This is a genomic window from Clostridium nigeriense (assembly GCF_050585245.1).
Taxonomy (GTDB): domain Bacteria; phylum Bacillota; class Clostridia; order Clostridiales; family Clostridiaceae; genus Clostridium; species Clostridium nigeriense_A.
In genome coordinates, this window is the sequence record NZ_JBNOOF010000008.1 from 1 (window position 1) to 57671 (window position 57671).

Annotated in this window: 58 protein-coding genes and 3 pseudogenes (1 of these 61 running past the window's edge); 5 read left to right on the top strand and 56 right to left on the bottom strand. The window is 28.9% G+C overall.

Features of this window, described 5'->3' with window-relative positions:
• From ACQPUY_RS12530 to ACQPUY_RS12555, 6 genes and pseudogenes are all read right to left on the bottom strand, one after another.
• The coding region (locus tag ACQPUY_RS12530; protein ID WP_430841762.1) for a DUF1659 domain-containing protein at positions 1 to 140 on the bottom strand (140 nt) is incomplete at its 3' end.
• Between the two features lie 260 nt (positions 141 to 400).
• Positions 401 to 862 (bottom strand): GNAT family N-acetyltransferase, encoded by a 462-nt coding sequence (locus tag ACQPUY_RS12535; RefSeq protein WP_430841568.1) that lies wholly within the window; start codon positions 860 to 862, stop codon positions 401 to 403.
• A 171-nt stretch (positions 863 to 1033) separates the two neighbouring features.
• Positions 1034 to 1384, bottom strand: a complete 351-nt coding sequence (locus tag ACQPUY_RS12540; protein ID WP_430841569.1) for a DUF3221 domain-containing protein — start codon at positions 1382 to 1384, stop codon at positions 1034 to 1036.
• Between the two features lie 271 nt (positions 1385 to 1655).
• Entirely contained in the window at positions 1656 to 2690 is a 1035-nt protein-coding gene (locus ACQPUY_RS12545; RefSeq protein ID WP_430841570.1) for a conserved phage C-terminal domain-containing protein, read from the bottom strand.
• 593 nt (positions 2691 to 3283) lie between these two features.
• Positions 3284 to 3921, bottom strand: a pseudogene (locus ACQPUY_RS12550) (vWA domain-containing protein).
• A 403-nt stretch (positions 3922 to 4324) separates the two neighbouring features.
• On the bottom strand, positions 4325 to 5302 hold the full coding sequence (locus ACQPUY_RS12555) for an O-acetyl-ADP-ribose deacetylase (RefSeq protein ID WP_430841571.1): 978 nt from the start codon (positions 5300 to 5302) through the stop codon (positions 4325 to 4327).
• A gap of 339 nt (positions 5303 to 5641) precedes the next feature.
• Between ACQPUY_RS12555 and ACQPUY_RS12560 the strand changes: the two genes are divergently transcribed.
• Complete coding sequence (locus ACQPUY_RS12560) at positions 5642 to 6793, top strand: cupin domain-containing protein (RefSeq protein WP_430841764.1); 1152 nt, start codon at positions 5642 to 5644, stop codon at positions 6791 to 6793.
• A 130-nt stretch (positions 6794 to 6923) separates the two neighbouring features.
• On the opposite strand, the gene ACQPUY_RS12565 is transcribed toward ACQPUY_RS12560, so the two are convergent.
• The 8 genes from ACQPUY_RS12565 to ACQPUY_RS12600 form a co-directional block, all read right to left on the bottom strand.
• Complete coding sequence (locus ACQPUY_RS12565) at positions 6924 to 7598, bottom strand: CPBP family intramembrane glutamic endopeptidase (RefSeq protein WP_430841572.1); 675 nt, start codon at positions 7596 to 7598, stop codon at positions 6924 to 6926.
• A 183-nt stretch (positions 7599 to 7781) separates the two neighbouring features.
• Positions 7782 to 8366, bottom strand: a complete 585-nt coding sequence (locus ACQPUY_RS12570) for a MarR family winged helix-turn-helix transcriptional regulator (RefSeq protein ID WP_430841573.1) — start codon at positions 8364 to 8366, stop codon at positions 7782 to 7784.
• A gap of 113 nt (positions 8367 to 8479) precedes the next feature.
• A complete protein-coding gene (locus ACQPUY_RS12575; RefSeq protein WP_430841574.1) occupies positions 8480 to 8740 on the bottom strand; it encodes a hypothetical protein in 261 nt (86 codons plus the stop codon).
• Between the two features lie 126 nt (positions 8741 to 8866).
• Positions 8867 to 9106 carry a hypothetical protein gene (locus ACQPUY_RS12580; RefSeq protein ID WP_430841575.1) on the bottom strand — a complete coding sequence of 80 codons (240 nt, stop codon included), beginning with the start codon at positions 9104 to 9106 and terminating at the stop codon, positions 8867 to 8869.
• Between the two features lie 172 nt (positions 9107 to 9278).
• Positions 9279 to 9848, bottom strand: coding sequence for a hypothetical protein (locus tag ACQPUY_RS12585; RefSeq protein ID WP_430841576.1), 570 nt, complete (start codon positions 9846 to 9848; stop codon positions 9279 to 9281).
• Entirely contained in the window at positions 9835 to 10629 is a 795-nt protein-coding gene (locus tag ACQPUY_RS12590; RefSeq protein ID WP_430841577.1) for a hypothetical protein, read from the bottom strand. Before ACQPUY_RS12590 ends, ACQPUY_RS12585 begins: the two co-directional genes overlap by 14 nt.
• A gap of 229 nt (positions 10630 to 10858) precedes the next feature.
• The gene (locus ACQPUY_RS12595; protein ID WP_430841578.1) at positions 10859 to 11989 is read right to left on the bottom strand and encodes a hypothetical protein; all 1131 of its coding nucleotides are present in this window, start codon (positions 11987 to 11989) and stop codon (positions 10859 to 10861) included.
• A gap of 239 nt (positions 11990 to 12228) precedes the next feature.
• A complete protein-coding gene (locus ACQPUY_RS12600; RefSeq protein WP_430841579.1) occupies positions 12229 to 12471 on the bottom strand; it encodes a GyrI-like domain-containing protein in 243 nt (80 codons plus the stop codon).
• Between the two features lie 4 nt (positions 12472 to 12475).
• Between ACQPUY_RS12600 and ACQPUY_RS12605 the strand changes: the two are divergent.
• Positions 12476 to 12538, top strand: a pseudogene (locus ACQPUY_RS12605) (hypothetical protein); the annotation flags it as partial.
• Between the two features lie 697 nt (positions 12539 to 13235).
• On the opposite strand, the gene ACQPUY_RS12610 reads toward ACQPUY_RS12605, so the two are convergent.
• The 10 genes and pseudogenes from ACQPUY_RS12610 to ACQPUY_RS12655 all read right to left on the bottom strand — a co-directional run bounded on the left by ACQPUY_RS12610 (position 13236) and on the right by ACQPUY_RS12655 (position 20213).
• Positions 13236 to 13703, bottom strand: a complete 468-nt coding sequence (locus ACQPUY_RS12610) for a hypothetical protein (protein WP_430841580.1) — start codon at positions 13701 to 13703, stop codon at positions 13236 to 13238.
• A gap of 348 nt (positions 13704 to 14051) precedes the next feature.
• Positions 14052 to 14330 carry a hypothetical protein gene (locus ACQPUY_RS12615; protein WP_430841581.1) on the bottom strand — a complete coding sequence of 93 codons (279 nt, stop codon included), beginning with the start codon at positions 14328 to 14330 and terminating at the stop codon, positions 14052 to 14054.
• A gap of 337 nt (positions 14331 to 14667) precedes the next feature.
• A complete protein-coding gene (locus ACQPUY_RS12620) occupies positions 14668 to 14952 on the bottom strand; it encodes an ATP-binding cassette domain-containing protein (RefSeq protein WP_430841582.1) in 285 nt (94 codons plus the stop codon).
• Between the two features lie 257 nt (positions 14953 to 15209).
• A pseudogene (locus ACQPUY_RS12625) lies at positions 15210 to 15566 on the bottom strand (methyltransferase domain-containing protein); the annotation flags it as partial.
• A 252-nt stretch (positions 15567 to 15818) separates the two neighbouring features.
• A complete protein-coding gene (locus ACQPUY_RS12630) occupies positions 15819 to 16433 on the bottom strand; it encodes an NAD(P)-dependent oxidoreductase (RefSeq protein ID WP_430841583.1) in 615 nt (204 codons plus the stop codon).
• 202 nt (positions 16434 to 16635) lie between these two features.
• Complete coding sequence (rlmD, locus tag ACQPUY_RS12635) at positions 16636 to 17988, bottom strand: 23S rRNA (uracil(1939)-C(5))-methyltransferase RlmD (protein ID WP_430841584.1); 1353 nt, start codon at positions 17986 to 17988, stop codon at positions 16636 to 16638.
• Between the two features lie 18 nt (positions 17989 to 18006).
• Entirely contained in the window at positions 18007 to 18384 is a 378-nt protein-coding gene (locus ACQPUY_RS12640) for a hypothetical protein (RefSeq protein ID WP_430841585.1), read from the bottom strand.
• Positions 18385 to 18410: 26 nt separating this feature from the next.
• Positions 18411 to 19091 carry a hypothetical protein gene (locus ACQPUY_RS12645; RefSeq protein WP_430841586.1) on the bottom strand — a complete coding sequence of 227 codons (681 nt, stop codon included), beginning with the start codon at positions 19089 to 19091 and terminating at the stop codon, positions 18411 to 18413.
• Positions 19092 to 19255: 164 nt separating this feature from the next.
• Complete coding sequence (locus tag ACQPUY_RS12650) at positions 19256 to 19471, bottom strand: DUF350 domain-containing protein (RefSeq protein ID WP_430841587.1); 216 nt, start codon at positions 19469 to 19471, stop codon at positions 19256 to 19258.
• Between the two features lie 82 nt (positions 19472 to 19553).
• On the bottom strand, positions 19554 to 20213 hold the full coding sequence (locus tag ACQPUY_RS12655) for a helix-hairpin-helix domain-containing protein (RefSeq protein WP_430841588.1): 660 nt from the start codon (positions 20211 to 20213) through the stop codon (positions 19554 to 19556).
• A 155-nt stretch (positions 20214 to 20368) separates the two neighbouring features.
• Between ACQPUY_RS12655 and ACQPUY_RS12660 the strand changes: the two genes are divergently transcribed.
• On the top strand, positions 20369 to 21661 hold the full coding sequence (locus tag ACQPUY_RS12660) for a D-alanyl-D-alanine carboxypeptidase family protein (protein ID WP_430841589.1): 1293 nt from the start codon (positions 20369 to 20371) through the stop codon (positions 21659 to 21661).
• Positions 21662 to 21708: 47 nt separating this feature from the next.
• Here the strand turns inward: ACQPUY_RS12660 and ACQPUY_RS12665 are convergent, their stop codons facing one another.
• The 27 genes from ACQPUY_RS12665 to ACQPUY_RS12795 all read right to left on the bottom strand — a co-directional run bounded on the left by ACQPUY_RS12665 (position 21709) and on the right by ACQPUY_RS12795 (position 47551).
• Positions 21709 to 22611 (bottom strand): RluA family pseudouridine synthase, encoded by a 903-nt coding sequence (locus ACQPUY_RS12665; RefSeq protein ID WP_430841590.1) that lies wholly within the window; start codon positions 22609 to 22611, stop codon positions 21709 to 21711.
• 59 nt (positions 22612 to 22670) lie between these two features.
• On the bottom strand, positions 22671 to 24020 hold the full coding sequence (locus ACQPUY_RS12670) for an LCP family protein (RefSeq protein WP_430841591.1): 1350 nt from the start codon (positions 24018 to 24020) through the stop codon (positions 22671 to 22673).
• Between the two features lie 21 nt (positions 24021 to 24041).
• Positions 24042 to 24608, bottom strand: coding sequence for a bis(5'-nucleosyl)-tetraphosphatase (symmetrical) YqeK (yqeK, locus tag ACQPUY_RS12675; RefSeq protein WP_430841592.1), 567 nt, complete (start codon positions 24606 to 24608; stop codon positions 24042 to 24044).
• Positions 24609 to 24638: 30 nt separating this feature from the next.
• The gene (gene nadD / locus ACQPUY_RS12680) at positions 24639 to 25253 is read right to left on the bottom strand and encodes a nicotinate-nucleotide adenylyltransferase (RefSeq protein WP_430841593.1); all 615 of its coding nucleotides are present in this window, start codon (positions 25251 to 25253) and stop codon (positions 24639 to 24641) included.
• Positions 25254 to 25261: 8 nt separating this feature from the next.
• Positions 25262 to 25555, bottom strand: coding sequence for a ribosome assembly RNA-binding protein YhbY (gene yhbY / locus ACQPUY_RS12685; protein ID WP_430841594.1), 294 nt, complete (start codon positions 25553 to 25555; stop codon positions 25262 to 25264).
• Between the two features lie 15 nt (positions 25556 to 25570).
• Complete coding sequence (gene obgE, locus ACQPUY_RS12690) at positions 25571 to 26860, bottom strand: GTPase ObgE (RefSeq protein ID WP_430841595.1); 1290 nt, start codon at positions 26858 to 26860, stop codon at positions 25571 to 25573.
• Between the two features lie 265 nt (positions 26861 to 27125).
• Positions 27126 to 27425 (bottom strand): 50S ribosomal protein L27, encoded by a 300-nt coding sequence (gene rpmA / locus ACQPUY_RS12695; RefSeq protein WP_066895552.1) that lies wholly within the window; start codon positions 27423 to 27425, stop codon positions 27126 to 27128.
• Between the two features lies 1 nt (position 27426).
• Complete coding sequence (locus ACQPUY_RS12700) at positions 27427 to 27801, bottom strand: ribosomal-processing cysteine protease Prp (RefSeq protein ID WP_430841596.1); 375 nt, start codon at positions 27799 to 27801, stop codon at positions 27427 to 27429.
• Positions 27802 to 27806: 5 nt separating this feature from the next.
• The gene (gene rplU, locus ACQPUY_RS12705; RefSeq protein ID WP_066895557.1) at positions 27807 to 28118 is read right to left on the bottom strand and encodes a 50S ribosomal protein L21; all 312 of its coding nucleotides are present in this window, start codon (positions 28116 to 28118) and stop codon (positions 27807 to 27809) included.
• Positions 28119 to 28251: 133 nt separating this feature from the next.
• Complete coding sequence (locus tag ACQPUY_RS12710) at positions 28252 to 29700, bottom strand: Rne/Rng family ribonuclease (RefSeq protein ID WP_430841597.1); 1449 nt, start codon at positions 29698 to 29700, stop codon at positions 28252 to 28254.
• A 13-nt stretch (positions 29701 to 29713) separates the two neighbouring features.
• A complete protein-coding gene (locus tag ACQPUY_RS12715; protein ID WP_430841766.1) occupies positions 29714 to 30415 on the bottom strand; it encodes a TIGR03936 family radical SAM-associated protein in 702 nt (233 codons plus the stop codon).
• Positions 30399 to 32252, bottom strand: a complete 1854-nt coding sequence (locus tag ACQPUY_RS12720) for a TIGR03960 family B12-binding radical SAM protein (RefSeq protein WP_430841598.1) — start codon at positions 32250 to 32252, stop codon at positions 30399 to 30401. Before ACQPUY_RS12720 ends, ACQPUY_RS12715 begins: the two co-directional genes overlap by 17 nt.
• A gap of 160 nt (positions 32253 to 32412) precedes the next feature.
• Positions 32413 to 33264 carry a site-2 protease family protein gene (locus ACQPUY_RS12725; RefSeq protein WP_430841599.1) on the bottom strand — a complete coding sequence of 284 codons (852 nt, stop codon included), beginning with the start codon at positions 33262 to 33264 and terminating at the stop codon, positions 32413 to 32415.
• Positions 33265 to 33328: 64 nt separating this feature from the next.
• On the bottom strand, positions 33329 to 33802 hold the full coding sequence (locus ACQPUY_RS12730; protein WP_430841600.1) for a peptidase M23: 474 nt from the start codon (positions 33800 to 33802) through the stop codon (positions 33329 to 33331).
• Positions 33803 to 33898: 96 nt separating this feature from the next.
• Positions 33899 to 35035 (bottom strand): rod shape-determining protein RodA, encoded by a 1137-nt coding sequence (gene rodA, locus ACQPUY_RS12735; RefSeq protein ID WP_430841768.1) that lies wholly within the window; start codon positions 35033 to 35035, stop codon positions 33899 to 33901.
• 311 nt (positions 35036 to 35346) lie between these two features.
• On the bottom strand, positions 35347 to 35610 hold the full coding sequence (minE, locus tag ACQPUY_RS12740) for a cell division topological specificity factor MinE (RefSeq protein WP_430841601.1): 264 nt from the start codon (positions 35608 to 35610) through the stop codon (positions 35347 to 35349).
• Between the two features lie 16 nt (positions 35611 to 35626).
• The gene (minD, locus tag ACQPUY_RS12745) at positions 35627 to 36421 is read right to left on the bottom strand and encodes a septum site-determining protein MinD (RefSeq protein ID WP_430841602.1); all 795 of its coding nucleotides are present in this window, start codon (positions 36419 to 36421) and stop codon (positions 35627 to 35629) included.
• 20 nt (positions 36422 to 36441) lie between these two features.
• Positions 36442 to 37095 (bottom strand): septum site-determining protein MinC, encoded by a 654-nt coding sequence (gene minC, locus ACQPUY_RS12750; protein WP_430841603.1) that lies wholly within the window; start codon positions 37093 to 37095, stop codon positions 36442 to 36444.
• Positions 37096 to 37258: 163 nt separating this feature from the next.
• The gene (locus tag ACQPUY_RS12755; protein WP_430841604.1) at positions 37259 to 40210 is read right to left on the bottom strand and encodes a penicillin-binding transpeptidase domain-containing protein; all 2952 of its coding nucleotides are present in this window, start codon (positions 40208 to 40210) and stop codon (positions 37259 to 37261) included.
• Positions 40207 to 40698, bottom strand: coding sequence for a rod shape-determining protein MreD (gene mreD, locus ACQPUY_RS12760; RefSeq protein ID WP_430841605.1), 492 nt, complete (start codon positions 40696 to 40698; stop codon positions 40207 to 40209). The genes ACQPUY_RS12755 and mreD overlap by 4 nt, the downstream gene beginning before the upstream one ends.
• A gap of 10 nt (positions 40699 to 40708) precedes the next feature.
• On the bottom strand, positions 40709 to 41560 hold the full coding sequence (mreC, locus tag ACQPUY_RS12765; RefSeq protein WP_430841606.1) for a rod shape-determining protein MreC: 852 nt from the start codon (positions 41558 to 41560) through the stop codon (positions 40709 to 40711).
• The gene (locus tag ACQPUY_RS12770) at positions 41560 to 42579 is read right to left on the bottom strand and encodes a rod shape-determining protein (protein ID WP_430841607.1); all 1020 of its coding nucleotides are present in this window, start codon (positions 42577 to 42579) and stop codon (positions 41560 to 41562) included. Before ACQPUY_RS12770 ends, mreC begins: the two co-directional genes overlap by 1 nt.
• A gap of 16 nt (positions 42580 to 42595) precedes the next feature.
• Positions 42596 to 43285, bottom strand: coding sequence for a RadC family protein (gene radC, locus ACQPUY_RS12775; RefSeq protein WP_430841608.1), 690 nt, complete (start codon positions 43283 to 43285; stop codon positions 42596 to 42598).
• Between the two features lie 50 nt (positions 43286 to 43335).
• Positions 43336 to 43905, bottom strand: a complete 570-nt coding sequence (locus tag ACQPUY_RS12780; protein ID WP_430841609.1) for a Maf-like protein — start codon at positions 43903 to 43905, stop codon at positions 43336 to 43338.
• A 209-nt stretch (positions 43906 to 44114) separates the two neighbouring features.
• Entirely contained in the window at positions 44115 to 44828 is a 714-nt protein-coding gene (locus ACQPUY_RS12785) for an SPOR domain-containing protein (RefSeq protein ID WP_430841610.1), read from the bottom strand.
• Positions 44829 to 45284: 456 nt separating this feature from the next.
• Positions 45285 to 45914: an NAD(P)-dependent oxidoreductase gene (locus tag ACQPUY_RS12790; protein ID WP_430841611.1), complete on the bottom strand. Its 630-nt coding sequence runs from the start codon at positions 45912 to 45914 to the stop codon at positions 45285 to 45287.
• A 185-nt stretch (positions 45915 to 46099) separates the two neighbouring features.
• Positions 46100 to 47551 (bottom strand): aminoacyl-histidine dipeptidase, encoded by a 1452-nt coding sequence (locus ACQPUY_RS12795; protein ID WP_430841612.1) that lies wholly within the window; start codon positions 47549 to 47551, stop codon positions 46100 to 46102.
• Between the two features lie 138 nt (positions 47552 to 47689).
• Between ACQPUY_RS12795 and pyk the strand changes: the two genes are divergently transcribed.
• Positions 47690 to 49108, top strand: coding sequence for a pyruvate kinase (gene pyk, locus ACQPUY_RS12800; RefSeq protein ID WP_430841613.1), 1419 nt, complete (start codon positions 47690 to 47692; stop codon positions 49106 to 49108).
• A 412-nt stretch (positions 49109 to 49520) separates the two neighbouring features.
• Complete coding sequence (locus tag ACQPUY_RS12805; protein WP_430841614.1) at positions 49521 to 49823, top strand: hypothetical protein; 303 nt, start codon at positions 49521 to 49523, stop codon at positions 49821 to 49823.
• Between the two features lie 199 nt (positions 49824 to 50022).
• Here ACQPUY_RS12805 and ACQPUY_RS12810 read toward each other — a convergent pair whose 3' ends face one another.
• The 5 genes in view from ACQPUY_RS12810 to kdpA are tightly spaced (at most 15 nt apart) and all read right to left on the bottom strand, a layout consistent with a single transcriptional unit that may run on beyond the window.
• Positions 50023 to 50721, bottom strand: a complete 699-nt coding sequence (locus tag ACQPUY_RS12810; RefSeq protein WP_430841615.1) for a response regulator — start codon at positions 50719 to 50721, stop codon at positions 50023 to 50025.
• Entirely contained in the window at positions 50696 to 53398 is a 2703-nt protein-coding gene (locus tag ACQPUY_RS12815; RefSeq protein WP_430841616.1) for a DUF4118 domain-containing protein, read from the bottom strand. Before ACQPUY_RS12815 ends, ACQPUY_RS12810 begins: the two co-directional genes overlap by 26 nt.
• A gap of 15 nt (positions 53399 to 53413) precedes the next feature.
• Complete coding sequence (gene kdpC, locus ACQPUY_RS12820; protein ID WP_430841617.1) at positions 53414 to 54007, bottom strand: potassium-transporting ATPase subunit KdpC; 594 nt, start codon at positions 54005 to 54007, stop codon at positions 53414 to 53416.
• A gap of 11 nt (positions 54008 to 54018) precedes the next feature.
• Positions 54019 to 56085, bottom strand: coding sequence for a potassium-transporting ATPase subunit KdpB (gene kdpB, locus ACQPUY_RS12825; RefSeq protein ID WP_430841618.1), 2067 nt, complete (start codon positions 56083 to 56085; stop codon positions 54019 to 54021).
• Between the two features lie 14 nt (positions 56086 to 56099).
• Positions 56100 to 57671: the 3' portion of a potassium-transporting ATPase subunit KdpA gene (gene kdpA, locus ACQPUY_RS12830; protein ID WP_430841619.1), read on the bottom strand. 168 nt of this gene lie beyond the right edge of the window; the window shows 1572 of its 1740 coding nt (coding positions 169-1740); its start codon lies beyond the right edge, outside the window; the stop codon is at positions 56100 to 56102.

The window sequence follows — 57671 nt, forward strand, 5'->3', positions numbered from 1 at the left end:
GCTACTAACTCATCATCTGTTGCAGTTGCTGATATGTTTTTAAAGCTTTGTCCTCCAAAAACATCTTCTCCCTTAGAATTAACTCCAGTTTGATAGCTTATTCCTAAAGAATTTCCAACTAATACTGAACTTGCTGCCATGTTTATCACCTCCTCAACTTATATATACGTTGATAAAAAGTGATTTTAAAAAAATAAAAGAAATAAATATAATATTCGGGATTCCGTCGTAGGCTCCAAGTCACCCTCATAATATATTTATTTCTTTATACACAGATTTTCATAATTCCTCTCTAGTTCGGAATTATGAAAATCATTTGCGACCTTGCAAGCTCCAAGTCGTAATAATATTATAAATTTTCCCTTTCAACCTGAAGGATATAATTCTTCTAAACTAGACTCTATAAATCTTTTTTTATCATTATCGCTTCCTCATTGCGCCATACTTCTTTAAAATCATAGTCTAAAAACATTTTTATTGAAGGATTACCTAATGCAATATTATCAAATAAAGTTACTAAGCCATTTTCTTTAGCTTTTTTGCATAATAATTTAAGTCCTATTTTCCCGAAACCATTTCCTCTATATTTACTATGAATAATTATATTTGCTATATATTCTTTTTCACTATAATGATAAGCTATCTCACCTACATAGCAATTTAATTTTTCTGAAAAAAGATATGCATAATATCGATCATTATTTTTGTTTATAATCCATTTTCTATACCATTCTTCCCACTTATTTTCTTGAAAGTCTATTGTTCCTCCCCATTTATGATTATAAGACATAGTATCTTCATCACTTAACAATTCTTTTCTAAATGACAATTCTTCCATTCTGGGAACTATTAACTTTATCATACTTAATCCTCCTTTTATTTAATATTTTCAAAAATAACTATGTTTTAAGCTAGTATTTATAATGGAATGTATAAAAGTGGACAAATTAACTTGTCCACTTTACTTGTAAACCACAATCATTTAAGGTTATTCTCCTAAATCAAATTCATTTCCCCTAAAATAATAGCTAATTCACTCATTAATTAACAATATTGCATAAACTGTATGGATTTGAGCTGGATAAGTTTCTAATATAATACCGTCATAGAATATCTTTACTTTATCGCCAACCTTAAAACTTGTCATACTATCTTTTAATTGAACATCAAGTGAAACACTTATTTTATCACTACTCTTAATTTCATCCTCATCTTCGTCAACAGAAACTAAAATTGCTTTATCATATATTTCTGTTACTATTCCTGTAAAATTAGGCTTATCGTAAATATCATTCATTGTCATTGGTTTAAATAGATAAAACAATATAATACCGACAACAAATATATCTATTGCAATGAACCAAAATATTTTTTTATTTTTCATTTTATCACTTCCTTTTGAGAAATATAATACGATTATTCAATACTTTATATACTTATACACATAATTCACAGATTATAATTCTAGTAATGATATAAATAAAATTAAATTTATACAAATATTTATTATTCCTATATTATAACATAATTTGGAAATAATTGTATCTTAACATTCATTTAAATAGAGCCTTAAAATTAAATAAGTACCCTTCACTTTCTAAATTGTAATAAAAAATTATGTCCATCTTTTTTAAGATAGCCGTTTGTTAATATTATTAATTATCCCAACCTAATAGTCTCTTTTCTAGAGCATCATAATCGTAGTCGCGACCTTTAAAGTTATGGAATCTTAGATTTTTATTATATCCATAGCTTTTTTTATTTCCATAAGGATTATTATTTTTACCTTCTTCTTGCTTTACTATTTTTTGATTTAGATAAACCTCAAACTTATCTCCAAATAGAGTAAATGGAGTTAGATATTGCTCAAAGCTAGTACCCTTCCAAGCCTTAATCTTTTTATCTATAACTTTTTTAAAGTCATCAAAACTAAAGCCTTCTCTTAATCTTGCTTTTATTAGACTTATAGTTTTAGTGTTACTAGGCTTATACATAACACCAACCTTTAAATTTAAATAATTTATTATACTAGTTACATTGTCTTTTATATTATTATATATATTAGTTACTATGGTAGATGAGTTATTTAGTAGATGAGTCTTTGTTGAACATTTCTCTGCATACCCTCTATGATTATTTTGGAATACCCCCTCTTCATTTTGATGATTATTTACATATAAGTTTTCTAAATCATGTACAGCTTTGTCATTCTCAAGAACACTATCTTCATTATTAAGAACTTCATTAATGGTAGAATCCTCCTCTGAACTTATACTTATATCAATATCTTCTTCATTAATATAATAATTATCAGCTTGTCCCCTGTTATCCTTATTATTATCTTTATCATCATTATTTTTATTAATGTATAATAACTCCTTATACTTTTTCCCAAAAGCATAAAAGGAAAAAGTCCCACCTTCTTTTTTAGTATAATGAGATAAAATTCCTAAATCCCTTAATTTAAGCATCCTCATCATAATAGTTCTCTTTCCTAAACCTAAGAAAGGAAGTTCATTTTCAATGTTTTGATAACTTATCCAATAGTACTTAACACCTTCTATAACTTCATAATTCATTTTTCCACTATTTCTAAAATCATCAAAATACCTAAGAATAGTTACATCCTTAACATCTAAATTAAACTCCATAATCTTTTTAACTGAATACCCTAAAAATGAAAATTGCATATTAAAATCCTCCCAAAACTTATTTAAATACCCTATCATTAAATAAGTACCCAGTTTTAAGTGAAATTGAGAAAAAAATAAAAGAAAAAAATATGGTGTGGAGAATTCCGTCGCAAGCTCCAAGTCATTCCCACACCATATTTTTTTCTTTTTAAAACTAAATGTAATAATCCCTCCAAAGTCGGAATTATGTGAATTATTTACTCCGTCGCATTCGCTCCAAGTCGACATAATATTATAAATATTTTTTTCAAACTAATTGATATAATTCCTCTCAAGTTCGGAATTATGAAAATTCATTATTCCGTCGCAAGCTCCAAGCCATTCCCACACCATATTTTTTCTTTTTTAAATTAGGCTATATTTTAAATATGTGTTGATAACTAGTTATAAGTAGAACAAACAGATTGCTTTATCCGTTTTCTATCTATTTTGTATGACAATAATCTTATTAATTATTCTTGTCCTGTTCTTTAATTGATTTAACTAATATATTTATACCATAACCAATAACACTGATTGTTATAATAAATGCAATAAATACTGGAGTGAACATAGTTATATAACTATATCTCCAATAATAGCCCCAACATTTATATCTTTCCTCCACGTTTTTTATAATCCACTTCAATTTTATTCTTCCAATTATCACTTATATTTTTATTAGTTCTTAGACAGCTTACAGTTTCACTTATTACTTCATAATTAAGCCTAGTTCCTTCACTATCACAATTATAATTAGTTGCTCTATCTTCAGATATCCCTATACTTTCAGCAGCCGAAATTGCATCAATATTTGCTCCAAGGAATATAAACTCACATCTAAATTCCTTTTTCTTCTCTTCTATCATTCTTCTAATTTTTTCATAACTATATCTTGTACTTGAATTTTCCATACCATCTGTAGTTATTACAAAAAAAACTTTACTTGCTCTTTCTGATTCTAAAGTATGTTTTTGAGCATTTTCTATTTTATTTATAGTCTTTCCAACGGCATCTAATAATGCAGTAGTACCTCTAACAAAATATTCTTTCTCACTTATAGGCGATATCTGTCATGTAATAACTCATACTTATTATCAAATAATACAGTAGTTATAAAAGCTTCTCCCTCTTCTTTCTTTTGTTTTTCAATCATTGCATTAAAGCCTCCGATAGTATCCTTTTCAAGTCCCATCATTGATCCACTTCTGTCTAAAATAAATACTAATTCTGTTAAATTATTTTTCATACCATTATCCTCCAATCACCTTTTCTATGATTTAAGGATACCATTTTTTAAAACTTATTTGGTCGCATAAAAAGCGACAAAAGAAAAGGAGTAAATGTTATATTCCTTGTTCCGTCGCTTCGCTCCAAGTCACCGTCATATAACATTTACTTCTTCTAAGCTGAAGGTAATAATTCCTCATTTTATTCGGAATTATGAAAAATAATATATATATTTTTTATAGTATATTAATTACATTTTCTCTTTTTACTTGTGACCTCGCTAGCTCCAAGTCGCTCTCATACAATCTTTCTATCCCCCTCACACTGAAGGTAATAATTCCTCATTTCATTCGGAATTATGAAATTTATTAACAAATATAGTTTTGATGATTTATTAGCATATATAAATAATATACCATTATTTAACCTAAGGTATTTTCATCAAAAGTAAATAATTCTTCATTTATCTCAAATATGTCGTATATTTTATTTTCAATGAAGTATTCAATAATAATATCGAATTTACTACTATGGGATAAAGCAAATCCAGCTTTTAAAAGTAAATCTTTTGTTTCATCTAAATTAAGTCTTAATGATATGACAAAGGCAATTACAGTTGACTTACTAGGTTTATAATTTTTATCGTTACGAATTTTAGAAAAAAGTCTTCTATCAACATTTGCCCTTTTATAAACATCTACATCATCCATACCTTTTTCATATATTAATCGTAATAGCATCTCTGAAAAAGATTCATCGATATTATTTAATATATCTTCAAGTTTTCTATTTTTTACTTCTACTTCTTTAACTATACATTGAGATTCACATATAGAGTTTTTCATATATCTTTCTCTAGCATACGAATGCTCTTCTATATATCTATCATCTATATATTGTTTAATTGATGAAAATAGCTTACTAGATATCATAAAGGCATGCTTGTCATATATAACCAAATAAATAGTAACATCATTCTTTAATAAAAAATCGCTAATAACTGAAATAGCAATTTTTAAGGCTTTATCCTTTGGATATCCATAAACACCTGTAGATATTAAAGGAAAGGCAACACTCTCTAGCTTGTAATCTTTAACTAATTCAAGTGAGTTTTTATAACAGTTGGTTAATAATTCTTCCTCATTACTATTTCCACCCCTCCATATTGGTCCAACAGTATGAATTATGTACTTAGCTTGTAGATTGTATCCCTTAGTTATCTTAGCTTCACCAGCTTCACATCCCCCAAGAGTTCTACATTCCTTAAGAAGATCAGGCCCAGCTGCTGCATGAATTGCTCCATCAACTCCTCCCCTTCCAAGTAATGATGTATTTGCTGCATTTACTATTGCATCTGCATGAACTTTTGTTATATCATTACGAATTATTTCTAGTGGCATATAAATTTTCTACTTATTCATAGTTGTACAATTAAAGTAAACACAATCAAAGCCATAGTATCACTTTCCTTATTAATATAATTTTACCATAAATATATACATAATGGATAATCGGTATAGAATGTAAATTCACTGGTATATTTTCGAAGAAATAATCAAACACTATTATATATTAAGTTCTAAAGGAGATATTTTATGGAAAGATTATTACAAACACGATTACAAGAAAAATTAGACCAATTAAAGGAATCTAATAGGCCAGAACCTATCCGTTCAGATGGCTTTGGAGCACTTGACTTAGGACCAAGGAATCTTAAGAGAGATGAAGAAAATCCAGATATGATTGTTCCTCCAGCCACAGATAAAGGGCTTATACCAAATCTCAAATTTTCATTTTCAGATACTAATATGATTCTAAGACCTGGTGGATGGTCAAGGGAAATTACCAAACGTGAGCTCCCTATTTCTGATACCTTTGCCGTTGTAGACATGAATCTTTCCCCAGGGGTAAGAGAAATGCATACACATCAGCAATCAGAGTGGGGGTTCCTTCTAGTAGGCTCTTGTCGTGTAACTGCAGTAGATGAGATTGGAAGAACTTTTGTAGCTGATATTCATCCTGGTGAAGGTTGGATTTTCCCTAAAAATATTCCTCATAGCATCCAAGGACTACATGAGGGCTGTGAATTTTTAATGTTCTTTGATAAAGGTGAATACTCAGAGCATAATACTTTTTCTATTTCTGAATTATTTGCCCATATGCCAATGGATGTTTTGTCCGCTAACTTTGGAGTTCCAGAGGACACCTTTAAAAATATTCCATCAAAACAGGTTTATATTACAGATGGAGGCGATCCTGGAACCTTAGAATCTCAAACCGTAGATTCTCCTACAGGAAAGGTTCCTAAGTCATATAAGCATGAGCTTTGTAATGTAGAACCAATCAAAGGTGATGGTGGAACTATACAAATTCTTGATAACCGTAATTTCCCTGCTTGTGAAACTGTATCCGCAGCTCTTGTTACTGTAGAACCAGGTGCAATGAGAGAAATACATTGGCATACCAACCAAGACGAATTCCAATATTATATAAAAGGAAAAGCAAGAATGACTGTATTTATGCCAGGTCCTAAAGCTCGTACCTTTAATTACAGCGCAGGAGATGTGGGATATGTTCCAGTAGGAGCCTTCCATTATGTACAAAATATTGGTGACGAACCTCTCCAATTCCTTGAAGTATTTAATAGTAGTCATTTTAGTGATTTATCACTTGCTCAATGGATAGCAATGACTCCACGTGAGGTGGTAAAATCAATATTAAATCTTCCTGATGAATTTCTTGATACTATAAGTAAGGAAAGCAATCCTGTAGTAAAATATCAAAACTTTGAGTTTCCATATGCTCAAAACACCCCTCAGAATATTTGCTACTTTAATAATTTTGATTATAAAGCACCTAAAGATTATGATGACAAAAACTACTCCTTATAAAGAGGGATTACTGACCTAAAAACCTTTAATAATACAACAAGGTCTTACGATAACAAAGGCATCAAAATTATGATGCCTTTGTTTATAATATTGATCAAAAATAGAAATAATCATATTCTAATACTTTTAACTATATAAGATTAAATAGCATAAACCCAATATAATTAATAGCAAAATTTGCAAACATGTGGATTAACCAAGTAACATATATATTTTTATATTTTTCATTAAAATAATTGAAAATTAATCCCCCAACAAATAGTCCACATATAGTTAAAATAAATAAACTTATATCAAACCAGCCTATCATCATAGCAACATGATAAAAAGCAAATGCTAAGGAACTAAAAATATATGCAAACTTCCTAGTTGATACTTCTTTTAGCTTTAAAAATGCAAAGCCTCTAAAATAGAATTCTTCTAGTAAAGAATTAATAAAAGAAATATATATGGTAACAAATAAGAAGTTATTATTGTTAATACCTGCATTTTCTGATAATGAGGATACAACATTTGAAAAATCAAAAAAATTACCTATTATAAAATAAGCTCCTAAAATAACTGTAAATATTGCTACTCCTGATAAAATAGCAATGATTATTTCTTTCTTGCTTTTTACCTTAAATAAAGAAGCTAAATTTAAATTCGTATCATATCTTGAATATAAAATTGGCATTATAGAAAAAAGTATAATTTTTATAAAGGACTTTATAAGATACTGTGGGCTAATAACTGCATCTATAAATCCCATTATTAAACAACCTATTAAAACAATTAAAATAATAGTTTTCTTTTTCTTTACCATAACACCACCTCTTTTTCCTTATTATACCACAAGATATATAAATCTGTTATCTATACCTTTATAAATAAAAAAGTCTAGAGCCAATAATACTCTAGACACTATATACATATTCCTAATTACTCTTATCTTCTCTTAAATCCTTTATAATGTATAAAAGTCATCAAAAGAAAATATACAATTTATTTATTTCTTTACTAAATAACGACTATCCCAATCTAAATTTAACTTTTCAAGAATAGAAAGAAATTGCTCTTTTTCAGTAGTATCCAAGCAAGAAAACATCTCACCATGTAAATCTTCCATTTGAGCTCCTGCTAATACTGCTTCCATCTTACCTTCTTTCGTTAACTTAATATCCATAGTTCTTTCATCTTTTTTACTATCAGTGCATTTAATTAAGCCACTATCCTCCATCTTACTAAGTATTTCACTAGAAAATGCTGACTTAACACCAAGCTTCTTTGTTAATTTCTTCTGAGTAATTTTCCCAACCTCATTAAGTAAAGTTAGGATTTTCTTTTGGCTTACTATTCCCCGAGAAAGATTTCTAATTATATATCCTGTATCCCTTAAATTCATTAATATTTTTTCATCAATATTTGATTTTTGATAGTCTTCTAATTTATAAATATGTTCAGATTTTTTATCCTTATCATTAGACTTAATTGGTAATTCCATTGTCTCTGCATATTTTTTACCACGTCCACATTTTGGCTTAGTTAAACTACAATGATTTTTACAAATAGGACATACTTTTTCATCCTGCATTAATATTTCCTCCTAAGTCATTTACTACTATGTATTATAGCATAATTGTAAGGCACCTTATAGTATAATTGATAATGAAAATCAATTATAGTAAGATAATTGATTATATTTTATTATTCTATTCCATCAAGATTCATTTTCCATTTGTTAGCATATAAAAACCTATGAGTTTCATCATCACTAGCAATCCACTCTTCATCATATCGACTATCAGCCCAAGCGCCCTTTCCTATAGCACGTATTTTTAGTACTCCACCTGAAATTGTATATATTCTTTCTTCTCTAGTATTTCTACCCTCATAATATGTTCTCGTGCTGAAACCTTCGTTCTGTTCTAAAATTCTTTGTCTCACATCCCTTGTTAAACGTACCATATTTCCCTCCAAATAATATACTAGTAGTTAAATATATTGCCTATACTTATGATTTATTGTGGTTTTTATGAGCTAAGTAAGAAATTTATAAATTTCATATACTTTGCCAATAGATAGTATAATTTATTAATCAAATTCGCTTTCATCTGCAGTCCCAGAATAAATAATAGAATGATATATTTCTCCATTATATTCATATGCAGTGTACGGATACCATTCCCCGTTATTTTTTTTTGTTTCTTTTTCAACAGTACGAAACTGATCCATAGCCTCTTCTCTACTATACTCATTAACTGGAAAGGTATAGTAATCATACATTTGTTCCCATCCCATTCGTTTTGCACTAATTACATGACATTTTCCCATATTATTCACTTCCTCCTAATTCCAATTTATCGAGTAGTTTAATAAATAACTTACTCATATATTAATACAAATATTAATTTCTATATATTTCTATTATCTTATAATTATGGTTATGTCTACGTAAAAGCAAAAATGATAATTTTCTTTTTTAATTCTTCACCACCGTATAGTATTATTTATCTTTTAGATTATTAAATTCTTGAAAAATATTAATATTAACATTATCACTATTCAAGTCTAATAAATTTTTACTTTTAAACACTGTTCTTTTAAGCCCCCAGTAAGTTTTCTTGTACGAATCCTTAGGTACACCTACAGTATAAATGTTCTCTAATTTACTAAACTCAATCCTATTATCCTTAATATCTGTTGGAAAATAAAAAGCCCACCAATCTGAAGGTGATATTCCACTTCGCCAACTTTTTATATTTTCATATTCAAATTTGGATAAATAATATGATGGTGCTTCTTCAAAATTTATTTCTAGTACATATAGTGGTCCATTTCTCCATTTATTTTCCAGTTCTTTATCTTCTCTCCTTTGATATAGCTTGAATAACTTATTATATAACCATCCCTCAACACTAGAATCTGTATTATTTCTTAAAAATTTTGAAGTGCAAGAACTATACCCATTACTTTCTGCAACCTCATCACAATATTCCATAAGTTTTTTTACATTTTTTAAGGTATTATATACTACTGAAAATGCATTCTCTATATTTTTACTATCTGAATTCATAATATTCCCCCTCTTCTATATGCACATTACAACCAAAATTAAATTTATCGTTATCATTCTTTGACATACAATTATATTTTTTATTCTCTTTAAATACGAAATATTCATTTTTATCTATTAGACTACTACTAATATTACTCTTAAAACTTTTAAAGCTATCAAAGCCTTTTTTAGCTAAAAGTCTATAAATATCATCAATTACTACCTTTTCAAAATAGTTTAACTTAGAACTTTTATATAATTCTTCTATTATAGAACATATTTCTTCCCAAGAAATAAACTCAAATATTACACCATTTTCTATAATATTTCTCTTCTTTACGTTATCTACTATTTCTTTGCCTTCATTTTTCCTAGCAATAAAAAGTAAAATTGGTTTCTTATTTTTTTCTATTGCTAACTCTTTAATAATCATTGATTCTCTAGATAACTGATTTTTACTTGGCTCTTCACTTTCATAGTCTTTTATTACATCATCTTCTGATGATAAACCACTATTATATTTAACTTCTATACCAATAGTAACTAAATTAAGATCAATAATTAAATCTAACTCTCCATCTTTATGATAAGGCCAAAACTCAATTTTTTCTGCCCACTCTTCTGCTTCATAATTATTAAAGTTACTTTTATCAATTATTTCTAATAATATTTTTTGAATGCCCTTACTAAATGGAATATATCTTAATGCACCAAAGATATTACCAGTTAAATTATCTTCTGAAGTTTCTCTTAAATTTGTTCCTCTGCTACTAATTTTCCCATGCAACTCTGCAATCATAAATCTTCCCCTTCATTATATCTATACTATAATAAACTTATTAATCATTATTAATCTTATTCACCCTTAATATATAAATTGCATACAAATTTATCTATTAATAATTTTTTCAAACTAAACAAATTTAATAAAAAAATATTGGAGATATTCTACTAATGATAGTGTATATCTCCAATAATTATTATAGTTTAACATTCATATCTTACTATATCATCTACTATTACTTTTTCTAAGCATATATTAAATCATCAACAACTACAAACTCTTTAGCTTTAATATTTTCATCTTTAAATGAAATAATATTTTCAATAAAATTATTTTTAATTTTTTCAAATTCTAATTGTTTGTTTTTATAGTCTTGCATAGCCTTCTTAAATTGACTTACTGCATCATCTCCCTTTATAGCTTTTTTTATAATTTCTAATAATGTTTCTTCACACTTATCTATAAGCATCTTAACATCTGAATCTACTATATTTCCAACTCTCTCAAGTTCTGCAATTATATTTTTGTAATATTCTTCATCATACATTTCTGCAACTTGTATTTCATATACTTTTCCAATACATAGCAATTCAAAACTTAACTGCTGTTGTCTTATTAATCCAAAAACAATTTTTGATAGTTCATCCATTTCTGATAATCTCTTATCTGTAGTACTTAACTTTTTATTAGGTATATTAACTATATCATTACTCTTTCTATCTATGCTCTTAGAATAAAATAATATATTTGAACACATTTTATTATTTGTTGCTTGTAAATTAGTTAAAGTAGATAATTTTAATACTTCATTTCCAAGTATTAATTGCATATTACTCTTTACATATTCACAAAAATTATATGCTGAAAAATTATCTGATTCTTTTTCATCATAAATTATACCAATAATCTCTTTAACATTTTTTGTAATTGTTTCTAATCCATCATCAATTCTAGCCATAAAATACTGTCCTGTAATTGCAGACATTGCTGAGAATATCATTAATGGAGTTAGTGATATATTATCAACAGATACTAATCCAGCATGAGCAGATATCTTTCCATTATCTCCAATAAGCGGAGTTCCTAGCATTCCATTTTTATACTTCATTAAAGTTCCTGATGCACCTTCTGGGAAAACAATTTTATATGAATTGCTAATAATTTCACTTTGTTCTATGCTTACTGCTAAAGGTAATTGTTGCATAAACATATTTACCTTAGCAAGACTACCTATACACTTTTTATTGTTAATTTCTTCATTTTCAACTTTCATAACAGTTAAAAACTCTTTTTTACTTCTAGGATCTAAAAAGCTAACTTCATCTTTAAAGCTTATTATTTCTTCCTCTTTATTTGTTAATAACTCTTTACTCATTTCTCATCCCCCCAGATTTATTAAGTGTACTTATACTCCATGTACAATGCCTTATCTTTTAATTACTTTCCATTCCCTATTATACCATATTATGTCATAAGTCATTATTAAATTATATTTATTTATTAATAATCCATTAATCATATATTTAAATTTAAAACTTACTCTTTATATAAGAAAAAGTACCCTGCTATGGCAGAGTACTTAAGTATATAAAAGTTTATTATTTATTTTTAGATTTACTTTTTTCTAACTGGAACTTGTATTTCTGTAAGCCACTCATCTATATTTTCTTTATTCCAAATACCATCAATATATCTTTCCCTTGGACTTTCTACTATTTCATATCCATTTTCTTCAACATATTTCATTATAAAACTATAAGCATCAGGTAATAAATCATAGGAACCTTTATGATATATACAAACAGCTTCAATTGATTCTTTAGGAGAAGGATGGGTTGCCGAAGAGTGTTTAGCCATTGCAATTTATTCAGCTTTATTTTATGAAAAAACAAAGGATTTAAATAAAGCTATAAAATTAGCAATACACCATAAAGGTGATAGTGATTCAACTGGTGCTGTTTTTGGTGACTTAGTGGGACTATTTTTAAATGATGTTAATGAAAAAACTAATTGTGATGATATTATAGTTAAGGTTGTTAATGACTTTTGTGAAAATTTTAAAATAAATGGATAATTATTTAAATGCATCAAAAATATTAGCTATGAAGAGTATCTAAAGCATAAAGAGATTCTTCAATATAATTTTGATAATGGATTCAAAAAGGCATATCAGAAAGAATTAAACAAAATGAAATTATATGTTTGAGAATTCTCTACTTCCGGAATTAACAATACTTGAAAGAAGAGTTTAATAGAAATGGTAATGAAGTCTTTCTTGAAAAATACCTTCAGCTCACTTATATTGTTGAACACTATGATTCGACAAGGAAGGAGGTAACTGCATGGATTCATTAGAAAAAAAGAGTAAATGAGAATCTAAAATCATTTGGATTAACCTAAGATATAAAACCAATCGCACTAAAGCATCTCATTAAGGTTGATGAAGTCCTTGAAAGTATGGTCCAAGCACAAAATGATTTTGTTCTGGAAATCAAAAATAATAAACTCTATATCAATATAGTCTCAAAGGAAAATGGCATTACAAGACAAACCTTTTATAATAATCCAATTATTACTGCATACATTGAACAATACATTGTTGCTAAAGTTTCTGTAAATCCCTATGAAATCATTGATAATCTAAGAACTGAGATTCGAAGCAAAGATGAAATGATTGCTTGTTGAATAAACCTATCCAAAACTGTTGATATTCCTAATAATCTGGTTCCACCATTAAGCTTTGGTATTTCAACTCTTCTGACTGGCATTGGTTTATACTCATTATTTAGAATACTTTCTTTTATTGATAACCAGTTATCTTTAAGAAATTGTCTAAGTTCATACACTGTCATTCCATCGACTCCATGGCTACCTTTATTTGAGATTACTCTTTTCATTGCTATAAGTAGGTTTTCTCTTGATAATATTCTTTCTAATGAGCCATATTCAAATTCACTTGTTTCTCTATTTGAAGTTGCCGAGAATCCTCTATGCACTCTTTGCTTATCTTCAAGTTCCACTCTATTTTCAGCACTAGAGCCTAAATATTTAGTTTTCTGCAATCTTTGATTATTCTGCGAAACTTTCAAATTTTAAAACCTCCTTAAAGTTCAGTCCTTCATCCGCTATCGCGATTAGCGGAGTTACTATGACCTCTGCTGACTTATCTTCACTATATTTTTCACTCTTAGTATTTACAACATACGCATATTTATTATTAGTTGTTAGACTTTCTTCTAGTATTGGTAATAATTCCTTACACCAAGAGCATTCAGCAAACCCAAAATAATATACCCCTTCTTCTTTATTTAATTTTAATCGATATAATTTCCTTTTTAAATAACTTTATAAAAATATAATGAACAAATTCATGCAGACCTAATACTACATAAAACAAACCAATTAAGATTAGTACCTCAATATATACACTACGCATATTATCCCCAAGCTTTTATTTTTTTCTTTCTACACTTACCAACAATAGTACATAGCAACACAATAAATGCAACCCAAAGAATATAATATAGAAGCATTGTTATGCTTAATGAGAAAGTAGTCATCAACTCTACCTCAGTCATTACCATATCTATTTTTAATCCAAAAACTGAAGTATATAACCCTGATTCATTTATACTATACAATGTTACTACAAAATCCAAAAGTAATAATACCAAATATGATACAGTAGCAAAAACTATTTGTTTAGAAAATTTCATATTTTCTCCCTCTTTCTAATAAATATTTTTTCAAAAAAAACATTTCCACAAATGTTATTATAAAAAAACTATATTTTTAGTTGCTAGATAAGTCAATACCATTAACACTAAACAAACCATAGCTGACGCAAACTCATTCAATGAACTTTTATTTTTGGGAAATAATATCCCCGAAACAGTTGCACACTCAAACCAGATGATACTATTCAACATAATCTCAAAGTAATCTACATACCAAAAGCTAATTATTATTAAAGGTAGATTTATAATTAAATTTATAAATGTTATTGTCAGGACTTCTCTTATTTCGCTAATTCCAAAAAAATGATTCATCTTTCTATTTTGCATATTCTTTTCCTGAAAGGTATTCTAGCAAGTAAAAATCTGATGTAATATAGTGCATCTTCTTTTTAGCTTCCTTTTCATTATAATCAATACCATCTACCCATATATTTCCTTCTGTTACTTTTGTTAAATTACATATACAATTCAAAAGAGTAGTCTTCCCACTACCATTTATACCTATTACAATATCAATACCCTTGCTATCTATATCTAAATTTATATGCTCCAATATCTTATTATTATCATAGAATTTGCATAAATTCTTTACTTTTATCATCCCTCCTCTTCCCCTTTCAACAAAATTTGGTTACATAATCATCTTAACATTTTTACATTTTTTGTAAATATATATTTGTATTTTTTGATTTTTATATAAACACTATTGTTTATTAAAGCATAAAAATTCCCCCAGACATTTAGTCTGAGGGAACTTAAAACACAATCAATATTTACTTTAAAATCATTTAATTACAGGCTATTCCTTAATTAACTTAACAACAGCTTCAAGCAGTAGGATACTTCCAATCAGCTATCGCTTCTTGGTGGATCTAAAATTATTGTATCTGGTTTATCCTTAACATTCTTTATTATTTCTGCTACGTCTCCTGCTAGGAATTCGCAATTATTTAAATTGTTTAATTTAGCATTTTCCTTTGCTGCTTCTACTGCTTCTTCTATAAGCTCTATACCAACAACTTTTTTTGCATTAGCTGCTGCTATTTGCCCTATAGTTCCTGTTCCACAATAAAGGTCAAATACTACCTTATCCTTTGCTTCTCCTAAATAATCTCTAACTATGCTATAAAGACTTTCTGCTCCCTTAGTATTAGTTTTGAATAATGAAAAAGGAGATATCTTAAATTTTAATCCTAAAAGATTTTCATACCTATATAAGAAGCATATTAGATGCACATAAATTTCCAGTTCCTTTCTTAGATACATTAATATTATTTAGCCTACCTAAATAATATTACATACTAGAACTCCCAATAAAATAACCTATTAAAACAACTATAATATACCTTACTTAATCCCCCTATTTCCAATAACCCAATTTGTCATCTCTTCTTTATTTTTCATAGTTAAAATACCCTAGAATATATAAAGTCTCATAAAAAAATAATAATTTAAATTTGATTATATTTAATATGCTAGTCCTACACTTTTCCCAATATATTTATCATCTTGTATTACTTTTAATAGAAAGTTAGCTAGATCAGCACGAGAAATATTTTTCCCTCCAGCTGGTACACCTTCTTCAGCTTCTCTATATACACCTGTAAAAGCACCATCTGTTAAAGATAATGGTCTAGCTAATGTATAATCAACAGTTCCTTCTTTTAATTTATTATAAGCTCCTTTATGATCTTTTAATGGATTTTTTAACATAAAACTTATAACTTTCCCTATTACCCCTTTTAATTCACCATGTACCCCAGCAGAAGAAACTTGGGCTATTCGTTTCACACCTGTTTCATTCATTGCATCTACGATATTCTTTGTAATATCTGTAATAGTTGTAGATACTTTAGCCCCTGGTCCTCCTATACAACTAATTACTGCATCATGAGAAGCCATAGCTTTTTTTACATCCTCATATCGAGTTGCATGTCCAACTATTATGTGTAAGTTCTCAGACTGTATTTTTATAGTCTCTCTATTTCTTACAAATGCCGTTACTTCTATTCCATTACTTATGGCTTGATTAATTACTTTTTGTCCTGTTCTGCCATTAGCTCCAAAAACAATGATTTTCATTAAATCCCATCCTTTCTTTTATTTTTATATATTTAACCTAACTCTCAAAATTACTTAATTTAATTATATATTTCAAATGCTAATTTTCAGCCATCCTTAGTTATCGTTATACTTTTATTATATATAAAAATACCCTATAGAGTAGACTTTTTGCATTGTCTCCTCTATAAGGTCCATTTTATATATTTCTCAACTCTTGTATTTATCTTACTAGTTTCACTACAGCCTCCAAGTGAGGGGTATTAGGAAACATGTCTTTAACACAGCTTTCAACTATTTTATATCCTGCGCCTATTAATACATGTAAATTTTCTACTAAAGTTTTTGGATTACATGATACATATATTATCTCTTTGGCATTGAATTTAATTACATATTCCAATGCTTTTGGATGTACTCCACTTCTTGGTGGATCTAAAATTATTGTATCTGGTTTATCTTTAACATTCTTTATTATTTCTGCTACGTCTCCAGCTAGGAATTCACAGTTATTTAAGTTGTTTAATTTAGCATTTTCTTTTGCTGCTTCAACTGCTTCTTCTATAAGTTCTATACCAACTACTTTTTTTGCGTTAGCTGCTGCTATTTGCCCTATAGTTCCTGTTCCACAATAAAGGTCAAATACTACTTTATCCTTTGATTCTCCTATATAATCTCTAACTATACTGTAAAGACTTTCTGCTCCCTTAGTATTAGTTTGGAAAAATGAAAAAGGAGATATCTTAAATTTTAGTCCTAATAGATTTTCAGTTATATGATCTTTTCCAAATAATAAGTTAACTTTTTCTGGTACTACTGCATCTGAAAATGAATCATTTTCTGTATGTAATATTGATACTAAATCACCTTTATATTCTTGATTTTTTAATATTTCTACATACTCTGATAAATCAAACTCAATTTGAGTTGTAGTAACTAAGTTAACCATTAACTCACCTGTATTAATAGCTTTTCTTATTACTAGGTGTCTTAAATATCCTTCTCTTTTCATTACTCTATAATAAGGTAATCCTTGAGCTCTAAAATAATCTACTGTAGTCTTAATTACAGTTCTAAAATCTTCATCTACTATTAAGCACTTATCTACTGTAATAATTCCAAAAGACTTACCCTTCATATGCATTCCTAGAGTTAACTCTCCACCCTTTTCAAAGTCTCCGAAAGTAAACTCCATTTTATTTCTATATTCCCATTGTTCCTTACTTCCAACTATGCCCTTATAGTTATTAAGAGGTAGGTTTGCTTCTTCAAATAAAGATTTAAATTCTTCACTTAAAAGCTCTAATTGCTTTTCATAGCTTAAATTTTGTGATGTACAGCCACCACAAATTCCAAAATGTTCGCAACATGGTTCTATTTCATATTCAGCTCTTTCATCAACAGAAATAAGCTTTAATTCTGCAAAAGCTTCTCTTTTTTTCTTAACTCTACCAGTTACAACTTGACCTGGGAAAGCTCCTTTTACATATATCTTTTTGCCTTCTAAAGTTCCAATCCCAGTAGATGGAAACTCTGTTTTATCTATTTTAACCTGTACAGTACTTCCTTTTTTCATTTTAACTCCTAATTAAAATTATTTTAGTATTATCTTTCTTCCTATAGTTTCTTTTAGCTTAGTTGATGTGCAAATTGGTGTATAAAAAATATTTACTATTATATACATTATTAAGAACATTGGCTCTCTTTCTGCTATATATAAACCAATAACTTTTAAAATAAGATCAAAAACTATTAATAATAGTAATGAAATAGCTATACTTATTATTTGATCTATTATTCCTGCTAAAACTTTTTTTAAAAACTTGATACCTTTACCATCTTCCTTATTTTTTCCATTTTTCTTTTCTGTAGTAACTTCTTTACATTCAACTCCATCGATTGCTTCAATTACCTTGTTTTCTTCTACAACTTCCTTTTCAAATTCATCATTATTTAAATCTTTATTATCCAAAACCTCATCCTCCTAATATAAATTAATTATTTTTTAAAATCATAAGTTTTTGAGTCTATTTTATATAGTAAAAAGTCATTTTTAATAGTTATAGTTTCAACTAATCCATTTAAATTAGTCTCAATAGTTCCATTAGCATTTTGATTTTTAACTATATCTATTATCTTAGCATTTATTTCTGAATAATCCCTTTCAGAATCATTAGTCATAGCTTCTGAAAATGTTGATATAGAAGTTTCTTTTAAATCAAACTTATCTTCATCTTTTATTTGATCTAAATCTAATCTAAAACCTATCTTTAGATTTAAGCTTCCACTTGCCATATCAGATCCATAAGTTTTAAATCCATAATACATACTTTCCATTCTATTTGGCTCAGGATTTAAATTATCAAAATAAACGTATTTATCATTAACGCTTACGCCATTATCATCACTTATCTTTTCTTCTTTAACATATTCTAATCCATAGAAATTAGCTGCTTCTTCCATTCTAGCTGTTATTTCATCATTTAAGGCCGATACTTCATCTCTAGTGTAATCATTTGCCCATTCACCTTCACCAATAAAAGGTTTATCTTCTTCAATGGATCTTGCACTTTGTGCAGTATTACTTTCTTCATTTTTAACATTCGAAGAAGGACTACATGCTACTAAAGATACAGCCATTATCCCACTTAAAATTGCTATTAAAGTTTTTCTTATCATAATATCCTCTCCTTAGGATGTATAACATACCTATAATATTTTTTCCTTAAATTCATCTTATTATAACATTAAAGATTTTATTTTGAAAGTGCTTGTCACCTAACTGACACATAAAGAAAATGGGTATTTATAGAAAATATAAATACCCATTAAAAATCAAAAATTTATTTAACCACTTGTGAAACTATTATAGCTATACCTATTAAAGCACCAGCAAGAAAAATTGCAACTGCAATATTTCCCTTTTCTAATTCTTTATTGAAATCAGCTGGTATAATTGCATCAAAAATCTTATAACCTGCTACTAAAATAATAATTCCAACAGCTCCAAATATAATACTTAGTAATAAATTCATAAGAGCGCTTAAAACAACTTCCATAATATATCCCCCTCTAAAATGCTACTATATACTAATTTTACCACAAAACATATAATCATATATTAAAGATTTGTAACTTTCTTCAAATAGAAATCTGATCTTTTATCTTTTCGAAGGTCTTTGCCCCTATGCCATCAACATTTTTAATTTCTTCTATAGACTTAAATCCTCCATTCTTTTCTCTATAATTAATTATACTTTGTGCTTTCACCTCTCCAATTCCAGTTATATTCTGTAATTCTGTTAAAGTTGCAGTATTAATATTTATAATTCCATCACTAGAAACTCCTGTGGAAATACTACTGTCTCCCACATTGTTATTTGCATTGTCGTTATTAGGAATAACTATAAGTTCATTAGCCCTAAGTTTTTCAGCTCTATTTATTCCATCTATATTTGCTTCTTCTGTTAAGCCTCCGGCCATATTAATTAAATCCCTAATTATACTTCCTTCATCAATTTCATATACATCTGGATTTTTTACTTCTCCCTTTATTTCTACTGTTATTTTATTAGGAATATTATTAACTACATTTTCTCCAAAGGTCTCTGTACTTCCATCCTCTTTCACTTCACTATTTGCTTCATTTTCTTCTACAAATATGTTTTTCATATACTCATCCTTAAATACACTTGACTTATTTCTTCCATATAAATAAAAAGATGCTAAAATGCAAAATAAAGCTAGTATAATTAATACTATATTTCTTACGTTTAGTAAGTCCTTTATTTTTTTACCCATAAAAACCTCCAAATTAATAGTTTATAGCTATAATTATTAACTTATTATTAAGATTTTAACTATTTATATATAAATTTTTATAAAAACTAGAATGATTTATATTTTTCTGATAAAATAATTTTGTCTATATGAAAACATTATGTGGGAGAATCGGTATGAAAAAATTTATAAAAAAATTTCTTCTGTCCTCTTTACTTGTAAGTAGTATTTTTACTTCAATAAGTGGATTTACAGTAAAAGCTACTGAATTACCGCCTGTATATTCAGAAGGTGCTGTACTAATGGATGGAAGAACAGGGAAAGTACTTTATTCCAAAAATGAGCATACTCAATATGAGCCTGCCTCTACGACAAAGGTAATGACTGCTTTAGTTGTTTTAGAAAATGCAAATTTAACAGATAAGGTAACTATAGGGGAAAAACCTCCTCAAGTAGATGGCTCTGCACTTGGTATACAAAAAGGGGAAGTTTACACAGTTGAAGAGCTTATGTACGGGCTATTACTAGAGTCAGCCAATGATTGTGCTGAAGCATTAGCTGAATATGTTTCAGGTTCTAATGAAGAATTTGCCAAGCTTATGAATGCTAAAGCTAAAGAACTTGGTGCTTTAAATACAAATTTTAAAAATCCTAGTGGTCTTCATGAAGATGGACATTTAACTACAGCTTATGATTTAGCTCTTATAATGAAAGCAGCATCACATAATGAGGAATATGTAAGGATTTCACAAACAGAATCTTATAAATATGTAAATCAACCATTTTCAGATGGAAGTGAAAAATGGGCAACCAATAAAAACCAATTACTTAATGAATATAGCGCTTATTATTATGGAAATACTTATTGTGGTAAAAATGGATATACTCCTGAAGCAAATCATGCCTATACTGCTGCTGCAGTAAATGGTGATCAAATGCTAATTGCTTCATTTATAAATGCTACTGATAAAGATAATTTCTATACAAATATAGGTCCATTATTTGATTATGGATTCGATAATTTTGAAACAATTAAATTAATAAGTGCAGATGATAAGCTAGATACATATAAAATTAATGAAGATATTACTATTCCATTACTAGCTAAAAGTGATTTTTATTATACTAAAGCTAAATCTGAAAAAGCCCCTTCATATTCTATAGAATATGATAAAACTGATATTAGTAAACAAGCTATTAGTGTTGGAGATACATTATATAAAGCTAAAATAGTAATTGACGGTGAAACAGTCTCTACTATGGATTTAATAAGTGGAGCTAATAGAGAGTATAATAATAAAATAAAGCTTCAAGAAACTTTATTAGAATTTATTAAAGAGCCAATGAATATAGCTTATCTAGTACTTGGATTATTTATTTTCTTTATACTTATAAAATGTATTATTTATTTTATAAAAAGAAGAAAGCTTAGAAGAAAATACTCAAAATTTCATAGATACAAAAGTTAAAAGAGGCTATCATAATAAATAGCCTCTTTTTCGCTAGATATACTTTCCTATTTATTTTCTAATTCTTTAACTAATTTATTAATATCCTCTGGTAGCTTTGCTCTAAGACTTAAAGGATCTTTAGTTCTTGGTGATTTAAAATCTAAACCATAAGCATGAAGTGCTTGCCTTTTAATAATATGAATATCATCTTCACTACCATATAGTGTATCTCCCCAAATAGGATGTCCTAAATGACTTAAATGTACCCTTATTTGATGTGTTCTTCCGGTTTCTAATAGACATTCAACTAAATCAGAATCCTTATATCTCTCTACAACCTTATAATGAGTTATACTTCTTTGTCCTCTTTCATCCACAACTCTTCTAATAGTACCTTCTTCTTCAGGTCTATAAATAGGTAAATCTATAGTTCCCTCCATGTTTTCCATATGTCCATGTACTACAGCTAAATATCTCTTCTCTACATTATTTAAAGTCATTTCTTTAGATAACTCCATATGCGCATACTGATTTTTAGCTATTATTATCAGCCCTGACGTATCCATATCTAATCTACTTACAAGTCTAACTATACACTTTTGATTACTTTCTTTAAAATAATACATTAAAGCATTGGCTAAAGTCCCACTTTGATGCCTTTTTGTAGGGTGAACCACCATATTAGGCCCTTTATTGACTACTATTATATCTTCATCCTCATATACTATATCTATTGGAATATTTTCTGGATCAATATTTTGAGTTTCATCCTTCATTAAATTTATCAATATATTATCTTTATCTTTTACTATGTAATTCATTTTAACAGCTTTATTATTTACAAATATTCTTTTATCTACAGAAGCACTTCTTATTAATCTAGAAGAAAGTCCAAGTTCTTCTTTTAAATACTCTCTAATTTTTCTTCCATCGTACTCCTTAGTAACTACCTTCTTAATAGTACTCATTTTCCCTCCTATAAAAAGGAGCTGTTTATAAACAGCTCCAAATTATTATTCATTTTACATTAATTTAATAAGTTATAATCATCACCTAATAGTATTACAACATCATACTCCTTATATTCAGATTTACTTATTTTATCAAATTTTTCTATATCTATATCACTTTTTAGTAATTCTCTTAAATCTTTATCATTAGTTTGTATTACACTTTTAGATACTGCTGTAGTAGTGTTCCCTACCTCTATATTAGTGTATCCTAATGAAAGAAGCTTATTTTTTGCACTAGATGCTAATCCATCTATCTTGGTTCCATTTAAAACTAATACTTTTAAATCTTCTCTATCTATAGATGTTATATTGTCACTTGATGATGAATCACCTGAATTTAGTGCATTAATTAAATCTGTATTATACTCTTTATCAGCTACTATATAAGATTGACCATATATATATTCTGGTTCACCTTGCACTGTTGTCATTACTATATTAGATGAGCCTAACCTTAATACCTTCATTCCTAATGATATTAATTTGTTAGCTGGAATATTAGTATCAACATTATCACTAATAGCCTTTAATATCTTTGGAGCCTTAAATACTATACTTGGGCTCATAGCTTTATCTAATAACTTGCTAAGAAATAATTGTTGGTTCTTAATTCTATCCAAATCACCATTTACAAGTCCAGTTCCATCATTATTTTCTCTCCATCTAAAAAACTCTTCAGCCTTTTGTCCATCTAGAAGAACTGTTTCTCCTGCCTTAAAGTTTATATGAAGATCTTGCTCATCATCATCATAATACATATCTTGCTCAATAGTCATCTCTACTCCACCAATAGCATCTACTATACTTCTAAAGGCATTATAGTCTATCTCTACAATATAATTAATACTAATATCAAGTAATGATTCTACATGGGTTATAACTTCCTCTTCCCCACCTAACGCATAAGCGGCATTCATCTTCCAATATCTTTGATATTCTCCAGTATCTAAATAAGCATCAACCTCAATTAATGTATCTCTTGGTATAGAAACTATATGTGCCTTCTTCGTATTAGGATTATAGTTAAATACCATTATACTATCACTTCTTCTTATAGATTTATTAGTTTGATTGTCAGTATCTCCTATATCCATTCCTAAAATTAAAATGTTTATAGGATCACTTGATGATGTTGGTGCTGTCCCTTCTCCTAAGGTATTTGTTTTTAATCCTGATATAAATGAGTAGGCATATATTCCACTACCAAAGATTAAAAGTAAAAATACAGTAAATATAAGTTTTACTATTCTTTTTCTTCTTCTTTTTTTTCTTTTAGCTTCTATAGCTTTTCTTCTTTTTATTTTTTCTTCCCTAGTAAGTGGTCTTTTGCCCCTGTTTCCAAGATCTTCTCTGCTATTCCCCATCTTTTAATTCCTCTCTAAGATTTATTTATGAAGCAACAAATAATTTCTTGCCTTAATGCTATTTATATCAATAGGAACTCCCTTACTTAACAAGTACTCAATAGTATGATTCAAGCCTTGAAGAACTCCGTTATCTAAATCTTTAAAACATTCTCTTCTAAGATTATCTACTCCTGGAAAATTCCTATTTGGTTCAATCATATCAGCCATATAAATTACTTTATCTAGCTTACTCATATTTTCCTTTCCAGTAGTATGCCATCTCATAGCACTTAAAATTTCCTCATCTTCAATTTCAAAAACTTCTCTAGCTACTATAGGTCCAACCATACTGTGCCATAGTTCTTGATTTCTTTCTTCATCATAAGTTAATTTTACATTATTTTTATCTAAAATATCTTTTAATTCGTATATAGTTTTATTTTTAGCTATATCATGAGCTAAAGCAGCAATTTCCGCTTTTTTTTCATCTACCCCATTTATATTTGCTAATCTTATAGCAGTATCAACTACTCCTAAGGTATGAATATACCTATTTTCCATCAAATTATTTTTAAGGTAGATCTTAATTTCTTCAATACTAAGCATAGTTTTCTCTCCTTAAATTTCACTTTATAATTATTTAATATTATTACAATAATTATATATATTATTTTTTTCTATATAACTTAATACTTCTTTTGGTAAGAAAAAGTCAACTCTTTTTCCTTCATTAATTCGTTTCCTAATCATAGATGAGGAAATTTCTAAATCTATTATATCTAAAAAATTAATAGTTGTGTTAAACTTTTTCTCAATTTTATCCTTTTGAATTCTTAAATTTTTCTTATTGTAACCAGCTCTATTAAACACTACAAATTTTGAAAGCTTAAATATCTCTTCTGGACTTTTCCATTCTTCGATATCCATTAGACAATCAGCACCTGTTATAAAGTATAATTCATTATCCTTAGCTTTAAACTGCTTTAAAGTTTCAAAAGTATAACTGTATCCTTCTTTTTCAACTTCATATTTGCTTATTTCGAAATCCTCATAATTTTTAATAGCTTCACAAACCATATTATACCTTAAGGAAGCCTCTATAATTTTTTTATCTTTTTTATGAGGCGGATTTCCTGCTGGTATAAATATTACTTTATCTAAATTTAATTGGCTTTTAGCTTCATAAGCTATGTACAAATGAGCTAGATGAATAGGATTAAAAGTTCCTCCTAATATACCAATTTTCTTCATTTTAATTATTACCTAGGTAGTTCTATCTTAGGTTTTTTTGAGGATTTTTTATATAAAACTATCTTACTTCCTATTGCTTGAATACCTTCGCATCCTATTTTTTCACATATTGTATTTGATGCTTCCCTAGCAACTAAGCCACTATTTTCAAGCACTTTAATTTTTATTAATTCTCTTGCTTCTAAAGCTTCTTCTAATTGTTTTAAAAAAGTTTCCTCTATTCCATTCTTACCTAATTGAAATATTGGATCCATATTATTTGCAAGTCCTCTTAGGTAAGCTCTTTGTTTTCCTGTTATCATTTTAGTCCTCCTATTTTATAGCACATATTCAAATTCAAAATCATTAAGTCTTACTATATCTCCATCTTCAATTCCCATTTCTCTAAGGTTATCAAAAACACCTTTGTTTCTTAATACCTTATGGAAGTATCTTAAAGAGTCAGCGTCATGTATATTAACTGAGTTTAATAATCTATCTACAAATGATCCATAAACTACATATATCTTATTTCCATCTTCTCCATCTTCAATAGATACATCATAAGTAAATCTCTTTTCTTCTGGGATAAATCTTTCATCTTCACTTATTTCTAAATCTTTAATTGGAATTTCTGAAAGCATTCTACCAGCTTCTTTAATTATTGTCTCTACACCTGATTTAGTAGCTGCTGACATCTTATATACTTTATCAAAACCTAACTCATTTACTTTTTTCTTAAAGTCTTCATAAACTTCTTCATCATAAAGCATATCAGCCTTATTAGCTACAACTATTTGTGGTCTATCCCAAAGCTTAACTGAATATTTCTTAAGTTCTTCATTTATCTTTAGGAAATCCTCAAATGGATCTCTTCCTTCTATTCCTGATATATCAACTACATGTATTAATAATCTAGTTCTTTCAATATGTCTTAAGAAGTCTAAACCTAATCCTACTCCTTCAGCTGCACCTTCAATTATTCCTGGAATATCAGCCATAACAAAGGCATTTATTCCTTCTGCTTTAACAACTCCTAAATTTGGTTTTAAAGTAGTAAAGTGATAGTTTGCTATCTTTGGTTTTGCTGCTGTTACTGTTGAAAGGAAAGTTGATTTTCCTACATTAGGGAATCCTACTAAACCTACATCTGCTAATAATTTAAGTTCTAAAGTTATCCATCTTTCTTCCCCTGGCATACCTGGTTCTGCAAAATGAGGTGCTTGCCTAGTTGGTGTACAGAACTTACAATTTCCTTTTCCACCCTTTCCACCTCTTGCAATTACAAAAGTATCATCCTTATGAGAAAGGTCAGCTATTATCTTATTAGTTTCAAAATCTCTAATAATAGTTCCCATTGGAACTTTAATATGAAGATCATCTCCATCTTTTCCATAACATTTAGAGCCTTCACCTTTTCCACCAGCTTCAGCCACGAATTTCTTTTTATATTTAAAATCTAAAAGTGTTGTTAAACCTGGATCAACTTCAAAAATTACGCTTCCGCCTTTTCCTCCATCTCCTCCATCTGGACCACCTAGAGGAACATATTTTTCTCTTCTAAAGGATACACATCCATTTCCTCCGTCTCCAGACTTAATAAATATTTTCGCTTTATCTATAAACATAAAATCACCTATCTTTCATAAATTATTTTAACCTTATTCTTATTATTTCAATCTTTTCAAGGTTTATTATAACATAATTGTAAATATAATATTAATCCTTCTATAATATCGAAATAACTCTACTATTATATATCACAATTCATAATATGAATGGACAATTGACAGTGTACAATGGGTAAGGTTTATCCATTGTCAATTGCCCATTTCTTTTTATAATTTTTACAAAATAAAGCACCCTAAACTAGGGTGCTTTATGAAAATAATATTATTCTGCTATTTCTTCAAGATTTACTGGATAAATGCTAACTTTTTTCTTATCTCTACCCATTCTTTCAAATCTAACAATTCCGTCTTCTTTAGCAAATAGAGTGTCATCTCCACCCTTACCAACATTAGTTCCTGGATGAATCTTTGTTCCTCTTTGTCTAACTAAAATGTTACCAGCTAAAACGAACTCTCCGTCAGCAGCTTTAACTCCTAATCTTTTTGATTCTGAGTCTCTACCGTTCTTAGAGCTACCTACCCCTTTCTTGTGGGCAAATAATTGAAGGTTCATTATTAACATACTATTGCACCTCCTCTTTCAACAATCTTATATATTCACTATCTTTTTTACTTCCAAAAGTTAATTTAAGAGATTCAATCAAGCTTTCTATACTTTTTTCAAAGGTCAAAAGTAATACTTGACACTTCTCTATTTCTTGATCTTTAAGATTTGATAAATTTATATGTAAAAATCCATCATTTATCTCATACTTAATCTTAAGCTTCAATACCTCTTCCATACCTATTAAAGTACTTTGAGATAATACAGAAACCGAATTGCAAATTAAATCATAAGCATTTCCACTTTTCTCTATTTCAGCCTTTGAGAGAGCATGACCTTCTATCTTAAATCCAAGTCTTAAATCATCCTTTTTAAAAATTCTAATCTTAATCATGATAATTAAGCTTCGATTTTTTCGATTACTAACTTAGTGTATGGTTGTCTGTGACCAGTCTTCTTTCTGTAGTCCTTCTTTGGCTTATACTTGAAAACTGTGATTTTCTTAGCTTTGCCTTGAGCTACAACCTTAGCAACAACCTTAGCACCTTCTACAACTGGTGTACCAACTTTTAAAGCATCACCATTTGAAACTGCTAATACTTCTGTTAATTCAACTGTTGAGTCAACTTCAGCGTTAAGTTTTTCAACGAATATTACGTCTCCTTCTTGAACTCTGTATTGTTTTCCTCCTGTAGATAATACTGCGTACATTAAAAACACCTCCTCTTATTACGGTCTCGCCAACCGAGGTACAAAGCTCTAAACTTTGTTTATATAAAAAACCTCTTATGTGCGGTTTAACATCTGCTATTTTACCATACTATTATGTATATTGTAAAGCAAATTATTCATATTTTTCATATGCTTTTACAAGATATTTTTTAACATTTTCTTTTTGACTATTAAAAATTAAAGGTTCAACTTTATATCCTTCAATTCCATCTACAAAATTTAAGTAAATTTCATTATTTAATGAGTTTATATTAGATAAAAATGAAAATTCATCACCCTTAACAATTTCTTCATAATTCTTATCTAATTCAATATAAAAAGAATTTATAGAGTTTTCTTCTCCTGCCTTAATAACTTCATTTCTAATTAACTTCTCTATATATGATAGTTTTAAAACAAAGCCTTCCTTATTACATCTCTTACAGCCTTCCTCTAAATATTCATATATAGATTTTCCTCTTCTTTTTCTTGCGATTTGTACTAAATCTAGTTCAGTAAAAGGGAATACTTTAACATTTCCTTTATCTTCTTTTAAGGCTTCTTTTAAAGCATTCATGACTAAAGCTTTTTGAGAAAAATCTCTCATATCTATAAAATCTATAACTATTATTCCTGCTAAGTTTCTTAGTCTAATTTGCCTTCCTATTTCCTTTGCAGCCTCTAAATTAGTTTCTAATATAGTCTTATCAAAACTTCTTCCTTTAATATTTTTAGAAGAATTAACATCTATAACATACATAGCTTCTGTTTTATCTATTACTATATTCCCACCACAATTTAATGCAACCTTCTTATGTCTAAGCTTTAATATTTCTTTTTCGATTCCATAAAAGTCAAATAAGCTTCTACTGTTATCATATTTTTCAATAGATATATCACTATTTCCATCTACTATTGAAGAAATCTCTTTTAAATCCTCAGTATCATTTGTAATTATTTTGCAATTAACTCCTAAATTTTCAATAACTACTTTGTTTAAAATAATATTTTCTCCATAAAGCTTACCTAAGTTTAAACTATAATTTAATTTCTTTATAAGGCCTTCAAATTCTAATAAAAGTCTATTTTTTTCTTCTATTAAATCCTCATCACCAGCATGTACTGCTTCTGTTCTAATAGTTACACCATAACCATCAATGTCATTAATAATCTTTGAAATTCTATCTTTTTCTTCTTGATTATTAATTCTCTTTGAAAAGCTTATTCCACTTCCACCTAGAGTTAATACCATAAATCTACCTGGAATACTTACATTTTTGCTTATTTTAGCCCCCTTATTATTTAAAGGTTCCTTTATAACTTCTACTAAAAGTTCATCGCCTTTTTTTATTCCCTGATCTTTTAGTTCATTACTTAAATACATATAAGCTTCTTTTTCTAATCCAATATCTACAAAAACGGAGTTTATAGCAGTAACTATATTTTTTACCCTTCCCTTATAAATCTCTCCCATTTTAGGATCTTGAGAGGCTTCTTCAACAAAGCACTCTACAAGTTTTCCATTTTCCTTTATGGCAATTCTTAAAAGCAATTCATCTCTTTCAATGAAAATTTCTCTCATAAAATACACATCCCTAAATGAATTTATATATTGGTATGTATTTATTATCCTTTAATACATACATTTCTTCTCTCTTTATATCTATAAAGGCATCTTCAACTATTTCAGGAATATTACTTTTTATATAACTAGCTACTAAATCTGGTGATAAATGTTCTCTACTACCTGAAGAAACAACGATGTTTAAAATTAATTCATCATTGTTAATCCAGTATTTCATTTCTTTAATCATAGTCTTTAAATTAACTTCTTTTTCACCTTTTTTACTTTTCTTTATAGTAGTCCACTCTGATTTTTTATCTAATTCTTTCATCTTTTCTTCAGCTATTACAGCATCTTCACATAGCATTTTTATAGTAAACCTTGCTGCATCTATTAATGCCATAGTTTGAGGAATCTTTTTTTCCCCTTCTTTATTTACTACTTTTTTAGCATTTAAAAATTTAATTCCTGATGCAGTCTTTTCATTTAATCTAGTTACTATTTCCTCTTCATTTAATTCTTCCACTAATACTATATCCATATATTCAGCATCTGAATAAACACCAACAGATAAAGGTTGTGCTATTGACATTGCCATGTGCGGATTAAATCCCTTTGAATATTCCATAGGAAGATTTGCTCTTCTTATTACTCTTTGTAAAGTTCTCATTAAATCTAAATGAGATATAAATTTAATGCTGGATTCCTTAGTAAATTTAATTATGTAACGCACCTTCAAAACACTTCCCTTCTTTAAAGTTGACATTTACTCCACAACCTGTACAACCTTTTCTACAGTTTTGCGTAAGTTCTGCTCTTTTTGCTTTTTCATTTTCAACTTCTAAATATCTTCTATTAACTCCAATATCTATAAAGTCCCATGGAAGTATTTCATCATAGTTTCTATCTCTGTAAACATAGAAGTCTTCATCTATATTACATTCATTCATAGCTTCCATCCATATATCATATTTAAAGTATTCTGACCATCCATCAAATTTTGCACCTTTTTCGAAGGCCTTTATTAACAATTCACAAGTTCTTCTATCTCCTCTAGCAAATACAGCTTCCATAAATGAAGTTTTTTGCTCATGATAATTATAATGAATAGCTCTAGTTTTTATAGATCCCTTTACAGCATCTATCTTTTGCCATACTTCATCTGGTCTAGCCATTGGTGCCCATTGGAATGGAGTAAAAGGCTTTGGTACAAGTATTGATGTACTTACTGTAATCTTTAATCCCTTTGCTCTCTTTTCTTTTGGAATCTCATAATATACTGCAGCCATTTTTTCTGCAAGCTCACCAATTCCAGCTGCATCTTCTATTTTTTCATATGGAAGTCCTAATATAAAGTACAGCTTAATAGTACTCCATCCTGATTCAAATGCACTTTTAGTAGCTTCTAAAATTCTTTCTTCAGTTAATCCTTTATTTATAATATCTCTCATTCTTTGAGAGCCTGCTTCTGGAGCAAATGTTAATCCAGTTTTTCTAACTTTTTGGATTTCCTTTATTAAATCAACTGAAAATGCATCTACTCTAATAGATGGAAGTGCTACCCCTACATTTTTATCTCCATGTTCTAGAATTAAACTACTTACAAGATTTTGTATATCTGAATAATCACAAATACTTAGTGATGCTAAAGACACCTCTTGATATCCAGTTGCCTCTATCATCTTTCTTGCTTGATCCATTAAAGTATTAGTTGTTTTTTCCCTTACTGGTCTATAAATCATACCTGCTTGACAGAATCTACAACCATTAGTACATCCTCTTGAAGTTTCTAGAACTACTCTATCATGTACTATTTCTGAATAAGGTACTATCATATCTAATGGGAAATCTACCTTATCGAAGTTATTTATTATTCTCTTTTTAACTTTAGCTGGAACATCATCATACTTTGGTTTAAATTCTTTTATAGTTCCATCTTCATTATAAGTAACATCATATAAAGAAGGTACATATACCCCCTCTATCTTAGCTATTTCTCTTAAGAATTCTTTCTTCTTGCCTTTTCCTTTATATTTCTTATATACATCAAGTACATCATTCATGATTTCTTCACCTTCACCTATTTCAAAGAAATCAACTATATCATATAAAGGTTCTGGATTATAAGCACAAGGCCCACCAGCCATAACTATAGGCTCATCTTCTCTTCTTTCAGAAGCTCTATAATTTATTCCAGCCATATCAAGCATATTTAATATATTTGTATAACTCATTTCATATTGAAGGGTAAAACCTAATATATCAAACTCAGTAAGTGGATCCTTTGTTTCTAAAGTCATTAAAGGAATCTCATTTTTTCTAAGCTCTGCTTCCATATCTGGCCATGGTGCAAAAACTCTTTCACAATATGTATCTTTTCTTGCATTTATAGTATGATAAAGTATTCTAGTTCCTAAATGAGACATTCCTACTTCATATACATCTGGAAAACAAAAAGCAAATCTTATATCAACATCTTTTGGATCTTTAACTACTTGATTTAATTCTCCACCAACATATCTTGATGGTTTTTCAACCTTATACAGAATATGATCAGTAATTTTTTTCATAATCATTCCTCCTAGAACGAAAATTTAAATAGGTACTATCACAAACATCTTACATTGTGCGATAGCACCTATATCCTTTCCATTCTAGCATATATAAAACTAAAGGTAAATCTATTACTAACATATATGCTGCTGATAATTTAACCATTTTTTAATATTATTAGGATTTTTCAATTATATATTCCTCCAAAGTCATATTCCCATATATCTTTAAAGCTTCTATAAGCTCATCTTCATGTAATATATGAATAAGTTTCATATCATCATCTAATATATAAAAAGTATTAAACTTATTTCTATCTACTAAAGCCAATACATTAACAAGTCCTTGCTTGTAATAAACTGATATGCTCTTATTTTCTATATATCTATCCTTTAAAAGCTTTTTTCTTTTTTTAACTATGTTACCCATAGTTATATACATAGATGTATGTTCTTCCATTCTAGTAATATAAATTATAATTATCGCTCCTATTATCATACTAAAATTTAAACTATGTAGAAATATATATATATAAACTCCTATTGCTATAAATAAACCTGCTATTATAAAACTTATTATACTTATAATTTTTTGAGCTTTTTTAAATAAAATTTTTTTAGATAAAATTGTCTCTAATATTCTAGATCCATCTAGAGGATATGCAGGTAATAGGTTAAATATAGCTAAGCCTATGTTTAAATTAATACTAGTTTCTATAAAGCTATTATTATACTTAAAGCTTAAAATATAAAAAAGTACTGCCATTACTATATTAAATGAAGCCCCTGATAAATATATAAATATTTTTTCCTTATCTTTTAAAATATTTATATCTGAAAGCTCTGCATTTAATCCAAATATATGAAAGCTTATATTATAAAACTTACATCCATATTTTAAAGCTATAAGTATATGAGTAAGCTCATGTAAAAACACCCAGATAAAAGCAAATATAAACATCCTATTATAGCTGCATACTAATAATATCAATAGTATTTCTGCTAATATCTTTTTTGTCTCTCTATTCATTTATATCTCCCTATAAATTGCTACAATTCTATATAATCACCTTCTATTTCTAAGATTCATATATCTATAAATCTAAAGTTTTGTTTATATCCTCTAAATTTATATTAGAAATTTCACTTATTACATTCGTATATTTTTCTTCTATATTTTTCAATATATCCTTATAATCAAAACCAAGTTTATCTACTCCAGATAATAAATTTTCATAATTGAAATTACTACTAACTGCTACCTTACAAATTTTATAAAGTTCCTTTGCCTCACTATTTGGTAGTACTTTCAATGTAAATACTCCTAGAAATAATACAAATGTACATATCATTCTAATTATAAATCGATCAATATATTTAAATTTCTTCTTTTCAGACTTTACTCCATATGTACCGCTTCTATAAGTATAATTTCCTACATTTGCAGTACTTGGATATATGTCGTCTCTTGTGCTAACTACTTTATCTATTTTATTTGTTTTTCCTTTAACTTTTCTTCTTACTTTATCATAATAATCTTTATATGCATCATTATAATTATTAATCATACTCCTCTCTCCTACCCTTAATAATGTATTTATATTTACTCATAAATAATTTTATGCTAAGACAATAAAAAAAGAAGGCACATTCGCCTTCTTTCATTAAAAATATATCTTTTTTCTTCTCATTCCTACATTTAGAACTAAACCTATTGACATTACTGTAGTAAGTAGTGAACTTCCTCCATAACTAATCAACGGTAATGTTATACCGGTGATTGGCATAAGACCTATTGTCATCCCTATATTTTGTAATAGTGCAAACAGGAAATACGCAACTAAGCCTACGCAAATAATTGATCCAAAGGTATCCTTAGCAGTTTGCCCAATGGCTATCATTCTTGCAATTAACAATCCATAAAGTAAAAGTAATATGCAAGCTCCAACTAATCCCCATTGCTCTGCAACACTTGCAAATATAAAATCAGTTTGAACTTCTGGAACATATTGAGATGCATATCCAACTGAAGTTTCTTTAGTTATTGAATTTCCTTGTAATCCTAAGGTTCCTCCATTACCTATACTGATAAGAGAGTGTTTAAGTTGATACCCTGATTCTGAAGTATCAGATTCCGGATTTAAAAATGAAGTTATTCTTGTTTTTTGGTAAGGTTGTATTAAGCCTGAGTTCCAGACAATTACTATTGCTATAAGTAAAGATAATAAACCTCCACCTATTATTCTTATATCTAATCCACCAATAAAAAATATTCCTACTACTATAAAGAATAGTACCATAGTCATTCCCATATCTGGTTGAATTACTATGAAAGCCGCCGGTATAACTGCATATACCGCCATCTTAAAGAAATTTTTCCATTCATTTATAGTTCCATTCATTTCTTCTAAAGTTTTACCTAACATCATAATAGTAGCTATCTTTGCTAATTCTGCCGGTTGAAAGGATACTGGTCCAAATTTTATCCATCCTCTTGCTCCATTTATATCAGAACCTATAAACATGGTTAATATAAGTAAAATTATAGATCCCCAATAAAATAAAGGAGTATAGGATTTTAATAATGTATAGTCAATTGCTAATACAAAATACAATGCAACTAAACAAATTAAAAACCACATGGATTGTTTTATTAAGAAGCTAGTTCCATATTTTGATTCAGTTGCTAAGTATATATTCACTATTCCAATTATTATTAAAGAAATCATTGAAAATAAGACTAATTTATCTATTTCCTTAAGTTTTTTAAAGTCTATTTTAAAATGTGATAATGGTATCATTTCTTTGTATTTCACCTCCGTCTTTCAACCTAGATTTATTATATACAAAAACAATTCATTTCTCCATAATATATCTAATAAGTAACTAAAATTTAAGAATTTATTCATTTATTTATAGAAAATAAGTAACTACATTATGTTAGTTGCTCCGTCGCAAGCTCCAAGTCGCACTAACATAATATAGTTACTTCTAAAAACTGAAGGTAATAATTCCTCATTCACTCAGAATTATGAATTTCTGTTTTGTCACTATAATTTAAATTAATAACTCAAAACTTTAGTTGTTGAGTTTCTACCTTCTGCTATATTATCTAATTTTTAATATTCTTAATTGGAATATTAGCAATTAATGACGGATTATTACCCTCTAAATTTTCACTTTTACTTACAGCTATCTCCACATCATCAATATCTATCTCTATATATTTTGATAATACCTCTAATATTTCCATCCTTATCTTATCAAGGGTTTCATGAGGTAAATCCCCTCTATCATGTATTAATATTAGTTTTAATCTATCTTTTGCCACGTCCTTAGGTGTTGGCTTACTTGAAAATTTCCTAAAAAAATCCACCTCTCAAATCCCCCTTTTAACGCTTAAATAATCTTTTTAGTGATGCGAAGAATCCTTCTCCCCCAGTTTTTAAATCAATTAAAGGAACTTCCTCACCAGTTATTCTTCTTGCTATATTTCTAAATGCTTGACCAGATATTGACTTATCATCTAGAACTATAGGTTCTCCCTTATTAGTTGATACAGTTATATTCTTGTCATCAGGAACTACTCCTAATAATTCTATTGATAAAGTTTCAATTATATCAGGAACATCTAGCATATCTCCTCTTTGAGTCATTTCATAATTTAATCTATTGATTATTACAGCATGATCATCTAAGCCTTTAGCATCTAGCTTTCCAATAACTCTATCTGCATCTCTAACTGAAGTAATTTCAGGATTAACTACTACAATAGCTCTATCAGCACCTACTACTGAATTTTCAAAACCTTGTTCAATTCCAGCTGGGCAGTCTATTATAACATAATCAAAATCCTCTTTTAATTGATTTACTATCTTTAGCATATCTTGAGGTCTTATATCATCTTTATCTTTAGTTTGAGCTGTTGGTAATAAACAAAGATTTTGATATCTTTTATCCTTGATTAGAGCTTGTTTTAATCTACATCTATTTTCTATAACATCTGAAATTGTATAAACTATTCTATTTTCTAGTCCCATTAATACATCTAGATTTCTAAGGCCTGTATCTCCATCTACAACTACGACTCTTTTATTTAAAGCAGCTAAAGCAGTCCCAATATTAGCTGTAGTGGTTGTTTTTCCAACTCCACCCTTACCTGATGTAATAACAATAGAAATTCCCATTTTTTATTCTCCCTCCAACACTATATATATTTCTTTGGTAAATATGGCTCTACCACAATGGTATCATCCTTAATTTTTGCTAACTCTGGGTAGGATGGCTTCACTCCATCATCAGGTGCAATAGTAACTATATCCGCAATTTGAAGTATTTCTGGCTGAAGGTTAAATGCTGATATTACAGCTTTTTTATTTCCACCTAACCCCGCATGCACTTGTCCTTTAATAGTTCCTAAAACTACTATATTTCCTCCTGCATAAACTTCTGCTCCATGATTAATATCACCGATAATTACTATATTTCCATAATATTTAACTTGTTGTCCACCTCTTATTGTTTTCTTTATAAACTTTGTTTTTCCTTCATATATTCCATTAAAAATTTTATTTTCTTTCTTATCATTGGATTCTATTTGTTTAATATCTTCAAATATACAATCCTTTATTTGAATCCTCTCAAATAAAACATCCTTTAACTTTAAGATATCATCTTCTTTTAATAGCTTTAAGTTTGTTTCTATGGTAAGTGATGAACCTTTATAAAAACCTTTACCCACTGATAACTTTTTAATTAAAGCATCTAACATATCATTAAAACTATCAAATTTATCCATATCTATTGTTGCATTAATACCATCCTTGGTACCTTTTATTTGAATGCTACTATGTACTTTCATTGGTCACCCTCCACCAATTACCTTAACTTATTAATAATACTGTTACATAATTCTAATTATACAATTATATTATATAGTTTAACAACCTAATTTTGTATTTAATTAAAAAAGCGGCTAAAAATAATAATTATTACAAATTAAAAAGCTGAGAAAACTCAGCTTTTTAATTTGAACTATCAGAACTTGTATTTTCTGTTATATTATCTAATGTAATGCTATCATCCTTATTATCCTTAAGAGGTGATTCTAAAACATATTTTCTAAATGATTCTGACTTAGAAGCATAATCTGGATCTAGTTCTAATAACTTTTCTTTAAAGTATGCTTCATATATAGCCTTATGAATAGTTGCACCTTCACTACCTCTCTTACCATCATAAATAGTTGAGAATATAACTATTTCTGGATCATCTAAAGGTGCCATACTAATATAGTTACCATAAGCTAATCTTCCTTGAATAGTATAATTTTCATCTGTACTAAAGTCTGCAGTACCTGTCTTTCCTCCAACTTTAATTGGGAAGTTTGCAAAACTTGTATAAGCTGTTCCATTACTAGGACTTGTATTAACTCTATACATACCCTCTTTAATAGCTTGAATATATTCTTCTGGTATATCTAATTGATCTACAACTTCTGGTTCATATTGTTTTATTACTTCTCCAGTTGGTGATGTTATTTTATCAACAAGAGTTAACTTATATCTAGTTCCTCCATTAGCTAATGTTGCAACATAATTTGCAATTTGTACTGGTGTAAAGTTATCCATACCTTGACCTATAGCAGCCGATACTATTTGCCCAGGAGTTTCAATTTGAACTGTAACATTACTTATAACATAATATGCTAAAGCATCAGATATTACTCCTGCTTCTTCATCTATATCTACAGTTCTTTTTTGAGAAGTTTCAACTACTGAAGCTTTAAACTCATCAGATAAGTTCATCACATTTTTAATATATGGAACTAAACTTTCTGCGTATGCAGTAGTATCCCTAACTTGTTCATCTGTTCCTACTTTTTCTAAAGTTTCTTTCATATAATCTTTCAAAGCGGTTTTTGCTTCTTTTAAATCATCTGGATCACTATCACTATCTTCTATATTAAGTGGAACAAAAGAATAACTATAGTAACTTCCAGCCTTTAAGGCATCTACTATTTCATACATTGGAGTATTTACTACTTGATTCTTCCATGACTTAAAGTTATAAACTTGCCCAAAATTTTCTTCAATTTGTATACCTGTAGATGTATTAATTGAGTTTTGATTATCTGGATCGGCACCAAGGCCAAATTTCCAAGCATATTTAGCAAGAGTATTTAGAGCCTCAATATCTCCTCCATTATTCTTCCACAATCTATATCCTAATTCATAAAAATAGAAGTTTGATGATACTTGTAAGGCTTTTCCTAAATCAGTAGCACCATTTGCTACACCCTCAAAGTTTTTTAATATCGTTCCAGGTAAATCTTCTTTACTCCATGTACCTGAAGTATCATTCATAACTTCTGATGTTGTAACAACACCTTCCATTAATGCTGCAATTGCAGTAAGAGGTTTAAATGTTGACCCCGCTGGAAGAAGTCCTTGGGTTGCATAATTAAAGAAACGCTTAGGATAAGTATCAAAATAATCTTCCCTTTTTCCTGTATCTTCATTTACTGGAAATAAATAATCTATTCCGCCAGTAGCTCCAGTCCTTTGTATATATTCTTTTGCATAGCTTTCTATATCTGGATCAAAATATTCTTTAGACAACTCATCAGTAAGCATTCCTGGAATAGTAAACACATTCGGATCATATCCTGGATAACTTACCATTGCAATTATTCTACCTGTTTTAGCTTCTATTGCTACTACAGCACCTCTAGTTGCATTTGGCGCTATGCTCTTTATACGTTCCATGGTATCAGCCATTGCTTGTTCAGCAGCATATTGAACATTTTTATCAATTGTTAAATATACATTATTACCTGGATAAGCTTCTAATTCAAATAATTCTTCTGTAACTCTTCCCATTGAGTTAACTTTAACTGTAGTTCCACCCTTTGTACCTTTTAATTGGTCTTCAAAAGCAGCCTCTATACCTGAAACTCCTATTAAGTCTGAAGATGCATCATATCCTCTTAATTCATAATTTTCTTCTTTAGATGAATCTATAGAAGATAAATATCCTATTACTCCAGATGCTAAGCTACTATATGGATAAAATCTAATAGGTTCAGTACTAACATTTATTCCTGGTAAATCATTTAATTTTTGATAAATTATAAATGCTGTCTCTTCTTTTATATTGGATGCAATTGTTACTGATCTATATCCTTCGAAACTTTGCATCTTTATAGCATCTTTTATTACCATATAATTTCTTACATCTTGAAGAGAGTAAGTTTTTAATAGTTCATCTAAAATTTCTTTTCCAGATAACTCTTCGTATTTTTCATCATAAGCTTCAACTCTTGCATTATAAGACTTACTAGATTCTCCTTCTTCTTGAACTGGAACTGGATCTATAAGTTCTTGAAGGCTATAAGTCTTAATAAGCTTATAGAAGGTTTCTTCTGCTGATATCTCAAGTAATTTATTGTTAACTTGAGTTGTTTCTTCATCAGTAAACTCTGTTTTTTCACTACCAAATAATTCTTTTTGTATTTCTTCGTTTAGACCTCTATCTCTTTTAAATCTAGTTTCAACTATTTTCTTTGTATCTGCATCATCTGTTGTAAATTCAAAATAGAAATTTCCACTACTATCTATTTTAAGTATTAAATCATCATCAAAAGTTTCTCCATTTTCAGAAAGTATATCAAATACTTTCCCCATTGTTTCATAAAAATTTTCATTTTCATCATCAGGTTTAGTATATGTTAAGGTATATGTTTGAATATTAGTAGCCAAAACATTTCCTTCACTATCGTATATCTTCCCTCTAGGTGCCTTTTCAGATATAAGTCTTGTAGAACTGACATCAGCTTTTTCTTTATAATCCGAATGCTTATAAACTTGAAGATAAACTAACCTTGCAATAAACGTAGCAAAAAGTGCTATCAATAAGATATACAAAACAACATATCTAGAAATTTTCTTTTTCTTTTTAGGTTTATTTACTATCATTTAAACCTCCATGCCCTCTCTCTATAATTATTATCATAAAGCCTTAAAACAAAACCATACCCTAAAAACATTACTATAGCACTATATATAGAAGAATATATTCCAACTTCAATATTGATAGTTTTTCCTGCTAATTTTAATAATACAAAGATTGAAAATACCTTTAATATATACAGTAAAGCCATAGAAATCACTGGAACAAATTTTTTTTCTCTATAAATATTCTCACCAATAACTGCTGCAAGTAAGCATATAAGCATATTTACTAGAGCGTTTATTCCAAAACCATTATAAAAATATATATCCTGCATTAATCCGGAAATAACCCCAATGAATACAGCTTCACTTTTCCCATTTATAATAGAATAGGCTATTGCAAAAGTAAAAAGCAAACTTGGATATACTCCCTTTATTGCTAAAAAAGGCATAAGAGAATTATCAAGTATTAAAAGTACTAATGAAATTATAATCAAAATCCATTTTTTCATAAACTACCCTCTAATTATCATATTTTACTTCTCTTGTTTCATTTGGGATTATTACAAATAAATCTTCTAATTTATCAAAATCAACATATGGTTTAACTATAGCAGTTTTCATTACTTTTATTTCATCACTTTCAACAGATACAACTTCCCCTATTCTAATATCCTTAGGATAAACTTGACCAAGTCCAGAAGTTACTATAACATCTCCTTCTTTTATTTCTGAATCCAAAGATAAGTTAGTAATCTTTGTTAATCCACTATTAGAACGAGTCACATATCCTTTAAGTATTCCTGCAGTTTCTCCAGTACTACTAACCTTAACGGAAATAGCTATGTTTTCATTTAATAAACTCTCAACTATAGCCCAATTAGTTCCTGTACTGGTAACCTGTCCCACAAGACCCTTATCTGAAATGACCACCATACCTTTTAGTATTCCATCATTTTCACCTTTATCTATTATATATCCATCTGAATAACTTTCTCCACTATATCCAATTATATTACATCCAATATAACTGTAATCATTTTTTGAGTTTTTAAAGTTTAAAACTTCTCTTAATCTATCATTTTCTTCTTTAAGTGTATCGTATTCTAAAAGTTTATTTTGTAATTCTATATTTTCCTTAGTTAATTCATCATTTTCATTCTTAACCTCAGAAAAATTCAAGAAAAAATCTAAAGTTCCTTTTATTTTATTGTTAATTGAATAAACTACCTTTTGTAGTGGATTTATAGCACTACCAACACCACTTGAAACTGCACCCTTTTCTTCATTATTAATTGTATAAATAATTATGCCTAAAAAGGCAACTGACAGCACTATTACAGTAGCTGCCAGTTTATTCTTACGAAGCTTCATTATTGACCTCTTTGAGTCCTACTTAACTCATCAAAGTTATCTAATGCTTTACCTGCTCCTAATACAACACAATCAAGTGGTGATTCTGCTATATGTACAGGCATATTTGTTTCATGGTTAATTAGTGCATCTAATCCTCTTAATAATGCTCCTCCACCAGCTAACATTATTCCTTTTTCCATTATATCTGCTGCTAATTCAGGTGGTGTCTTTTCTAGAGTTGTCTTTATTGATTCTATTATTGAATATACAGGCTCTTTTAATGCTTCTCTTATTTGATTTTCAGATACAGTTACTGTCTTTGGAAGACCTGTAATCATGTCTCTTCCCTTTATATCCATTTCTCTTACTTCATCATCAACCTTATATGCTGAACCTAATTCCATTTTTACTTGTTCTGCTGTTCTTTCACCAATCATTAAATTAAATTCTTTCTTAATATAAGCTATTATTGATTGGTCTAATTCATCTCCAGCAATTCTTAATGATTTACTAGTAACTATTCCTCCTAAAGAAATTATAGCTACTTCTGTTGTACCACCACCAATATCAACTATCATGCTTCCTGTAGGTTCTCCAACTGGAAGTCCAGCTCCTATTGCTGCTGCCATTGGTTCTTCCATTAATACAACATCTCTTGCTCCTGCAAATTTTGCTGCTTCTTCTATAGCTCTTCTTTCAACTTCTGTTACTCCTGATGGATAACAAACTATTATTCTTGGGCTAGTAAAAGCACTCTTACTAGTTACTTTTTCTATTAATTTTTTAAGCATTGTTTGTGCTACATCAAAGTCAGCTATAACGCCATCTTTTAACGGTCTAATAGCAACTATATTTCCAGGAGTTCTTCCTATCATAAGCTTAGCTTCAGAACCTACTGCAAGTGGTTTTCTAGTTGTACTATTTATAGCAACTACTGAAGGTTCGCTTAAAACTATCCCCTTACCTTTAACAAAAACAAGCGTATTTGCTGTTCCTAAATCAATTCCCATATCCTTATTACTACTGAAAAATCCCATGTGAATTCCCCTTTCGCTATATTATTCCTTTTTCTTTCAAACTAACATACTGATTTTTTCCAATTATTAAATGATCTAATAAATCAATTCCCATTATCTTGCCACATTCTTTTAGTCTAATTGTTATATTAATGTCTTCCTTACTTGGTGTAGGATCTCCTGAAGGATGATTGTGACAAATAATTATGCTAGAACTACTCTTTTTTAATGCTTCCTTAAAGATTTCTCTTGGATGCACAATAGATGAATTTAAACTACCTTTAAAAACATCTTTTATTCCTATTATATTATTTTTAGTATCTAACATTATAAGTTTTAAAACCTCTTGTTTTAAAAACACCATTTCTTTCATTACAAGTCTAGCTATATCATTAGGGGATGTTATACTTTTACTTTCTCTAATTAAGCTTAACATATTAATTCTTCTAACAAGCTCACCAATCGCCATAATTTGACTTGCCTTTATGTTCTTAATTCCCTTTATACTAGTTATCTCATCAATTCCAGCATCTAATAAACCATCTAGTCCATTAAATTCAGATAAAACTCTAGTACTTAAAGAAACTATATTTTCTCCTCTAGTTCCAGTTCTTAAAATCACTGCAAGAAGCTCTGCGTTACTTAAGGTTTCTGGTCCGTTAATTAATAACTTTTCAATAGGTCTTTCTTCTTCTGGCATATCTGTAACTTTTATACTATTATTCATAAATAAACACCTCAAAATAGTAACTTTATTTATAAATATGCCCTAAATTCCTACTCTTTAACCTTATTTATCATTTTATTTAAAAGATTCAGCGGTAATCCTACTACATTGTAGTAACAACCGTTTATACCTTCTACAAAAACTCCACCGTATCCTTGTATTCCATAAGCTCCTGCTTTATCAAGTGGTTCCCCTGTTTTTATGTAATTTAATATTTCGCCATCTGTTAAATCGCTTATTTTAACTTCAGTGTATAAAGCTGCTTCTTCTGTTTTATTGTTATACATATTTACAACTACTATACCTGAATAAACTCTATGAGTTTTACCACTTAATTCTTTGAGCATTCTATATGCATCTTCTTCATTTTTAGGCTTGCCTAAAATTTCATTACCTAATGCAACTATAGTATCTCCTGCAATAATTATAGCATCTTCTTTTAGGCTATTTTTAGTGCTAATTGCTTTTCCCTTAGCTAAGTTAATTACATATTCTTCTATGTTTCCATTAAATAATACAGTATTTTCATCAAAGTGACTTACTTCGATATCAAAATCCTTAATTATCCTATGTAACAACTCTTGTCTCCTTGCAGATGCTGATGCTAAAACATATTTCAAACCTATCACATCCTACTTTTATACATATTTTATAGTATTGACAAAATGGCACGGTTTAAAACCAAAAATAAAGACAAAGATAATTGTCCCTATCTTATATCTTATATAGTTTATCATTATATAAGTTTTGAAACAAGTAGCTTTGCCCTTCTTTATTCAATTTTTATTTATTTGTAATATTTTCGTTATTTTTTCAATGTAACATTTTTCTACTTTTCTATTCTACTCAATACTGAATAAATATACTCTAGTTCTGAAACTATATTTGACTTATTTATAGTCTCTGGCAATGCATTAATATGTTCTTTATATTCGCTTAAAATATCAATACTATCTCCTTCTGTGATATCTCCTAATTCTTTAGCCCAACTTTTAAAATCACTGGTATTAACTTCTTTAACTTCTTCTTCTCCTGCTGTATTTAAAATTTCTAAATATCCTTCTGTAATTACAATAACTTGATTTTCTACTTCATCATTTTTATTTAACCCTAGGTTAACCTTTATATTTTCAATTCCCTTTTCTTTTAAATTTTCCATTAGTGCAGCACTATCAGCTTCCTTAGCTATTCCCGCTATAACTCTATATTTACCTTCTGCATCTTGAACTATAAAAGAATTAAAACTACTATCTATAGTATTTAATACTTGTTTAGCATTTTCTTCTTTAGTGAAATATCCACATTGAATTAAAGCAAAGTTTTCTATATCTTCTGTTTCTGATGTATTACTACTATTATTATCATTTTCAACTTGAGGTATAGTATTGGTTTGTCTTGAGGTATCGATATTAGGAATAACTTTTAATAATATCCATGCTGCAAGTAGACCTATAATTACCGCCGCAAGAGTGGTCATAACTAAAGATGTTAAAAGCTTAATTCCATTATTCTTCTTTTTGTATTGATATTTTGTGTACTTCATTTTATCCTCCCCCTCTTTCTATACTTCATATATATTCTAAATCCCTTGATAATATTCATTATGTAAAATAAATTTTATAAGATTTTTTATTAAAGGAATTTATAAAAACTTACTAAGAGTAGGTATTAAAAATAAAAAAGTGCAACTATATAATTTTGCTTATTCCGTCGCTACGCTCCAAGTCATCGCAAAATTAATAGTTACACTTCAAAGCTGAAGGAAGGAAATTATAAAAAGTTATTCACAGGATAAACTTTTTATAATTTCCTAAAGAATAAAGCAAAATATGGGCTGTCACACAAACAGCCCATATTAAAAATTAAAAATTAAGAATTATTGATGTAATTCTTACAGAATTACTAAAATTAATTTCTTTTCAAAACTCCTTCAGGAGTTTTTTCATTAATTTTTCATTGTGCAAAAGAACATTCTATGAAAGCTTTCTTTACTTAATAACTATGCTTCTCTTACAACTGAAACTCTTTCTTTGTTATGTCCTCCATTAACCGCTAAATCAATCATTGCTACAGCATAATCTTTGTAGCTAATTATACTTTCTCCTTTTGAGTTAAGCTTAAATTCTTCTCCAGCAAGAATATATTTTCCAGTTTTTTCTCCATCTGCTTGGAAATCTGCTGCTGGGCTAACATATGTCCAATTTACATTATTAACATTTCTTATTTCTAATAATTGATTAGCTTGGGCAGTTGCTAATGGTTTAAATACTTCTGGGAAATCTTCTCCATCCTTAACTTGAACTGTATGTTCTTTATCTACATATAAACTACCTGCTCCCCCAACTACTAAAAGTCTATTAGGTTTGTCTGCTAAAATCTTAGTTAAATGCATTAATGAAGTAGTATGATTATTTAAAGTTTCTGGTGTGAAAAAACCTAAAGCATCTATAATTACATCATAATCTTTAATATCATCATAATTTAAATCATAGGCATCCTTAATTAAATTTTTCTTTGAATTAACTACTTCTTTCCTAGCAATAGCTAGTACATCTATTCCTCTTTCCATAGCTTCATTTAATATACAAGAACCTGCCTTTCCATTGGCTCCTATTATTGCAATTTTCATTTTCAATTCCTCCCTTATTTTCAAAACATTATCTTCTATACACTAATTATATGACTTAAGAGTTCCATATGAAAGTACGCACTTTCAAGTAATATAGTTACTCAAAGGAAAGAATTAAGTGAAATAGGCGTTTAACAAAAAAAGAAATTTAGCACTAAGCTAAATTTCTTCTATAATTCTATTTTTTATTTTAGTTCCTTAAGAACTTCAAGTAAGTATTCCCAAACATTTTTAACTGATGAAATACTCATATGTTCTTCTGGTGTATGAACATCATAAAGATCAGGTCCAAAGCTTATCATATCTAATTTTCCTAATCTTTCATTAAATAATCCACATTCAACACCTGCATGAATTGCTACTATCTTAGCTTCTTTTCCATACATTCTCTTATATACATCTTGGCATATTCCTCTTACCTTTGATTCACTATCATATTGCCATTCTGGATATCCAGCTGTAGTTTCAAATTCTGCACCGATTAAATCTGCAACTGTTTTACTTCTTAATACTATTTCATCCTTTAAAGATGCTATTGAACTTCTTATTGCACTATCATATTCAACAATGTCTCCATTGGTAATAACTACTCCTAAGTTAGTTGAACTTTCAACTAAATCTTCTATTTCAACACTATTAGTGTTAATTCCATTTGGTATTAAGTAAAGTAAATTTACTGCTTTTTCTGTATCTACTCTTGTAAATAATTTTTCAACTTTTTCTGTGTTTTCTAATATAGAAACATTAACTCCTGGATCTTGAGTTTTTAATTCATTTACTAAAATAGGATTCCATGAATTAATTATTTCCTTTGCTTTTTCTAAGTCACTAGCTTTAACAGCAATTACTGCATCTGCTTCTCTAGGAATAGCATTATTTTTTGATCCACCATGCACTGATGCTAATTTATAATCTATAGGTAATAAAGATTTTAAGATTCTACCCATAATCTTATTAGAGTTTCCTCTTTCCTTATTAATTTCCATTCCTGAGTGACCACCCTTTAATCCTCTCACTGCAATATGTAAGAAATTATTGTAGTCTCCTACTTCTTCTAAATTAACTTTTAATAGGTGCTTGCTTCTAATTCCACCAGCACAGCTTACTAATAGGTGTCCTTCTTCCTCATTATCTAAGTTCAAAAGAATTTTTCCAGTAATATGCTCTTTAGAAACTGCCATAGCTCCTGACATTCCAGTTTCCTCATCAGTAGTAATTAATACTTCTAGTGGTGGATGTGGAATATCTGTAGAGTCTAGAATAGCTAATGAATATGCAACTGCAATTCCATTATCTGATCCTAAAGTAGTATCTGTTGCATAAACCATATCATCTACAACTCTTAATTTTAATGGATCCTTTTCAAAATCATGTTCTGTTCCCTTATTTTTTTCACAAACCATATCCATATGTCCTTGAAGAATAACAGTTGGTGAATTTTCATATCCCTTTGTACCAGGTTTTTTAATTATTACATTTAAAGCCTCATCTTGGTAAACTTCTAAATTAAGCTTTTTAGCAACACTTACTAAGTAATCACTTACTTCCTTTTCATTTCCTGATCCTCTTGGTATTTGTGAGATTTCTTCGAAATATTGAAAAACCTTCTTAGGTTCTAAATTTTGTAAAATATTCATGTTTTTATCTCCTTTCCTACTAAATTATGTTAGAATTATATTATAAATAAAGTATATCATAGTATATATGATACTTAAATTTTATTTTTTTATTATAACTATTCGGAATATTCACAATTTTTATTATGAGGTGATGTTATGCAAAAAACAAAAATGATTTTTACCATTGGCCCCGCAAGTGATACTGAAGATATTCTAAGAAAATTTATTGAAATTGGAATGAGTGCTGCGAGATTAAACTTTTCTCACGGAACTCATGAAACTCACAAAGAAAAAATAGATCTTATAAAAAAAGTAAGAGAAGATTTAAACTCTCCTACAGCAATTATCCTTGATATTAAAGGTCCTAAAATAAGAACTCATAACTTTGTTAATGACGGTGTAGAACTTCATGAAGGCGATGACTTTTCTTTTATATGTGATGATGAAATTCTAGGTGATAATGAAAAATGTACAGTTTCATATAGAGATTTATATAAAGATGTTAAGCCAGGCGGAGAAATCTTAGTAGATGATGGTTTATTAAGATTTAAAATCAAAGAAATTAATGGAAAAGAAATTAAATGTTTAGTTACAGCTGGTGGAACTATTAAAAATCATAAAGGTGTAAATGTACCTAATGTTAAAATACATCTTCCTTCTATTACTGAAAAAGATAAAGAAGATTTAATTTTTGGATGCGAAAATAAAATTGATTTTGTTGCTGCTTCCTTTATAAGAAAAGCTTCTGATATAAAAGATGTAAGAGATACTCTAAACTCTCATGGAGGAGACTATATTCAAATTATAGCTAAAATTGAAAATCAAGAAGGTGTTGATAATATAGATGAAATAATAGAAGCCTCTGATGGAATAATGGTAGCTAGAGGAGATATGGGAGTTGAAATTCCAATTGAAAAAGTTCCTATAATCCAAAAGAACATAATAAGAAAATGTAACGAAGCTGGAAAAATAGTAATTACAGCAACACAAATGCTAGACTCTATGATTAGGAACTCTTTACCTACTAGGGCTGAAGCATGTGATATATGTAATGCTATTTTTGATGGAACTGATGCAATTATGTTAAGTGGGGAAAGTGCTAGCGGAAGTTATCCTATAGAAGCAGCTGAAATGATGTCTAGAATAGCTGTAGAAACAGAAGCCAACTTAGATTATAACTACTTAAATAAGAGATTAAAAGAACCTTCTCTTACTTCATTCTCAGAAGCTATTAGTTATTCAGCATGTAGAAGTTCAAACCTATTGCATGCAAAAGCAGTAGTTGCAGCAACTAATAGTGGAGCTACAGCAAAGCTTATATCAAAATATAGACCTAAATGTTCAATTATTGCTATAACTCCATATGATGAAGTTAGACGAGGATTAAACCTTAATTTTGGTATACACCCAACAAAATGTGAAGTATTCACTACTACTGATGAAATAATAAGTGAAGCAAAGAAAGTTGCAACAAAGTTATCCTTTGCAGAAAAAGGCGAAGATATTATAGTTGCAGCAGGAATGCCTAGTGCTACTACCGGCGGAACTAATATGCTAAAAATAGAAAAAGTATAATGTGCTATCGCACAATGAAAAATTAAGAATGTAAAATGAAGAATTAATGAGAAAAATCTCAGTAAGCTTTTTTTATATAAATTTTTTAGTAATTAAAAATAAATTATATTAAGCAACTTTACATTTTAAAGGAATGTCATAAATACAACTGATTTCATTTATAGATGCAAGTAGCTAATTAAGTAAAAATCACATGTAGATTTACATATAGAATCACGCATGTGATTTTCTTAATTTAATGACTTAAATATAATGAAGAAAAAATTTTTAACACTTTCTCTTAAGATAATTTATTTTTACTTTTTTCTATATATACTAATTTCCCTAGATTTTCTTTTATATTGGTTTTAAAGTAAATATATATATATCCTTTTAACAGAAGCAAAATATTTATTTTTTAAGGAGATGTGAAATGAATAAGAATCTATTTTTGAAATTAGGATTAGGATTACTATTATCTGTATCACTTATTGCATGTGGACAAAAAAATAGTGTCTCTGAATCAAGTACAAATCAATTTGTTAATAAAACTGAAAGTTCTATAAAAGAAGACACTCAATCTGATGCAAAACAAAACCCAACTGAAGATGAATACTATATAATAATAAAAGAAGCTTGGCAGAAACAAAAAGATTACATTGATTCTATTGACGATCCTAAAGTAAAACAATCAATACAAACCACTAACTCTGCAGCTATTATGAAGTCAACATAATTGCTTATGAAATACCCAGAAGATTCTGATACTATAAACGCAGCTCTAAATAGGGTTCTTAATGGGGAATAATTTCATGACTTTAGAAAACTCTAGTGAACAAAAGCCAATGATCATAAATCATTGGCTTTTCAATTACGCTAAATTCAACTTTAACAAAATAATTAAAGTGTTCAAAGTTTAGATAGAAGTAAGTGTATTAATCTTGAATCCTAACAAGCCTATATCCAACCCCTATATGAGTCTGTATATAAGTATTTTTCTCACAATTTTTTTCTATCTTTTTTCTTAACGTAGCCATAAAAACCCTTAATGATGGTATATCACTTTCATATGCTACTCCCCAAATCTCTTTTAATATATAAGTATGAGTTAATACCTTCCCTACATTTTTTGCTAATAAACATAGTAATTTATATTCTATTGGAGTTAAGTGAGTTTCTTCATTTTCAATAAATACACATCCCGATGCATAGTCTATTCTTAAATCTCCATTTATAAATTCACTACTTTCTTCTTTTTTTGTATTATCATAATTCATTTTACGAATAGCAACCCTTATTCTTGCTAGTAATTCATCTACACTAAAAGGCTTAGTTAAATAATCATCAGCTCCAGAATCTAAGGCTTCAATTTTATCTTTATCTTCACTTCTAGCACTAACAACTATTATTGGACAATTAGACCAGGTTCTAATTTTTTTTATTATATTAACCCCATCTATATCTGGAAGACCTAAGTCTAATATAATAATATCCGGTTTATGTGATGTAGCAAGAATTATTCCCTGATTTCCGTTTTCTGCCACAAAACAATTGTAAGAATGAACTTCTAGAGTTGCATGCATAAAATTTCTTATTGCTTTATCATCTTCAATTACCAAAATTGATTCTTTCATTATTAACCTCCACCTTTGATAGTGTAAATCCTATTACTGTTCCATGAGGATAATTATTTCTAACATAAATTTCCCCACCATGAGCATTTATTATTGACTTACATAAAGCAAGTCCTAAACCCAATCCCCTTCTACTATCAACTTTATTACCTTTAATAGTAAAGAACATATCAAATATACATTCCTGATCCTGCTTATTAATACCTATACCATTATCTATAACTTCTACTATAACCTTTTTACCTTTAGTAAAAACATCTATTCTTATTTCAGTTCCTATTTCAGTATATTTAATAGCATTATCTATTATATTTATCATAACTTGCACTATTAATCTTACATCTACATCTACTAATAATAAATCATCTTTAATATTAATCTTGACATCATAGTCAGAAATCTTACGATTAACATGTTGAAGAGCTTCATTTATTATCTCTTCTATTAACTGAGGCTCTGTATTTAATTTTACATTTCCATTATCTAATCTAGATACTGATAATAAATTTTCAACTAGATTTATTAACCAAATAGAATCATCATAAATGTCTAATGTCAATTTTCTTTTTGTTTCTTCATCAAAATTATTATTTAATATTGAACTAGCACTTCCAGATATACTAGTAAGTGGTGTTCTTAAATCATGAGACACAGCTCTTAATAAGTTAGCTCTAAATCTTTCATTTTCAGCTTGCATTAAAGCATTTTTCTTAGATTCATTTAAATTATACTTTTCTATTGCAAAAGATATCTGACTTATCATAGCCTCTAATAATGATTTTTCACTACTATCTATTACTTCATTTTCTCCCATTACTATTCCAATTACAGCCATAACATTTTCTTGTCCAACAAGAGGAATATACATTGCCTTTGCTCCTGGAATTGTGTCTGTATTTGCTCCTGCTCTTTTTTTATTTTTTATAGTCCAAGCAACTACTCCCTTTTCATCTTCACTTGCATATTCTCTATCTATCTCACTACCATCATCATACTTATAATTATAAATACTTTTTATATCCTCGTTTTCAACTTGGTAAATTATAATTGGTTTTTTTAAAAATTTATACAATTGTCGTTGAGCTGTTAATATAATATCTGCTAAATTATTGCTTCTTTCTAAATCTCTACTTGCTTCTAGTAATATATTAGTTCTGTTTGCAATTACTGCTGATACATTTGCTTGATATTTAACTTTATTAGTCAATGTACTTGTAACTAATGCAGAAGTCATCATTATTACAAATGTAACTAAATACCCTGGATTATAGAAATTAAGTGAAAACCTTGGATCTGTATACAATAAATTAAATAGTACTACACTAGCTAAGGAAGCAAAACCACCATAAATATATCCACTAGTCTTATTTGATATTAATAATACTCCTAGTATAAATACTGTAATTATATTGGATTCACTAAATCCTAAGTTATATAATATTAAACCAATTATTACAGCTCCAAGTAATATCCCTAAGGTTTTTATAGTATCTGAAAATGAAATATTAATGCATTTTATTCCATATTTTCTTTTATCTATAGTCTCCTCATTATCTGGTATAACATAGATATCTATATCTGGCGTTAATTCCATAATTCTATCTACATAGCTAAGCTTAGATAATAAAAACTTTTTTCTTCTTTTAGTTCTACCAATTATAATCTTAGACACACCACTTAACTTGGAATATTCAGATACCTGATAAGGTACATCATCTCCATATACAGTCTCTATATTAGCTCCTAACTCCTCTGCTAGCTTTAAGTTTTTTCTTAAATTCTGAATATTCTTTTCTCCTAAATCTTTAGATGATTTAGTTTCTACAAATAAAGCTGTAAACTCTGCACTAAATGCATCTGCCATTCTGGCAGCAGCTCTTATAACTCTGGCATTAGATGGAGCTGAACTTAAGCATACTAATATATGCTCATTAGTGTGATATATATTTTTACTATAAATCTTGTTAATATTCACTTCCTTATTAACTCTATCTGCAGTTTCTCTTAATGCTATTTCACGTAAAGCTACTAGATTTTCTCTAATAAAGAAGTTATCTAATGCTTTTTTTGCTTGTTCATTTTTGTATATCTTCCCCAAATTTAATCTTTTCATTAAATCAGAAGGTTCAATATCTATAAGTTCAACTTGAGATGCATCATTAAAAATTCTATCTGGAACTCTTTCATTTACTACTACATGAGTAATTGATGCAACTATATCATTAAGACTTTCTATATGCTGTACATTTACTGTTGTATAAACATCAATGCCTGCGTTTAAAAGTTCTTCTATATCACTATATCGTTTTTTATGCCTTAGTCCATGAGCATTTGTATGTGCAAGCTCATCTACTAATATTAATTCTGGTTTTCTTTTTAAAGCTCCATCTAAATCAAATTCCTTTAAAACTATACCTTTATATTCAACTTCTAAATTTCGTAAAACCTCTAATCCATTTAAAAGAGCTAGTGTTTCTGGTCTTGCATGAGGTTCTATATATCCAACTATAACATCGATGCCAGCCTTCTTAGCAGAATGAGCAGCATCTAGCATTGCATAAGTCTTACCTACCCCAGCTGCATAACCAAAAAATATTTTAAGTTTTCCTTTTTTATTTTTTTCTTCATTTTCATTTATCTCTCTTAATAATTCATCAGGATTAGGACGATTTTCCATAAAATTAGCACCTCATTATTTTAATATCCCATCTAAAGCTAAATTAACCTCTAAAACATTAACTGTTTCTTCTCCAAATATACCAAAAGCTCTCCCTTTAGTATACTTTTTAATAATATCCTCAACTTCTTCATTGCTTATATTACGACTTTTAGCTATTCTATCCACTTGATACTCTGCTGCTTCTAATGAAATATGTGGATCAAGTCCACTTCCTGAAGCTGTAACTAAATCTACTGGAATAGCTTCATCTTTTTTATCAGGATTTGCTTCTTTAATTTTATTAATTCTTTCTTTTATTATCTTTTCATAGTCATCGCTTGCTGGACTTAAGTTTGATGGTGTTGAATACATTAGAATTTCTCCATCTTCATTTTTATAAGTAGTAGTATCTAAATTCATAACGCGTCCCCACATATATTCATTTCCAGTAAACTCTTGTGCTAGCAAAGTACTTCCATAGACTTTCCCATCTATTTCTATAATACTACCATTTGCCTTATCCTTAAATAAAATTTGTGAAATTCCTGTTATAAAAGTTGGATATATTAAACCACAAATTAAAGTAAAAACTAGTATAAACTTAAATGCCTTTCCAATAATCTTCATAACTATTCCTCCTACACTAAACCAATGGCAGTTATTATAATATCTATAAGCTTAATTGCTATAAATGGAGCTATTATTCCTCCTAATCCATATACTAATAAATTTCTTGATAATAATTTATTAGCTGGAACTTCTCTGTATTTTACACCCTTTAATGCTAAAGGTATAAGTGCTATTATAATTAACGCATTATAAATAACTGCTGATAATATTGCACTTTCAGGACTACTTAATCCCATTACATTTAACTTTTGTAATTCTGGATAAAGTCCAATAAATAAAGGTGGTATTATGGCAAAATATTTTGCTATATCATTTGCAATACTAAATGTAGTTAATGCACCTCTTGTCATTAAAAGCTGTTTTCCTATTCTAACTATTTCAATAAGTTTAGTAGGTGATGAATCTAAATCCACCATATTACCAGCCTCTTTTGCTGCTTGTGTTCCTGTATTCATGGCAACAGCCACATCTGCTTGTGCTAGGGCTGGTGCATCATTAGTACCATCTCCAGTCATTGCAACTAAGTGACCTTTCTTTTGAAAATCTCTTATCATATTTAGTTTTCCTTCTGGAGTTGCTTCTGCTAAGAAATCATCAACTCCAGCCTCTGCTGCTATTGCTGCTGCTGTCAACGGATTATCACCTGTAATCATTATTGTTTTAATTCCCATTTTTCTAAGATCTGCAAATTTTTCTTTTACACCCTTTTTAACTATATCCTTTAAATGTATTATTCCTAATACCTTATTATTTTTAGCAACTACTAATGGAGTTCCCCCAATTGTTGCAACTTCCTTAACCTTTTCTTCACATTCTTTAGAAAAATATCCTCCATTTTTCAAAATATAGTTTTTGACTGCATCTGAAGCTCCCTTTCTTATTTCATTACCATTAAAATCTACTCCACTCATTCTAGTTTTAGCAGTAAATTCAATAAATTTAGCATTTAAAGTACTCATATCTCTTCCTCTAATTCCAAATTGATTTTTTGCTAAAATTACTATACTTCTTCCTTCTGGAGTTTCATCTGCAATAGAAGATAATTGTGCTGCATCTGCTAATTCTTTTATATCAACTCCATCTACAGGTATAAATTCGGTAGCTTGTCTATTTCCAAGTGTTATAGTTCCTGTCTTATCTAACATTAATATATCTACATCACCAGCAGCCTCAATAGCTCTACCACTCATAGAAAGTACATTCGCTTGATTTAGCCTACTCATTCCTGCAATTCCAATGGCAGATAATAATGCTCCTATGGTTGTTGGAGCTAAGCAAACTAATAAAGCTATTAATGAAGTTATAGATGTACTATTTATCTTACCTGCCTCACTAGAAATAAATTCAGAATAAGTGTATAAGGAAACTGTTACTATAAGGAATATTATTGTCAGAGAAACTAAAAGTATTTCTAAAGCTTTTTCATTTGGTGTTTTCTTTCTAGCTGCCCCCTCTACCATAGCTATCATTTTATCCATAAAACTTTCACCAGGATCGTTGCTTACTTTAATAATTAACCAATCTGATATTACTGTAGTTCCGCCTGTAACTGCACTTCTATCACCACCGCTTTCACGAATAACTGGAGCTGATTCTCCTGTAATTGCACTTTCATCTACTGAAGCCGCTCCATCTATAACATCTCCATCAGCTGGAATTTGTTCTCCTGAAAAGACAATAATAATATCTCCTTTTTTAAGTTCAGTTGAATTTACTTTTTTTATATTTTCTCTTTCTTCTATAGATGGAATCTTATTTGCTAATACATCTTTTTTAGCTGAACGTAGTGCATCAGCCTGAGCTTTTCCTCTTCCTTCAGCAATAGCTTCTGCAAAATTTGCAAATATAACTGTAAACCAAAGTAACACTGCTATTTCTAAAATAAAACTTGGTGAATTATCTTTAATTCCTAATAAAGCTAAAAGGTATAAAATTGTTGTTAAGATAGAAGCTATATATACTATAAACATTACTGGATTTTCTTTTTGTGTTCTTGGATTCAATTTTATAAATGAATCTTTAATGGCTCTTTTTAATATTTTTTTATCAGATAAAAAACCTTTATTCTCTCTCATTTAACTTCCTCCTTCTATCCTATTGACTGAAAAAATTCTGCTATTGGTCCTAATGCAAGTGCTGGAAAAAAGCTTAAAGCACCTACTAAAAGAACAATAAATATTAATAACCCTATAAATAAAGCATTATGGGTTGGTAATGTTCCTACCCCAACTGCTACTTTTTTCTTTTGAACTAAAGATCCTGCAATAGCAAGAGTTCCTAACATAGGTACAAACCTTACAAATAACATCATTAAACCTAAACTAATATTTATAAAAACTGTATTTGCTTGAAATCCTGCAAATGATGAACCATTATTTCCACCTGCTGATGAATATGCATACAACACTTCTGAAAAACCATGAGCTCCACTATTAGTAAGGCTATTAGCTACACTTGGTACTAAAGAAGCAATTCCACTACCTATTAATGTAGCTATTGGTGTTGCAAGACAAACTAACATAGCCATTTTCATTTCAAAAGGCTCTATTTTCTTTCCTAAATATTCTGGAGTTCTTCCAACCATAAGTCCTGCTATAAAAACTGCTATTATTGCAAAGGCTAACATTCCATATAGTCCACATCCAACTCCCCCAAATATGACTTCTCCTAATTGCATTAATAACATAGTTACCATTCCACCTAGAGGTGTATAGCTATCATGCATAGAATTAACTGAGCCATTAGAAGCTGCTGTTGTAAAGGCTGCCCAAGTTGATGAAGATGCTATACCAAATCTAGCTTCTTTTCCCTCCATATTACCACCAGCTTGATTTATTGATGATATATTTACAGCTCCATTTTGAGCAAGCTGTGGTGTTCCTTTTGCTTCATTTACCGCTATCACTCCAAGTGCTATAATCAGCATTAAAAACATAGAAATAAATATTGCTCTTCCTTGTCTTTTATCCTTTATATTTCTTCCAAAAGTAAAACATAACGCTGCTGGTATTAATAAAATAGATATCATTTCTACTAAATTACTAAAAGGTGTTGGATTTTCAAAAGGATGAGCTGAGTTTACACCAAAAAATCCCCCTCCGTTAGTTCCTAATTGTTTAATTGCAATTTGGCTAGCTGCTGGCCCCTGTGGTATAACTTGTTTGGTTATTACTGTTCCATCTTCAAGAGTTATAGGTTGTAATAAATCTACTTCTTTATATGATGAAAAATTTTGTACAACTCCCTGAGAAACTATTAATAATGAAACCACTATTGATAAAGGCATTAAAATATGAACTATACTTCTGGTTGCGTCCACCCAAAAATTACCTATAGTCTTTTCTTTTACTCTAGTAAACCCTCTTATAAGTGCAAATAAAACTGCTATGCCTGTTGCTGCAGATACAAAGTTTTGAACAGTTAATCCAATCATTTGAGTAAGATAACTTAATTGGCTCTCTCCTGAATAAGCTTGCCAATTAGTATTACTTATAAAACTAGATGCAGTATTAAAACTTAAATCTAAGCTTATTCCATTAACACCTTCTGGATTTAAAGGAAGAATTCCTTGAAATATTTGCAATAAAAATAAAATTATAAATCCTATTAAGCTAAAAGCTAATACAGATTTTGCATATCTTTTCCAATCCATCTCTTCATT

What these genes read in the sequence shown, in the direction of transcription:
- ACQPUY_RS12535 (WP_430841568.1), bottom strand. Translation starts at nt 862, where the DNA reads ATGATAAAGTTAATAGTTCCCAGAATGGAAGAATTGTCATTTAGAAAA.
- ACQPUY_RS12540 (WP_430841569.1), bottom strand. Translation starts at nt 1,384, where the DNA reads ATGAAAAATAAAAAAATATTTTGGTTCATTGCAATAGATATATTTGTT.
- ACQPUY_RS12545 (WP_430841570.1), bottom strand. Translation starts at nt 2,690, where the DNA reads ATGCAATTTTCATTTTTAGGGTATTCAGTTAAAAAGATTATGGAGTTT.
- ACQPUY_RS12555 (WP_430841571.1), bottom strand. Translation starts at nt 5,302, where the DNA reads ATGCCACTAGAAATAATTCGTAATGATATAACAAAAGTTCATGCAGAT.
- ACQPUY_RS12560 (WP_430841764.1), top strand. Translation starts at nt 5,642, where the DNA reads ATGATTGTTCCTCCAGCCACAGATAAAGGGCTTATACCAAATCTCAAA.
- ACQPUY_RS12565 (WP_430841572.1), bottom strand. Translation starts at nt 7,598, where the DNA reads ATGGTAAAGAAAAAGAAAACTATTATTTTAATTGTTTTAATAGGTTGT.
- ACQPUY_RS12570 (WP_430841573.1), bottom strand. Translation starts at nt 8,366, where the DNA reads ATGCAGGATGAAAAAGTATGTCCTATTTGTAAAAATCATTGTAGTTTA.
- ACQPUY_RS12575 (WP_430841574.1), bottom strand. Translation starts at nt 8,740, where the DNA reads ATGGTACGTTTAACAAGGGATGTGAGACAAAGAATTTTAGAACAGAAC.
- ACQPUY_RS12580 (WP_430841575.1), bottom strand. Translation starts at nt 9,106, where the DNA reads ATGGGAAAATGTCATGTAATTAGTGCAAAACGAATGGGATGGGAACAA.
- ACQPUY_RS12585 (WP_430841576.1), bottom strand. Translation starts at nt 9,848, where the DNA reads ATGAATTCAGATAGTAAAAATATAGAGAATGCATTTTCAGTAGTATAT.
- ACQPUY_RS12590 (WP_430841577.1), bottom strand. Translation starts at nt 10,629, where the DNA reads ATGATTGCAGAGTTGCATGGGAAAATTAGTAGCAGAGGAACAAATTTA.
- ACQPUY_RS12595 (WP_430841578.1), bottom strand. Translation starts at nt 11,989, where the DNA reads ATGAGTAAAGAGTTATTAACAAATAAAGAGGAAGAAATAATAAGCTTT.
- ACQPUY_RS12600 (WP_430841579.1), bottom strand. Translation starts at nt 12,471, where the DNA reads ATGGCTAAACACTCTTCGGCAACCCATCCTTCTCCTAAAGAATCAATT.
- ACQPUY_RS12615 (WP_430841581.1), bottom strand. Translation starts at nt 14,330, where the DNA reads ATGAAATTTTCTAAACAAATAGTTTTTGCTACTGTATCATATTTGGTA.
- ACQPUY_RS12620 (WP_430841582.1), bottom strand. Translation starts at nt 14,952, where the DNA reads ATGATAAAAGTAAAGAATTTATGCAAATTCTATGATAATAATAAGATA.
- ACQPUY_RS12630 (WP_430841583.1), bottom strand. Translation starts at nt 16,433, where the DNA reads ATGAAAATCATTGTTTTTGGAGCTAATGGCAGAACAGGACAAAAAGTA.
- rlmD (WP_430841584.1), bottom strand. Translation starts at nt 17,988, where the DNA reads ATGAAAAAAGGAAGTACTGTACAGGTTAAAATAGATAAAACAGAGTTT.
- ACQPUY_RS12645 (WP_430841586.1), bottom strand. Translation starts at nt 19,091, where the DNA reads ATGATAAGAAAAACTTTAATAGCAATTTTAAGTGGGATAATGGCTGTA.
- ACQPUY_RS12650 (WP_430841587.1), bottom strand. Translation starts at nt 19,471, where the DNA reads ATGGAAGTTGTTTTAAGCGCTCTTATGAATTTATTACTAAGTATTATA.
- ACQPUY_RS12655 (WP_430841588.1), bottom strand. Translation starts at nt 20,213, where the DNA reads ATGGGTAAAAAAATAAAGGACTTACTAAACGTAAGAAATATAGTATTA.
- ACQPUY_RS12660 (WP_430841589.1), top strand. Translation starts at nt 20,369, where the DNA reads ATGAAAAAATTTATAAAAAAATTTCTTCTGTCCTCTTTACTTGTAAGT.
- ACQPUY_RS12665 (WP_430841590.1), bottom strand. Translation starts at nt 22,611, where the DNA reads ATGAGTACTATTAAGAAGGTAGTTACTAAGGAGTACGATGGAAGAAAA.
- ACQPUY_RS12670 (WP_430841591.1), bottom strand. Translation starts at nt 24,020, where the DNA reads ATGGGGAATAGCAGAGAAGATCTTGGAAACAGGGGCAAAAGACCACTT.
- yqeK (WP_430841592.1), bottom strand. Translation starts at nt 24,608, where the DNA reads ATGCTTAGTATTGAAGAAATTAAGATCTACCTTAAAAATAATTTGATG.
- nadD (WP_430841593.1), bottom strand. Translation starts at nt 25,253, where the DNA reads ATGAAGAAAATTGGTATATTAGGAGGAACTTTTAATCCTATTCATCTA.
- yhbY (WP_430841594.1), bottom strand. Translation starts at nt 25,555, where the DNA reads ATGATAACAGGAAAACAAAGAGCTTACCTAAGAGGACTTGCAAATAAT.
- obgE (WP_430841595.1), bottom strand. Translation starts at nt 26,860, where the DNA reads ATGTTTATAGATAAAGCGAAAATATTTATTAAGTCTGGAGACGGAGGA.
- rpmA (WP_066895552.1), bottom strand. Translation starts at nt 27,425, where the DNA reads ATGTTAATAATGAACCTTCAATTATTTGCCCACAAGAAAGGGGTAGGT.
- ACQPUY_RS12700 (WP_430841596.1), bottom strand. Translation starts at nt 27,801, where the DNA reads ATGATTAAGATTAGAATTTTTAAAAAGGATGATTTAAGACTTGGATTT.
- rplU (WP_066895557.1), bottom strand. Translation starts at nt 28,118, where the DNA reads ATGTACGCAGTATTATCTACAGGAGGAAAACAATACAGAGTTCAAGAA.
- ACQPUY_RS12710 (WP_430841597.1), bottom strand. Translation starts at nt 29,700, where the DNA reads ATGAGAGAAATTTTCATTGAAAGAGATGAATTGCTTTTAAGAATTGCC.
- ACQPUY_RS12720 (WP_430841598.1), bottom strand. Translation starts at nt 32,252, where the DNA reads ATGAAAAAAATTACTGATCATATTCTGTATAAGGTTGAAAAACCATCA.
- ACQPUY_RS12725 (WP_430841599.1), bottom strand. Translation starts at nt 33,264, where the DNA reads ATGAATAGAGAGACAAAAAAGATATTAGCAGAAATACTATTGATATTA.
- ACQPUY_RS12730 (WP_430841600.1), bottom strand. Translation starts at nt 33,802, where the DNA reads ATGATTAATAATTATAATGATGCATATAAAGATTATTATGATAAAGTA.
- rodA (WP_430841768.1), bottom strand. Translation starts at nt 35,035, where the DNA reads ATGATACCATTATCACATTTTAAAATAGACTTTAAAAAACTTAAGGAA.
- minD (WP_430841602.1), bottom strand. Translation starts at nt 36,421, where the DNA reads ATGGGAATTTCTATTGTTATTACATCAGGTAAGGGTGGAGTTGGAAAA.
- minC (WP_430841603.1), bottom strand. Translation starts at nt 37,095, where the DNA reads ATGAAAGTACATAGTAGCATTCAAATAAAAGGTACCAAGGATGGTATT.
- ACQPUY_RS12755 (WP_430841604.1), bottom strand. Translation starts at nt 40,210, where the DNA reads ATGATAGTAAATAAACCTAAAAAGAAAAAGAAAATTTCTAGATATGTT.
- mreD (WP_430841605.1), bottom strand. Translation starts at nt 40,698, where the DNA reads ATGAAAAAATGGATTTTGATTATAATTTCATTAGTACTTTTAATACTT.
- mreC (WP_430841606.1), bottom strand. Translation starts at nt 41,560, where the DNA reads ATGAAGCTTCGTAAGAATAAACTGGCAGCTACTGTAATAGTGCTGTCA.
- ACQPUY_RS12770 (WP_430841607.1), bottom strand. Translation starts at nt 42,579, where the DNA reads ATGGGATTTTTCAGTAGTAATAAGGATATGGGAATTGATTTAGGAACA.
- radC (WP_430841608.1), bottom strand. Translation starts at nt 43,285, where the DNA reads ATGAATAATAGTATAAAAGTTACAGATATGCCAGAAGAAGAAAGACCT.
- ACQPUY_RS12785 (WP_430841610.1), bottom strand. Translation starts at nt 44,828, where the DNA reads ATGAAGTACACAAAATATCAATACAAAAAGAAGAATAATGGAATTAAG.
- ACQPUY_RS12790 (WP_430841611.1), bottom strand. Translation starts at nt 45,914, where the DNA reads ATGAAAATTGCAATAATAGGAGCCAATGGAAAGGCAGGTTCTTGTATA.
- ACQPUY_RS12795 (WP_430841612.1), bottom strand. Translation starts at nt 47,551, where the DNA reads ATGAATATTTTACAAAATTTAGAACCTAAGAAGGTTTTTCAATATTTC.
- pyk (WP_430841613.1), top strand. Translation starts at nt 47,690, where the DNA reads ATGCAAAAAACAAAAATGATTTTTACCATTGGCCCCGCAAGTGATACT.
- ACQPUY_RS12805 (WP_430841614.1), top strand. Translation starts at nt 49,521, where the DNA reads ATGAATAAGAATCTATTTTTGAAATTAGGATTAGGATTACTATTATCT.
- ACQPUY_RS12810 (WP_430841615.1), bottom strand. Translation starts at nt 50,721, where the DNA reads ATGAAAGAATCAATTTTGGTAATTGAAGATGATAAAGCAATAAGAAAT.
- ACQPUY_RS12815 (WP_430841616.1), bottom strand. Translation starts at nt 53,398, where the DNA reads ATGGAAAATCGTCCTAATCCTGATGAATTATTAAGAGAGATAAATGAA.
- kdpC (WP_430841617.1), bottom strand. Translation starts at nt 54,007, where the DNA reads ATGAAGATTATTGGAAAGGCATTTAAGTTTATACTAGTTTTTACTTTA.
- kdpB (WP_430841618.1), bottom strand. Translation starts at nt 56,085, where the DNA reads ATGAGAGAGAATAAAGGTTTTTTATCTGATAAAAAAATATTAAAAAGA.